This window comes from Rhizobium sp. Rhizsp42, from assembly GCF_047304155.1.
Lineage (GTDB): Bacteria > Pseudomonadota > Alphaproteobacteria > Rhizobiales > Rhizobiaceae > Rhizobium.
Genome location: NZ_JBGLYS010000033.1, coordinates 1 through 56,156 on the forward strand (window position 1 = coordinate 1; position 56,156 = coordinate 56,156).

The window sequence follows — 56,156 nt, forward strand, 5'->3', positions numbered from 1 at the left end:
CTTGTCGGGGGGGGGGGGGGGGGGGGGGGTTGTGAGAGGGGGGGGCGGGGGGGGGGGAGGAGGCGGCGGGGCCGGGCGGCGGCGGGGGGCGGTTTTGGTGTGGTCACCCCTGGCCGGCGGCGGTCTTCGCCCCGCCACGAGAACAGCGAGGCGAAGGTGGAGCGCGGCTTGTCGGGCATGCTTTCGACGACCACCAGCTGGCGGATGTCGCCGCGCTTGAAGGCGGCGAGGAAGCGCTTGTAGTCCTTGAAGGAGACGCAGCCGTTGGAGTCGCCGCGCGCGCCGAGCATGTAGGTGTGGGCCAGCAGGCCGACGCGGTTGAAGATGTTGCCGGCGCCGCCGACCGGGTTGAGGCGGATCGCCTCGACGCCGTGGAACAGGCTTTCGCGCATCGTCAGCTGGTAGGTGTGCGGCGGGGTCGGGCCACGCATCTTCTCGCGAACATATTTCGGATTGTCGCGCATCTTGCCGAGGCCGGAATGGGCTTCGAGGCGTTCGCCGTTCGGCAGGTAGACCATGCTTGCGGAGATATCATAGACGGCGACACCGGCGCGGGCGACAGGGCTTGCCTGGCGCTTCGGCACGACGGGGATTTCGCCTTCGTCATCACCGATATCAGGCCGTGCATAGGCGAGCACCGGTTCGGCAGGGCGGCTGGCGCGGTCGTTTGCCGGCGCGCGCTTGGTCATGCCGTCGGGACGGGCCATCGGCAGCGGTACGGAATTGTTGTCGTTGAGCACGAGGCCGAAGGCATTGCCGGCGTCGCCCTTGCTGGCGTCGCTCTCGACATCGACGCTTGCCACTTCGACAGGGGCGGGCTTCGCGGGAATGGAAGCGGGCGCGTTGACGGCAACGCGGGCCTGCTGTTCATCCGAAGCGGCTTTCGGCATGGCGGCGAGCGCAAGCAGGGCAGGGCCTTCGAGTGCCGCGATCTCCGCCTTGGACGGAATGACGATGCGATCGGACGAGCTGGCGCTGGCGACCTGAGGCGTTGCGGCGACGGCGTCGTCCTTGACCTTCGACGGCTGTGCGGCGGCAACGACGGTGCGCGCCGGCAGGGCGTCAGCAATGACAGGGCCGGAACTGCCGACGAAGGCGGCTCTCAGAACGTCAGGCGTCAACAGCCGATCGCGCTTCGACGACCGGTTTTCCGCCGTCAGCGGCTGCAGGCGCGAGAACTTGCTCACGTGAATATTGCGCTCTTTGGGAGCGGCCGCGGCGGTGTGCTGCACGAGCGCGATATCGCCGATGGCGTTCTTGTAGGGTGCGGGAGCGACAGCGTGCATCGTCGCGATCGACGTCACGACCCATGCCGAGGCAGCAAAACTAGCACCGATGAGACCCGCCCCTGAGATAAGGCGGAATGAGCGACTGAAACGAGAAATGGACGTACCTACTGGCCTGGTATTGGCAAACACATCGACCGCAAACGCCATAACACTCGTCTTTCACAACTCGTTACTAAGGCCGGCGGTACAGATAGATGGATACTTCTTCGCCGGGGCCGGTAATGGAGCAACAGGGCCAAAATGCGGCCTGTTGCTTATTTCCGGTTGGCTCAGATGATGCCGAATTATGGTAACCAAACCCTTTACGGCGACGACGCCTGTTTCGAAATTCGTCACCTTATCCGCTAACCATATTGATCTTGTTCGATTTTTTCTAATGTTCCTCAGCCTCTGTCGGGCAATGCGGTCTATGTCGCCGTTTTGACATAAATATTAGCGGGAAAACATATTGCGGATGTGCTATGAAATGGCATCGAAGGCTTCCGAGGGGAAACGCCAATGTCTTCGGCACAAACCGCATCTGTTAACGAGATTTCGCCGGCCTTGCTTGTCGATGCGATGTTCGCCGTCCGCAAGACGGCCGCCATCAAGGCGGCGATCGAACTCGACCTCTTCACCGTCATCGGAACGGGCCAGACGGCCAAGGCGGCGGCATCCGAGATGCGATGTGCCGAGCGCGGCGTCCGCATTCTCTGCGACTATCTCGTCGTCGCCGGCTTCCTTAGCAAGAGCGGTGACGTCTACGCGCTGACACCATCGAGCGCCGTGTTCCTCGATCGCCATTCGCCAGCCTATATGGGCTCGGCGATCGATTTCATCGCGGCACCGCAGATGCTCTCGCTCTTTCTGACCGACCCCGCCGCCTGCGTGCGCAATGGCGGTGCCGAAGGGTTGGCGAACCTCTCGCCGGATAATCCCGTCTGGGTGCGCTTTGCCCGCGCCATGGGCGCCTTTACCGGCGGGGCGGGCAGGACGCTTGCCGCCGACGTCGCGGCATGGCCGCAGCCACCGTCAAAGGTGCTCGATATCGCCGCCGGCCCCGGCTATTTCGGTATCGAGATCGCCAGGGCCATTCCGCAGGCGCGGATCGTCGCTCTTGACTGGAAGCCGGTGCTGGAACTGACGCGGGAGAATGCGACGGCGGCCGGCGTTGCCGATCGTTTCAGCTTCATCGTCGGCAGCGCCTTCGATGTCGATTGGGGCCGCGACTACGATCTCATCATGCTGCCGAACTTCCTGCATCACTTCGATATCGCCGGCTGCGCGGAACTGCTCAAGAAGGCACGCCCGAGCCTCAGCGCCAAGGGCAAGCTGATCGCCGTCGAGTTCGTCCCGAACGAGGATCGCGTCTCCCCCGACTTCCCCGCCGCCTTCGCTTTCGAAATGCTGGCGACGACACCACGCGGCGACGCCTATACGGCGTCCGACCTGCGCGAGATGGCCTCGATGGCGGGCTTCCGCGACATCGCGATCAGTCCGCTGCCGCCATCGCCGGCAAGCGTGATTGTGTTTGAGTGAATTCAGAGAACGTCCCCGGACGGTGATGTCGGCTGTCCGGGCGGCTTGCGCTGATCTGTAATAGCGGAATAGTCTGCGAGTTGAAATTTCGAACGTCATTGCCAGAAATTCATTGCGGCAAACTTTATTGAACAGCTTCATGGTCGCGTTCGCGATCGGAAGCGATGACCGGGTTTATCAATGCGTCGGCTTTTTCTTTCATCCGCCATTTCCGCGTTGGTCCTTGCCTCCGGCGTGACCGCAAGCGCCGAGGTGATGACTGTTCCCGGACCGCAGGGACAGCTCGAGGGCGAGGCGATCATCGTGCCTGGCGCCAGCGCCGGGGTCGTCATCGTGCCGGGTTCCGGTCCGATCGACCGGGATGGCAACAGCCCGATGGGGCTGCGCAGCGACAGCTATCGATTGCTTGCCGAGGCGCTGGCATCGGCCGGCCTGAGCACGCTCAGGATCGACAAGCGCGGCTTCTTCGGCAGCAAGGATGCGATTGTCGATCCCGAGGATGTGACGATTGCCAACTATGCCACCGATCTCGATCTCTGGCAGCGCGCTTTCGCCGAGCGGATCGGCACGAACTGCGTGTGGATTGCTGGTCACAGCGAGGGTGGCCTCGTGGCGCTGGCCGCCGCCGCAAGGGGCGCGACGCCTTGTGGACTGATCCTGCTGGCCGCGCCGGGCCGACGCGTGAGCACGCTGATGCGCGAGCAGTTCCGCAACAACCCGGCCAATGCGCCTTATCTTGCGGAAATGGACCGTATCGTCTCCGGGCTGGAGCAGGGGGAGAGAACGGATGTCGGGACCATGAGTGCCGTCCTGCAGCCTCTGTTTCGGCAAGGTCTGCAGCGATACATGATCGATCTTTTCAGCTACGATCCCGCGGCGCTGGCCAAGGGACTGAGCCTGCCCGTGCTCATCGTTCAGGGCGACCGGGATGTCCAGGTGACAGTCGAGGACGCCGGCTTGCTGGCGCGATCGATGCCGCATGCACGGGTGGTGCAATTGCCCGGTGTCACGCACATGCTGAAAGCGGACGTGCCGGACGCGCCCTTTGCCACCTACCAGGATCCGGCTCTGCCGCTGGCGCCGGGCATCGTGCCCGCCATAATGGAGGTCGTGCAATCGCAGGCGGCGCGGTGATCGCGTTAGGCTACGCCTTCTCCAGCACGTAGCTGCCCGGTGCTTCCTCGAGCGCGTTCAGCGCGTCGCCGCCCGGCTTGCGAGCCGGTACCCGCTTGCCGTCCTTGGCCTCGATCCAGGCCTGCCAGTGCGGCCACCAGGAGCCGGCCGCTTCCTCGGCGCCGACGAGCCAGTCCTCGTATTCGCCCTTGGCCGGACCGCCGGTCCAATACTGGTATTTCTTCTTGTCCGGCGGATTGACCACGCCGGCGATGTGGCCGGAGCCGGCGAGCACGAAATCGACCTTGCCGCCGAAGAACTGGCTGCCGAGGAACACCGATTTCGCCGGCGCGATATGGTCCTCGCGGGTGGCGAGATTGTAGATCGGGATCCTGACGCTCTTCAGCGAAACGGCCTGGCCATCGAGCACCATCTCGCCCCTGGTCAGCGCGTTCTTCAGATAGCAGTTACGCAGGTAGAAGGCGTGGTTGGCCGCAGCCATCCGCGTCGAATCGGCGTTCCAGAACAGGAGGTCGAAGGGCATCGGCTCCTGGCCCTTGAGGTAATTATTGACGAAGTAGGGCCAGATGAGCTCTGAGGCGCGCAGCATGTTGAAAGCGGTCGCCATCTTCGAGCCGTCGAGATAGCCGGTCACGTTCATGTAGTTCTCAAGCCGCGTCAGCTGTTCCTCGTCGACGAACACCTTGAGGTCGCCTGCATGGGTGAAGTCGACCTGGGTGGTGAACAGCGTCGCGGAGCGTATGCGCTTGTTCTTCTCCTTGGCATGCAGCGCCAGCGTCGCGGCCAGCAGCGTGCCGCCGACGCAATAACCGATGGCATTGACGTCCTTCTCCCCGGTCGCCTTCTCGATGGTCTCGAGCGCGAAATCGATCCCTTCGCGCGCATAGGCCGCCCAATCCTTGCCCGCGTGGCGCGCATCCGGATTGACCCAGGAGATGACGAACACCGTCTGCCCCTGATCGACGCACCACTTGATGAAGCTCTTCTGCGGATTGAGATCGAGGATGTAGAACTTGTTGATCCAGGGTGGGCAGATGAGGAGAGGGCGCTTCAGCACCGTCTCGGTCGTCGGCTCGTACTGGATGATCTGGCAGATCTCGTTCTGGGCGATCACCTTGCCCGGCGTCAGCGCCATGTCGCGGCCGACGGCGAACTTCGTCATGTCGGTCTGTCGAAGCTTCAGGTCGCCATGGCCGGCCACGATGTCCTCGGCCAGCATCTTCATGCCCCGCACCAGATTTTCACCGCTGCTCGCGATCGTCTCGCGATAGAGCTGCGGATTGGTGGCGACGAAATTGGTCGGCGAGATCGCTGCCGTGATCTGCCTGACGTAGAAGTTGGCCTTCTGCCGCGTGTGCTCGTCGAGCCCCTCGGTCTCGGTGACCAGCTTTTCGGCCCAGTCCGCGGTAATGAAATAGGCCTGCTTCAGGAATTCGAAGAAGGGGTTCTTCTCCCAGTCCTGATCGGCGAAGCGCTTGTCCTTGCGATCGGGTTCCGGCTCGAGCGATTCGCCCTGCATGCGCTGCATCGAGCGCATCCACACGCCGAAAAAGCTGGTCATCAGCTTGGTCTGCGCGTCGAAGGCGCGGCGCGGGTCGGAGATCCAGTATTCGCTGACCTTGGAGAGCGTCTTGACCATGTCGGTGACGGGGTCGGCGGTGTTTTCGCGGATCTCGCCGCTTTCGCGCGGGCCAAGCCAGGCGGACGCCGCTTTCCCCAGGTTTTCCAGGGCGCGGGCGAAGTTCAGCGCCATCGTTTCCGGGTCCTTCAGCATGTAAGGATCGAAATCCTTTGCCTCGAAGCCCGGGCCTTGGCCCTTATCGCTCTTGTCCTGGTTGCTGTCGGTCACGCGGTTCCTCCGGCGGCAGCATCTCTATCCAAATCAAGTTGTATCCGCTCGGATCAAGAAAACAAGTTCCGCAGACATGCCTTCATGCTATTGCTTTGTGCAGGCTGCGAATTTAACAAGTCGAAGCAGCTTAAGGATTTGGAACCTCTGGCATGACCAACACAGGCATTCGTACCATCGCAAACGTCACCCGCATCGCCCTTATCGGCGCCGCCGCGGCCATGGCGCTTGCCGGATGCATGCGAACGCCGGAAGAAAAGGCCGAGATCGCCGCCCGGCGAGCGGCCCCGACGGCCGTGGTCATGAATGCCACCAAGGGCGAGGCGCCGACCGAAAGCGGTCTGTCGCACTATCGCGATGGCTATCCTGGTTTCGGCGCGCCGCTGACCGCCGCCAACGTTCAGATGAACGACGAGGAAGCCTCCAGCCTGCAGCAGAAGCTGACGGCGCTGAGCAACCGGCGCAAGGCGGGCACCATCTCGGAAGCCGAATACCAGCGCCGCGTTGCTGAATACCGCAAGCTCGCCGAAGATCACGGCCAGGAAACGCTGTCCGAAATCACCAAATAAGGCCTTGCCTTCTCTGGCGTTTGCAAGCAAAGCGTTCCGTCAGGTGCGGAAGATGAAATTTTCCTGATAAAGCGTCAGCCCCGAGGCGGTCCGTCAAAGAATCGCCGTGCGCTGGACGTCTGATGAATACGGCCTTGGCGATTCTGAAGTTCGTGTCGCAAGCAGCCGGAAGTTAGGACGAACTTCGATTTGCGGTCATGGTGGCCGCGTTTCCGTGGGGAAAGAAATGGAAGAGTTTCACAAAGTCCGGCGTTTGCCGCCTTATGTTTTCGAACAGGTCAACCGTTTGAAAGCAAGCGCGCGAGCGGGCGGAGCCGATATCATCGATCTCGGCATGGGAAACCCTGACCTGCCGACCCCCAAGGCGATCGTCGACAAGCTCTGCGAAGTGGTCCAGGACCCGCGCACGCATCGCTATTCCTCGTCCAAGGGCATTCCCGGCCTGCGCCGCGCCCAGGCCGCCTATTATGCCCGCCGCTTCGGCGTGAAGCTCAACCCGGATACGCAGGTGGTCGCCACCCTCGGCTCCAAGGAAGGCTTTGCCAACATGGCGCAGGCAATCACCGCGCCCGGCGACGTCATCCTCTGCCCGAACCCGACCTATCCGATCCACGCCTTCGGCTTCCTGATGGCGGGCGGCGTGATCCGCTCTCTGCCGGTCGAGCCGGATGACAGCTTCTTCCCGCCGCTGGAACGCGCCGTGAAGCACTCGATCCCGAAGCCGCTGGCGCTGATCGTCAACTATCCGTCGAACCCGACGGCCTATGTCGCGACGCTCGACTTCTACAAGGACGTCATCGCATTCGCGAAGAAGCACGACATCATCGTGCTCTCCGACCTCGCGTACTCGGAGATCTACTTCGACGACAACAACCCGCCGCCATCGGTGCTGCAGGTGCCCGGCGCCATGGATGTCTGCGTCGAGTTCACCTCGATGTCGAAGACCTTCTCCATGCCCGGCTGGCGCATGGGCTTTGCCGTCGGCAATGAACGCCTGATCGCGGCGCTGACGCGCGTGAAGTCCTACCTCGACTACGGCGCCTTCACGCCGATTCAGGTGGCCGCCACGCACGCGCTGAACGGCGACGGCTCGGATATTGCCGAAGTCCGCAACGTCTACAAGCGCCGTCGCGACGTCATGGTCGACAGCTTCGGCAAGGCCGGCTTCGAAGTGCCGCCGCCGGCAGCCACCATGTTCGCCTGGGCGAAGATCCCGGAAAAGTTCCGCCACCTCGGTTCGCTGGAGTTCTCCAAGCTCCTGGTCGAGAAGGCCGACGTCGCCGTGGCGCCTGGTATCGGCTTTGGCGAGATGGGCGACGATTACGTTCGTCTGGCGCTCGTCGAAAACGAGCACCGCATCCGTCAGGCGGCGCGCAACATCAAGAAGTTCATGTCCACCGCAGATGAGACGATGCACAACGTCGTCTCGTTGAACGCTCACCGCTGATACAATCAGTTCTTTCGGCAGCCGCTCCGGCGGCTGCCATTCATGACATATTTCAGGATCGATCCATGGCAGATGCCCTTAAAATCGGCGTTGCGGGCTTGGGTACCGTTGGTGCCTCTCTCGTTCGTATCATTCAGCAGCGCAGCGACGTGCTTGCCGCGACGTGCGGCCGGCCGATCCTGATTACCGGCGTTTCCGCCCGCGACAAGACCAAGGACCGCGGCATCGACGTCGGCGGCATCGAGTGGTTCGATACGCCCGAGGAACTGGCGACCAAGGGTGACATCGACGTCTTCGTCGAACTCGTCGGTGGCGCTGAAGGGGCGGCCAATATCGCCGTCCGCGCCGCGTTGCAGCGCGGTCTCCACGTGGTGACAGCCAACAAGGCGCTGCTTGCCTATCACGGCGTCGAGCTTGCAAAGATCGCCGAAGAGAAGGGCGCGCTGCTCAACTTCGAAGCGGCCGTCGCCGGCGGCATCCCCGTCATCAAGGCGCTGCGTGAATCGCTGACGGGCAACACGATCTCGCGCGTCTATGGCATCATGAACGGCACCTGCAACTACATTCTCACCAAGATGGAGAAGGAAGGCCTGTCGTTCGCCGATTGCCTGAAGGAAGCCCAGCGCCTCGGCTATGCCGAAGCCGATCCGGCCTTCGACATTGAGGGCAACGACACCGCCCACAAGCTCTCCATCCTGACGACGCTTGCCTTCGGCAACCAGATCGCCGTCGACGACATCTATCTCGAGGGCATCACCAACATCTCGATCGACGACATCCATGCGGCTGCCGATCTCGGCTACCGGATCAAGCTGCTCGGCGTGGCCCAGCGCACCGATACCGGCATCGAGCAGCGCGTGCACCCGACCATGGTGCCGGTCGACAGTGTCATCGCTCAGGTCGATGGCGTCACCAACGCGGTTGCGATCGAATCCGACATTCTCGGCGAACTGCTGATGGTCGGCCCCGGCGCCGGCGGCAATGCCACGGCCTCGTCGGTGCTCGGCGATATCGCCGACATCGCCAAGAGCCGCCCAGGCGCCCAGCAGGTTCCGGTGCTCGGCCACCCGGCCAAGTCGCTCGAGCCCTACCGCAAGGCGCAGATCCAGAGCCACGAGGGCGGCTATTTCATCCGCCTGACGGTTCTCGACCGCACCGGCGTCTTCGCCAGCGTCGCCACCCGCATGGCCGAGAACCACATCTCGCTCGAATCCATCGTGCAGCGCTCCAAGCAGCACCTTTCGCCTTCGCATCACCAGACGATCATCCTCGTCACCCATGCGACCACCGAGGATTCGGTGCGCAAGGCCGTCGAGGCGATCAAGACCGAGGGCTATCTGGTCGGCGAACCGCAGGTCATCCGCATCGAGCGCCCGAAGGAAGACTGATCGGCGTCACCGCATGGTGATCTATTCTGTGGGCGGCGGGGCGCAGGCGTGCTCCGCCGTCTTTCGTTTGCCGTCACGGCTCTGTAGAACGGCCTTGTAGTGGCAGTGGAGTGACATGATGGATATCCCGGCCGATCCGGTACAGCGCGCCTTTCTGGGTGTCGAGAAATCCGTTCTCGACAATCGCTGGATCTCGCGGCTGGACCAGGCCGGACAGAACCGGGCGCTCGCCATGTCGCAGATGCACGGCCTGCCGGATCTGATCGCCCGGGTGCTCGCCGGCCGCGGCGTCACGGTCGACGAGGCGGTCGAATTCCTCGATCCGACGCTGCGCTCGCTGATGCCCGATCCCTACAAGCTCACCGATTGCGAGAAGGCCGCCAAGCGCATCGCCGACGCCATCAACACGCGCCAGCAGGTCGCGATCTTCGGTGATTACGACGTCGACGGCGCATCGTCCTCGGCGCTGATGTACCGCTTCCTCAGCCATTTCGGCGTGACATCCGAAATCTACATTCCAGACCGCGTCTTCGAAGGCTATGGCCCGAACCCGGCGGCCATGGACCAGCTGATCGACAACGGCGCCCGCCTGATCGTCACCGTTGACTGCGGCTCCACCAGCCACGAGGCGCTGGCGGCGGCGGCCAGGCGCCATGTCGACGTCGTCGTTATCGATCACCACCAGGTGACACATGACCTGCCGCCGTGCCATGCGCTCGTCAATCCGAACCGCGAGGACGATCTGTCGGGGCAGGGGCATCTCTGTGCTGCCGGCGTCGTCTTCCTCGTGCTGGTCGCCACGCTGAGGCTGCTGCGCGAGGCCGGCCATCCGAAGGCGCGCAGCATCGACCTCCTGCAGTGGCTCGATATCGTGGCGCTCGCCACCGTCTGCGACGTCGTTCCGCTGAAGGGCCTGAACCGCGCCTATGTCGTCAAGGGCCTTATCGCTGCCCGCCACCAGGGCAATGCCGGTCTCTCGGCGCTGTTTCGCAAGGCAGGCCTTGCCGGGCCGGTGACACCCTATCACTTCGGCTTCCTCATCGGCCCGCGCATCAATGCCGGCGGACGCATCAGCGACGCCGCACTCGGTAGCCGGCTATTGACGCTCGATGATACCGGCGAAGCCGAGGCCATCGCCGAGCGTCTGGACGAGCTCAACCGCGACCGCCAGGTGATGGAAGCCAACATGCTGCAGGAGGCAGAAGAGGAGGCATACGCCGAATATGGCGACGGCAGCGGCGCGTCGGTCATCGTCACCGCGCATGAAAAATGGCATCCAGGGATCGTCGGCCTGATCGCGGCGCGGCTGAAGGAAAAGTTCAAGCGCCCGGCCTTCGCCATCGCCTTCGACCCCAATGGCAAGGGAACCGGCTCCGGCCGCTCCATCAACGGCTTCGACATGGGCAAGATGGTGCGCGCGGCCGTCGACGAGGGGTTGCTGGTCAAGGGCGGCGGCCATGCCATGGCGGCGGGCCTCACCGTCGAGCGCGACAAGCTTGGCCGGCTGCGCGGCTTCTTCTCAGAACGCGCCGAAAAGACGGTGGCGGCGCTGGTGGCCAACGAGACGCTGAAAATCGACGGCGCGATCGGCGCCAGCGGCGCGACGATCGATCTGATCGATCGCCTGGAAACGGCAGGCCCCTACGGATCCGGCCATTCGCAGCCGATCTTCGCCATCCCCGCCCATCGCGTCCGCGATTCGAGGATCGTCGGTGAGAAGCATGTGAAGGTGACGCTGGAAGCCATGGACGGCGCCCGCCTCGACGGCATCGCCTTCCGCGCCGCCGATACGCAGCTCGGAAACCTGCTCCTGAACTCGCGCGGCGCCAATCTGCATGTGGCGGGCTCGCTCGGCGACAATCACTACCAGGGCTCGCGCCGCGTGCAGCTGCGGGTCATCGACGGCGCCATCGCCCGCTGAGCCATTCCCGTCAGAGCGGCACCGTCAGCGTCGACTTGACGTTGTCCATGGCGATGAAGGTCTTGAATTTCTTCACATTGCCGCTGTCGAAGAACAGCCGCCGCGTCAGCCGCTCGTAATGGGCCATGTCGGGCACCAGCACAACGAGCACGAAATCCGCCTCTCCGGTCACGTAATAGCACTGCTGCACCTCGGGCGCCCCGGCAAAGCTCTGCTTTAGCGCATCGATCAGATCGGCGCGCTCATTGTCCACCTCTACCTCGACGAAAATGGTGATCGGCTGGCCAATCTTGGCGGGATCGAGCAGCGCTGCGTTTTGCCGGATGACGCCGCTTTGCTCCATCCGCTTGATACGCCGCTGCACCGCCGGCGCTGACAGGTTGACCGCCTCGCCGATTACCCGCTGCGGCGTCGTGTTGTCCTCCTGCAGGATCTTCAGAATGGCGATGTCGAATTGGTCGAGACCATCGGCGGACATGGCGGCTCCACGAAACAAACTTGCAAAACAGGGGCCGTTTTGCAGCGCCTTTTTCGCGCCTCCTGCAATATATCTTTATGGACAGGAGGGATCGACATGTTTTTGAAGAACACGCACATCGATTTCGGCAAGCCGCTATCCGCAACCGATGCCGACATGCTCGGCCCCGAGGGCGCTGCCCATGCGCAAAACTATCTCAGCCACCGCGACGGCCATAAGCCGACGCCATTGCTTGCCTTGCCGGGCTTGTCGCAGGCGCTCGGTGTCGCCTCCATCCACGTCAAGGATGAAGGTCACCGGCTGGGGCTCGGCAGCTTCAAGGCGCTCGGCGGCGCCTATGCCGTCGCCCGCCTCGTGCTCGACGAGGCATCGAAGCGATTGGGCCGCGCGGTCGATATGGCCGAATTGCAGACGCCCGAGGTGAGAGCCGTGGCCGCCACCATGACCTTTGCCTGTGCCACGGACGGAAACCATGGCCGCTCGGTGGCGCAGGGTGCGCAGCTGGTCGGCGCCCGCTCGGTCATCTCGGTTCACTCAGGCGTCAGCGCCGAGCGCGTCGCCGCCATCGCCCGCTATGGCGCCGAGATGGTCCGCGTTGAAGGCACCTATGATGACTCCGTGGCGGAAGCCGCCCGCGTCGCCACCGAAAACGGCTGGACGATCGTGTCGGATACCGCGTGGCCAGGCTACGAGCGTATCCCCGGCCTTGTGATGCAGGGCTACACGGCGCTGGTGCGCGAGGCGCTGCAGCAGCTTCCCGAAGCGCCGACCCATGTCTTCGTGCAATGCGGCGTCGGCGGCATCGCGGCGGCCGTGGCCGCGCATCTGGCGATCGAGCTTGGTGAGAACAGGCCCGTCTTCACCGTCGTCGATCCGGCCCGCGCCGCCTGCATGTTCGAGGCGGCCAGAGCGGAGCGGCCTGTCGCCGTCGCCCATTCGGAGCCGACGGTCATGGCGATGCTCGAATGCTACGAGCCGTCGCCGATCGCCTGGCGTATCCTTAGCCGGCTTGCCGATGGTTTCATGACCGTGGAGGATGCGGACGCGATCGCGGTGATGAACCGGCTGGCGCGGCCCGCTGCCGGCGATCCGGCCATCGTTTCGGGCGAAAGCGGCGGCGCTGGCTTGGCCGGACTGATCGCCGCGCTGTCTGATCCCGGGGCCAAGGCGGCGCTCGGGCTCGATGAGACGGCGCGCGTCTTCGTCATCAACACCGAGGGCGCCACCGATCCGCAACGCTACGAGGATCTGGTCGGGATAGCACCGGATAAGGTCGGTCACCGTGTGGAGATATCCGCATGAGCCTTGCTTCCATTGATCGCGAGCGCATGCTCGGGCATGAGGACTGCTTGATGTCGTCCGCGAACCTCTCTGCATAATCGGGAGACGATTAAATGACAGACCTGAAAGCGCTGAGCGATGAAATGACCGCATGGCGACGCGATCTGCACGCGCATCCGGAATTCGGCTTCGAGGAGACAAGGACTGCGGCCTTCGTGGCGGATAAGCTGCGTTCGTTCGGCCTTGAGGTCGCGGAAGGGATCGGCGGGACCGGCGTTGTTGGCACGCTCAAGCGCGGCACCGGAAATCGCGCGGTTGCGCTTCGCGCCGATATGGACGCACTGCGTATCACCGAACGGGGACGGGCGGACTACCGCTCTCAGGTGCCGGGTACGATGCACGCCTGCGGTCATGACGGGCACACCGCCATGCTGCTCGGCGCAGCCAAACTATTGGCCGAGGAGGGTGGTTTCGACGGCACCGTGCGCTTCCTGTTCCAGCCTGCGGAGGAATGGGGCAAGGGCGCGCTCGCCATGCTCGACGACGGGCTGATGCAGCGATTCCCCTTCGACGAGATCTACGGCCTGCACAACATGCCGGGCCTGCCGGTCGGGCACTTCGAGACCAGGCCAGGGCCGATCATGTCGGCGGAGGATAATTTCGAGATCGTGCTCACGGGGCTGGGCGGCCACGCCGCCCGGCCGCAATCGGGCAACGAGGTGCTGGTCGCCGCCTGCGCGCTGGTGACCAACCTGCAGACGATCGTCTCACGCCGGCTGAGCCCGGCCGATATCGCCGTGGTCTCCGTCACCGAACTCATCACCGACGGCACCCGCAACGCGCTGCCGGGGCTCGCCCGCATTCTCGGCGATGCCCGCAGCTTCCGCCCTGAGGTGAGCGCCGAGATCGAGCGGCAGATGCGCGTGATCGCCGGGGGCACGGCGATGGCCCACAACGTGACGGCCGAGACGCGCTACACGCGCGAATTCGTGCCGCTCATCAACGACGCCACCTTGGTGGAAGAGGCGATGGCCGCCGCCCGCACTGTCCTGCAGGCTGACAACGTCAAGGTCGCCGCCGAACCGATGACCGCATCCGAGGATTTCGCGCGCTTCCTGGAACACGTGCCCGGCTGCTTCGTCTTCATGGGCAATGGCGAAAGCTCCGCGCCGCTGCATAACCCCGATTTCGATTTCAACGACGCTGGCCTTCTGCCGGGAGCACGCTACCATGCCGCGATCATCAGGCGACGCCTGCCGCTTGCCTGAGTTTTCGCCTGCATATTTCTAGTGCCTGACATTCAATCGTAATGGAGCATCGATATGGCGCATTCCCTGAACAAGTCCTCCGCGGCAACCGGCGTTTCCGGCGCCAACCAGCCGGATCTCGACACCGAGGAGGTCTGGCAGGCTCGCGCCGATCTGGCGGCCTGCTTTCGCATGGCGGCGCGCCATGGGCTCGAGGAGGGGATCTGCAATCATTTCTCGGCGCTGGTACCCGGCTATGACGACCTCTTCATCGTCAATCCCTATGGCTATGCCTTCCGCGAGCTGACCGCATCGAAGCTTCTGATCTGTGACTTTCACGGCAACGTCGTCTCGGGCGAGGGCGAGCCGGAGGCGACCGCCTTCTATATTCATGCCCGCATCCACGCCCGCGTTCCGCGCGCCCGCGTCGCGTTCCACACCCACATGCCCTATGCGACGGCGCTGTCGATGACCGAGGGCGAGCCGCTGATCTTCGCCGGCCAGACGGCGCTGAAATTCTACGGCCGCACCGCCTACGACCGCGATTACAACGGCCTGGCGCTGGACGAGCGCGAGGGCGACCGCATTGCCAATGCGATCGGCGACGCCGATATCGTCTTCATGAAGCATCACGGCGTCATGGTGCTGGCGCCCAACATCGCCGAAGCCTGGGACGATCTCTACTATCTCGAGCGCGCCTGCCAGGTGCAGACTCTGGCGCTTTCCACCGGCCGCCAGGTCCTGCCCGTCGCCCCCGATATCGCCGAGGCCGCCTACCGCCAGATGCGCGAGGGTGATCCTGAATCCGCGCGGCTGCATCTGCAGGCGATCAAGCGCATGCTCGACGCCGAGGAGCCGCAATATCGAGATTGACGTTGGGAGAGGGCGCGTGTCCAGAGGGGTGCGCGCCTGATACGAGACGGCGATGCCTGATGGGAAATAGCGGATCGAGCCGAACGGTTCGTTCGCTTTGTCATTTATGGATATTTTTGAAAAAATCGTTCGTTATCAATGATAACGAAGAGAGAAGTGGCACGCCCTAGGGGAGTCGAACCCCTCTTCCCAGAATGAAAATCTGGTGTCCTAACCGATAGACGAAGGGCGCTTCCTTCGTGGTGGCGCCCTTATAATCAGGCACTTGGATTCCCGCAAGCGGCAAAACGCATAAAAATGGCGATGCGCTGATCTTTTCCCTATCTGATTGATAGTTAACGGCTATTTTCAGCGTTTGACGATGCGTCGATCCTGTCCGGGCCGTTGAGTTAGCCTCTTTTCAAGCGCGGACCTCGAACACCATGTTGAACGGCGTTTCGGTGGCGCGGTGGAAATGCTTGAAGCCGGCGTCGAGCGCCACCTTGCGCAATCGCGTTTCGCCGGCCTGCGCGCCGAGCGCCAGTCCGACTTCCTGCGACATCGAGGCGGGCGTGCAAATCATCGTCGAGGCGCCGTAGTAGACGCGGCCGACAGGGTTGAGATTGTCCTTGAGGTGATCATGCGCGAAGGGCTCGACGATCATCCAGGTGCCACCGGGCGCAAGCGTTTCCTTCACATGCTTTCCCGCGCCGACGGGATCGCCCATGTCGTGCAGGCAATCGAACATGGCGACGAGATCGTAGCGCCCGGCCGGGAAGCTTGCGGCCGAGGCCTGCTCGAAGCTGACGCGATCGGATACGCCGGCCTCCCTAGCCGCGATCCGGGCGCGTTCGATCGACGGCATGTGGTAGTCGTAGCCGACGAAGCGCGAGGCGGGATAGGCCTGCGCCATCAGGATGGTCGAGCTGCCATGGCCGCAGCCGACATCGGCCACCTTGGCGCCGGCCTTCAGCTTGTCCTCGACGCCATCGAGCGCCGGTATCCACTCGGTGACAAGGCTGTTGTTGTAGCCGGTGCGGAAGAAGCGCTCGGTGCCGCGAAACAGGCAGTTGCTGTGCTCGTGCCAGCCGAGCCCCTTGCCGGTGCGAAAGGCATCGGCCACCTTCGGCTCGTCCGTCCACATCGCCTGCACCAGCTGGAAGGCGCCGGTGAAGAAGGCGGGGCTGTCCTCGTCGGCGAAGACAAGCGCCTGCTCCGGGCTCAGCCGGAAGCGGTCGGTCTTTTCGTCATAGGTCAGATAGTCGGCGGCGGCGAGCGCCGACAGCCATTCCCGCAGATAGCGTTCCTTGACCGCCGTCTTTTTCGACAGCTCGGCGGCGGTCACGGGCTCGCCGTCACCCATCGCCTTGAACAGTCCGACGTCGTCGCCGAGCACCACCAGGGAGCCGGATACGGCGGCGCCGATATCGCCGACCAGCCGGCCGACGAGGGCATCCACTTTTTGCATGTCGGGTTGGCGCATGTCATCCTCCATAGAAAATGCAGGGAAGAACCAGCAGCGCGACTATACACCCGCTCACGGCGCCGTGAAAGGACGGCGGGGTGTCACGCAATATTCGCGAAGCCATCAAAAAAGCCGCGTTGACAACAAAATGCGCCGGGATAAGAGTGGCTTAGCCTGCATATTAGGCTTTGGAGGAATGACCATGATCAAGCATCTGACAATTCTTGCCTCTGTTTCCCTGCTCGGCGCTCTCGCCTTCGCCACGCCGTCCTCGGCGCTCTCGATGAAGGAGTGCAGCGCCAAGTACAAGTCGGCGCAGGCGGATGGTTCCGCCAAGGACATCAAGTGGAACGACTTCCGCAAGGCGCAGTGCGGCCCGGATGCGACGGCCGAACCCGACGTTACGATGGCAACCGGCGCCGAGCCTGAAAAGCCGACAATGGACGCTCCCAAGGGCGTGACCTTCCCGACGGCGATCGCTCCCAAATACGCCAAGGAAACCCCCGGCAAGGGCCGCATGCACACCTGCGTCGATTCCTACCACACCAACAAGGACGCCAACACGCTGAACGGCCTGAAGTGGATCCAGAAGGGCGGCGGCTTCTACAGCCTCTGCAACGCCAAGCTGAAGGGCTGATCGGCGCGCTTCGGATCAAGGCACCGGATACAGAGAAAGGTCCCGTTCGGGGCCTTTCTTGCGTTTGGTGGCAGGGGCTGGATGTTGCGGGCGATGGCCTTGGTCGCGGTATCGCCTGTGGAGCCTAGCGCTGTTTCTTGAGACTGCGTGCGTACGATTCCAGGACCGCGTTCATGCGCGTCTGATAGCCTTTTCCGGAACTCCGATAGAACTGCAGGACCGATTTCTTGATTCGAAGCGTCACCTGTTCGGTTCCCTCGCGTTCGACAAGCTCGGCTTTGCTCCAGAAACTGTCGTCGAGTTCGGGGATATCGCTGGTGTCGATATCCTCATCGGCAAGAGCCGCCAGTTCTTCAGGGCTTAGTTCTTTGTCGTATCTCTGCGACATAGCGCTCCCTTTCTTGTCGTTTAGCGGGCCGGGCGGAAATTATGCGAATGATGCCATTGCGATCGGTGTGCGTCACAACGAGAAAAAGAACGCCGTCGACAAGCCCGATACTGTTTTCGCGGATTTCACCGTAGTCGAACCTGTCGTCAACGGCGGTCAGAACGGGACCGTCGAAAATCCGCACGGCCGTCCGGAAAGAGACGCCATGTTTTGCAATGTTTGCAGCATTCTTGGCGTCGTCCCACTCGAACATCGGATGCAATTGTAACTACAATTGCATCTACGATCAAGCGAAGGTCAGCGTGCCGCCCTGACCATGTCAACGTGGGGGATGCCGTCCTCGAGGTATTCCTCGGAGGTCGTCTCGAAGCCGAAGCTGCCGTAGAAGCGGGAGAGGTGGCTTTGGGCGGAGAGGTAGATCGGGGCTTGCGGATAGCGCTCTTCGCAGACGGAAATGGCCTCGCGCATGACGGCGTCGCCGAGGCGTTTGCCGCGATGGAGAGGAGAGACGACGACGCGGCCGATCTTGGCGGGTGCGTTTTGGTCTGCCGGGGCGAAGATGCGCGCGGCGGCGATCAGGTCTCCGTGCTGCAGGAGGCGCAGATGCAGGGCGTCCGCATCCTTGCCGTCGAGTTCCGGATAGGGGCAGTTCTGCTCGACGACGAAGACGTCGACGCGCATTTTCAACAGAGCGTACAGTTCGACGGCGGAGAGCTCATCGAGCCTCCGCGCGTCGACCGTATAGTTTGGCTGGGTGATCAATAGACCACCACGCCGCGGATCGATTCACCCTTGTGCATGAGGTCGAAGCCCTTGTTGATGTCTTCGAGCGGCATGGTGTGGGTGATCATCGGATCGATCTGGATCTTGCCTTCCATGTACCAGTCGACGATCTTCGGCACGTCGGTACGGCCGCGCGCGCCACCAAACGCGGTGCCCATCCAGTTGCGGCCGGTGACCAGCTGGAACGGACGCGTCGAGATTTCCTGGCCGGCGCCGGCGACGCCGATGATGACGGACTTGCCCCAGCCGCGATGCGAGCTCTCGAGCGCCTGGCGCATGACCTTGGTGTTGCCGGTGCAATCGAAGGTGTAGTCGGCGCCGCCGATCAGATCGCCGTGGCGCTTCGTCATGTTGACCAGATAAGGCACGATGTCATCGCCGACTTCCTTCGGGTTGACGAAGTGGGTCATGCCGAACTTCTCGCCCCATTCCTTGCGGTCGTTGTTGATGTCGACGCCGATGATCATGTCGGCGCCAGCAAGGCGCAGGCCCTGCAGGACGTTCAGACCGATGCCGCCGAGACCGAAGACGATCGCGGTGGAGCCGATCTCGACCTTGGCGGTGTTGATGACGGCACCGATGCCCGTCGTCACGCCGCAGCCGATGTAGCAGACCTTGTCGAAGGGAGCGTCGGGGTTGATCTTGGCGAGCGCGATCTCAGGCAGAACGGTGAAGTTCGCGAAGGTCGAGCAGCCCATGTAGTGATGGATCTTGTCCTTGCCGATCGAGAAGCGCGAGGTGCCGTCAGGCATGACGCCCTGGCCCTGGGTCGAACGGATCGAGGTGCAGAGGTTGGTCTTGCGCGAGGTGCACGAATAGCATTCGCGGCATTCCGGCGTGTAGAGCGGAATGACGTGGTCGCCCTTCTTCAGCGAGGTGACACCGGGGCCGACGTCGACGACGATGCCGGCGCCTTCATGGCCGAGGATCGCCGGGAACAGGCCTTCCGGGTCGGCGCCCGAGAGCGTGAAATCGTCGGTGTGGCAGATGCCCGTGGCCTTTACCTCGATCAGCACTTCGCCGGCCTTAGGGCCTTCGAGCTGCACGGTCATCACTTCGAGTGGTTTACCTGCCTGTACGGCAACAGCGGCGCGAACGTCCATTTTACAGTCTCCAATATGCTGATTTGGTCGGGCGGACTTTTGCACGCGGGAGGAGCGCGGCTCAAGGAAAAAAGGCAGGGGGAGCTTTATAGTTTCTGCGTCAAAACAGCCGATCGATGGCGGTGATGACGGCGTGGCCGTGCATGGCAATGGCGGCGTAGAGGCCGAAGGAGACCAGCATGCGCTCGCCGCCGTTCATCTCCTCAAGCTTCTCGCGGGGCTTGAAGGAGCCGCCACCGATGACACTGACGAGGGTGAAGACCAGCAGGCCGATGCCGAGATATCGAGCCGAAAGCCCGATTTCGGCGCCGACAGCGAGGATGCAGAGCGTCACCAGAAAGCTCGCCAGGATCTGCGAGCGCTTGGTCCTGAATATCTGCCGCAGCACCTGACCGCCATCGAAGCGATGCATGGGCAGAAGATTGAGCAGGTTGAAGGCGCCGAGGATCAACAGGAAGACAAGGATGGGCGGATCGGCGGCGGCGGGAAGGATGCCGTGATCGGCGAAGCTGTGGCCAAGGACCAGGATCGGAACCAGGAATGCCGACATGCCCGATCCCATCAATGCGCAGGTCGCGACCTCGAAAAGAGACCGATAGGGCCGGCTGCCGATGGCGATGCCGCCGAGAAAGGGGATGAAGACCATGCGCACCGAGGTATGGCCGAACATGCGGTAGGCGGCCATGTGGCCGAGCTCATGCAGCGCGATCACGACCGTGAGAAAGGTCGAGACCATCAGGCCGCGCTGCGTCAGGCCGAGGAAGGGCCATAAAAGCAGGGTCGACAGGATGGCAAGCGCGACCTGGACGAGCGGGTGCTCGAAATAGCCCTGCGGTTGCGAGATACCGGTTTTCAGCCAGCCATCGAGCGCCTTCATCTCGCGGCGGAGCGCCACGTAGCGAAAGATCAGGAAAGCGAGGCCGCGATAGCGATCCGTCTGGTCGACTTCCAGAACCGCGCGGCCATCCGCCGTCGGCCGGATGATGCGGCGCTCGCGATAATCCTTCCAGAAGGACGCGTCGAGCGTGCTGTCATCGACGATGGATGACTGAAAGCCCTGCGCATTAGAGGCAAGGGCCGCCAGAGGCTCGATCGCGAGCAGGCGGCGAGTGGGGGCGTCGTTCCTGTCCCGGTAGCGATAGGTCTGCTCGACGACGTTGCCGCCCGCCTCCATCTGGCGGCTCGATATCACCTGATGGTGCCAACTTGCGTTTGAACCCATCGGGTTCATGGCGTTCCAGAGTGTCTCCGGCGTGCAATCGAAGGAGCGGCTGACATGCAGCGTTCTCAGCCCCAGGGGCATTCGCATCAGGAGCCACAGCATGCCGAGATTGATAAACAGCAGCAGCAGCGCGGATTGCATGACACTCATCATTCACTCCATCCGGCAGGGATCCGGATGGGTTAAAGACTAGCGGCGACGCGTTAACAAATGCGGAGCGGAACGTGACGGTCTGGTGTGCCGGAACGGGTCAGGCGAACTCCATGATGACGGCGTCCACCGCCAGGCTTTCGCCGGGCTTGGCGTTGATGACGCCGACCACCAGATCGCGCTCGGCGCGCAGCACGTTCTCCATCTTCATGGCTTCGACGACCGCGAGCGTCTCGCCCGCCTTGACTTCCTGTCCCTCGGTGACGGCGATCGAGACGACCAGGCCAGGCATCGGGCAGAGCAGGAGCTTGGAAGTATCCGGCGGCAGCTTGACCGGCATCAGGCGGTCGAGTTCGGCATGACGCGGCGTCAGTACCTTGGACTTCACCGAGAGACCCTGCCAATCGAGCCTGACGCCGTTGAGGATCGGGCGCAGTTGCGCCGTGACCGACTGCTTGCCGACCTTGCCGCGCCAAACCGGCTCGCCCGGTCTCCAGTCGGTGACGACATTCAAGGTTTCGCCAGCGATATCCATTTCCATCTCGAAGGGCACCGTCACGAGGCCGTCGAGCAGGCGCACGTCGATATAGTCGTCGCCGAGCCGGACGCACCAGTGATCGCGCAACGGATCAGTGGCGCTGCGCAGGCGGTCGGCGGAGGTTTCGCGGCGATTGGCTTCGATCAGCGAGGCGGAGAGAGCGATGGCGGCAAGTGTGGCGCGTTGGCTCTCATCGGGCATCACGGGCGCGAAGCCGTCGGGATATTCCTCGGCGATGAAGCCGGTCGATAGCCGGCCCTCGCGCCAGCGTGAGTGCTTCATCAGGGCGGAGAGGAAGGGGACGTTGTGTTCGATGCCATCGACCACAAAGCCATCCAGCGCCTCGCCCATGGCCTCGACGGCCTCAGCGCGGGTCGGCGCCCAGGTGCAGAGCTTGGCGATCATCGGATCGTAAAACATCGAAATCTCGGCGCCTTCGAAGACGCCGGTGTCGTTGCGGACGACGGCATTGCCGGCCTTGCCTTCCTGCGGCGGACGGTAGCGCGTCAGGCGGCCGATCGAAGGCAGGAAGTTGCGGTAGGGGTCTTCTGCATAGATGCGGCTTTCGACGGCCCATCCGTTGAGCTTGATGTCTTCCTGCGCGAAGGGGAGTTTCTCGCCTGCGGCAACGCGGATCATCTGCTCGACGAGATCGATGCCGGTGACGAGTTCGGTGACGGGATGCTCGACCTGCAGGCGGGTGTTCATTTCGAGGAAGTAGAAATTGCGGTCGCGGTCGACGATGAACTCGACGGTGCCGGCGCTCTGGTAATCCACGGCCCTCGCGAGCGCTACCGACTGCTCGCCCATCGCGGCGCGGGTGGCCTCATCGAGGAAGGGCGAGGGCGCCTCTTCGGCGACCTTTTGGTTTCGGCGCTGGATGGAGCATTCGCGTTCTCCGAGATAGACGACGTTGCCGTGAGCGTCGGCCAGCACCTGGATCTCGATATGGCGGGGATCGACCACGTATTTCTCGACGAAGACGCGGTCGTCGCCGAAGGAGCTTTTGGCCTCGGAGCGGGCGCGGTCAAAGCCGTCGCGCACTTCCGCCTGGTTCCAGGCGATGCGCATGCCCTTGCCGCCGCCGCCGGCGGACGCCTTGATCATCACGGGATAGCCGATCTCGGCTGCGATCTTTTCGGCGTGCCCGGCATTTTCGATGACGCCGAGGTAGCCGGGGACGGTGGAGACATTGGCGGCGCTGGCGAATTTCTTCGATTCGATCTTGTCGCCCATGGCATTGATTGCCTTGGGCTTCGGGCCGATGAAGACAATGCCCTCCTTCTCCAGCGCTTCGCAGAAGGAGGCGCGCTCGGAGAGGAAGCCGTAGCCGGGGTGGACGGCCTGAGCGCCGGTTTGTCTGCAGGCTGCAATGATCTTCTCGGCAACGAGATAGCTCTCGGCGGCCGCGGCCGGGCCGATGTGGACGGCCTCATCGGCCATCTCGACATGGAGCGCATCGCGATCGGCGTCGGAATAGACGGCGACGGTCGCAATCCCCATGCGGCGCGCCGTCTTGATGACGCGGCAAGCGATCTCGCCGCGATTGGCGATCAGAATTTTCGTGAACATGAAGACTCCACCCGTGACCTGCGTTCCGAGTCTTAAGCATAAAGACTGGAACGCACAATCACGGAGAGGGCATGGAGAGAAGCGTCGCGATCAGGCGACGGCCGCCTCTGTCCCGAGTCTGTCGTCAACGATCCGGAGCCAGCGGGTGCGGCGCGGGGCCTCGGCGTAATCGGTGAGCGTGAGCGCCGATATGATCTGCGACCAGCGCGGATGGTTCGACGCCGGTAGCGTCTCTTCGCCGATCTGCATCAGCACCGCCCACGTGAGCGCCTGTACCGTTATGGTACCCCCGTCGCTGAGCGCGCGCAGGATGCGCATGACGTAGTCCACATCCTGGCGGGTGATTCCCCGCCGATCGATGGCGCGGCTCTGGTGATAGGCGCCGCGATTGTCTGATAGGGCCAGGCGCAGCTGATCGAGCGCAAACGCGCGCAGCTCGTCGGGCACGTAGGCGGAAATCTCGATGACGTGGAGCACGAGCTCCAGCTCGACCGCCGAATGGATGACACCGTCGGTCGCGACCATGCGCATCAGCCAGGCGACGTTGATTTCGTCGAGAGAGCCTTGCGGATAGTTATATTGGACGATGAAGGCCGCGAGCTGCTCCACGAAATAGGCGTTCCATTCGGGGCATTTCTCGGGGCAGGCGTTGTTCAGTGCCAGCATGACGACGACGTCGTCGGCGGTCCTGATTCCCTCGGGAAAACTGTGTCTGCGCAGAAGATCGATATCCTCCACGCCAAGTCGCTGCTTTCCGGCGATGACACATGCCGGAAAAGCGAGTCGAATTTCGCTCATCTTTTCTCTCCAGGCCTCATCATGAAGCCGAAGATTCTTCTAGCGCCAGCGAATTGATGTTCTCTCAATAGGCGGAGTTAACAAGGTGTTTACGGCTCAGGCCTGTTTCGCTGCCCGCGCCTGCACCCGTTCGCGCCAGATGATGAAGAGCCCTGAGGCGACGATGATCATGATTCCCACCCATTTGGAGAAATTCGGGAAATCGCCGAACAGGGCGTAGCCCAAGATGGTGGCGGAGATGATCTCGAAATACTGGAACGGCGCCAGAAGCGAGAGCGGCGCCATGCGGAAGGCCCGGACGACGATCATGTGCACATAGCCGGAGAGCGAGCCGAGAATCAGCAGAAGCACGAGGCCGAGCAGCGATGCCGGGAGCGAGACGTCGAAATCGCTGACGCCCATGCCGTTTCCGACGATGAGTGCTGCGGACATGAAGAGCGTGCCGCCGATGCCGGCCATGGTCTGCATCGTCAACGGCGAATCGGCATTGCCGATGGCGCGGTTGAGGAAAAGATAGAGAGAGAATAGGAAGGCGCAGCAGACGGGCAGCAGCGCCTTGAGGCCGAAGACTTCATAGCTCGGCTGGATGACGATCATTGCGCCGCCGAATCCCACCACGATCGCCGTCCAACGTCGCCAGCCGACCTTGTCGCCGAGAAAAAGCGCCGAAAGGCCGGCGAGCATGAAGGGCTCGACGAAATAGATGGCGAAGACGTCGGCGAGCGGCATGTATTTGACCGCAACGAAAAACAGGAGGCTGGCTGCCCCATGCAGCGCGCCGCGCAGCAAATTCATCCAGGGGCGCTTGGCCGACAGCGCGCCCCAGCCGAACATTATAAAGAGAATCGGCAGCGTGCAGACAAGCTGGAAAAAGAATCGGTAGAAGGTGACCTGTCCAGGCGACATGCCTTCGAACGTCGCCATGTACTTGGCGATCGCATCCATGGCGGGGAGGACGATCATTGCGCCGGCCATCAGCGCCATGCCTTGCAGGGGATTGTGCAGGTCGGTTTTATCGGACATCTTCGAGAAATTTCATTGGGCTGGGATCCAGCCGTTATAGACAATAAAATCTCTCGTTAAGAGATGCCGCAGGCGACATATCGCGTCGCCGGGAGCCAGTTGCTCTGGCTGGTCTCACTCCTCAGGAGAGAGATGGTGCGGTCGAGAAGACTCGAACTTCCACGGGTTGCCCCACAGCGACCTCAACGCTGCGCGTCTACCAATTCCGCCACGACCGCATCGTGGTAGGTGCCGGTTTGTGCCGGCGACGCAGCATGTAGCAAAAGGTTTTTCGGGACACAAGGGCCATGTGACAGATTTTTTCAAAGAAGGTGACAGCGTTTGTAAAGGCAGCAATTCGGAGCCATATAGATGCTCGAAAAAGCCCGCGATCACAGGCGCTGCGGGCCGCAAGGAATGGCTATGTTACGAACGGACCTCGATTTTTCCATGTTTCCACAGGCCGGCTCGCGCCCGGTGCGCTGGCGGATCTCCAATGGGCTGGTGCCCTATCAGGAGGCTGTGGATATCATGGAGCAGGAAGTGGCAGCGATTGCCGAGGGTGGTGACGAGCTGGTGTGGCTGCTGGAGCATCCGCCGCTTTATACGGCCGGAACCAGCGCCGATGCACGCGATCTCGTGCAGCCCGACCGCTTTCCCGTTCATGCCACCGGGCGCGGTGGAGAGTACACCTATCATGGGCCCGGCCAGCGGGTCGCCTATGTGATGCTCGACCTGAAACGCCGTCGCCAGGATGTGCGTGCTTTTGTGGCGGCGCTGGAAGAGGTGATCATCCGTACGCTGGGCGAGATGAACGTGCGCGGCGAGCGCCGCGAGGATCGTGTCGGCGTCTGGGTCTGTCGCCCCGACAGGCCGCCGTTGCCCGATGGGACGGTGGCGGAAGACAAGATCGCGGCACTCGGCATCCGCTTGCGCAAATGGGTGACGTTTCACGGGCTGTCGCTCAATGTCGAACCCGATCTCGACCATTTCGGGGGAATCGTTCCCTGCGGGATCTCGGCCTATGGGGTCACGAGCCTGGTCGATCTCGGCCTGCCGGTAACGATGGATGATGTGGATGTGCTGCTGCGCGAGGCGTTCGAATCGGTCTTCGGCGAGACGGTGAACGGCTGAGCGCGTCATCGGACGATGCTGATATTTAGAAAGGGCCGGCGTTTCGTCGGCCCTTTCTCTTTTTCACGTCTACTTGGTGCCGACGTCGCGGCAGGCATCGGTATGCGAGGCGCCGCTGTCGCCGCCTGCGGTGTGCAGGCCGTGACCTTTCGGCGAATAGTCGCATGGGGGGAGTGGCTTGATGCTTGCCGTCGACATCTTGTCGACCGGCGGTGCGACGCGAACGGGAGCGAAACCATCGCTGTCGTTGGTGTAGTCGTCGGAATATTCCGGCGCCCTGTGCTGCGTGTAATGAACGGGCTTCGGCGGAGCAACTTTGACGGGAGCGAAACCGTCGCTATCGTTCGTATAGTCGTTGGAATACATCGGCTGGGCGAAGGCGGCACCGGAAAGGCAGAGGGTAAGCACGGCTGCGGCGGCTGCAAATTGAATGCGCATATCAGATCTCCTCAATCCATTGTTGCACACAATGTGACGTCCATTACCCTCGGCAAGAGCAAGTTCGCGCCTCAATTGAGGCCGGATTGTGAAGGGGATCTGACAGTCGCAAGCACGTTTTTTCACATGAAATCACGGCGCCGCGACTGTGTTTGATCGCTAATTGATTGGCCTCGCGATTCGCTAAACCAGCGAGTGACGCGGCGCCATATCGGCAATCGAGAGATGATTTTTTCGGCCAAAACAACCGTGTTTTGATCGAAAATGTTATCCAGCGTTGCGCAGGTCAGCCGTGTCGATCAGCTCGTCCACAAGCTCCGGCGTGAGCTCGCTGAAGGTCTTGATGATGTGCGTGGGCTGCAGGCTTTCGATCGGGACGTCGGAGTAGCCGAAGGGGACGGCGATCGAGGGGATCGCGGCATTACGCGCGACGAGGATATCGTTGGCGCTGTCGCCGATCATGATGGTGCGCTTCGAGTCGCCGCCGGCCTTTTCGATCGTGCCAAGCAGATGGCCGGCATCGGGCTTGCGTACCGCGAATGTGTCGCCGCCGGTGATGGCGTCGAAATAATGGGTGAGCTGCAGCCGCTCCAGCAGGGTGCGGGCAAGCCCCTCGAGCTTGTTGGTGCAGACGGCGAGCTTGTATCCCTTGGCCTTCAACTGATCCATCGCGTCGATCAGTCCCGGATAGGGGGCCGTCGCGCCCGGCATGTTATCCGTGTAATGCGTGATGAAGCGCTCAAGCAGATCAGGAAATTTCTCGGGCTCCAGCGGATGTCCCTGCAGCTTGCAGGCTCTTTCGATCATCACCTTGGCGCCATGGCCGACGAGATGTGTCAGGTCGTCATAGGTGACCGGCGCGAGATCGAGTGCTGCGATCGTGTAATTGAGGCTGTCGACAAGGTCGACATGGGTGTCGAGGAGCGTTCCGTCGAGATCGAAGACGACAAGGGCAGGGGTCAATGGAGTTTTCGCCTGTTCAGTTGGGATGCATCCGAGTTAAGCGATGAAGGCCGCAAAAGCAACGCTTTGGCCCGGCTTGGCAGGCCTCCCGCATGTGCTTTGGATTTCGAAAGTCTGACGTTATTTTGGCTTTCGTTTGACTGGCGGGCCGTGTAAACAACGCAACCAACGTAACAATGCGTAACGTAAAACTGGGAGTAAGCGGCGCATGGACGCCCGCGAAATGAAGATCAAGGCCGCGGCTGCGGCACTCGCCCATGTCGAGCATGGGATGCGTCTTGGGATCGGAACCGGAAGCACGGCCGAGGAATTCGTGCGGTTGCTTGCCGAGAAGGTCGCCGACGGGTTCAAGGTCGAGGGCGTTCCGACATCGGAGCGCACGGCACGGCTTTGCGTCGAGCTCGGCGTTCCCCTGAAATCGCTCGACGAACTGCCGGAACTCGATCTGACGATCGACGGCGCCGACGAGGTCGATGCCGCGCTCGGGCTGATCAAGGGCGGCGGCGGAGCCTTGCTGCGCGAGAAGATCGTTGCCGCAACATCCGGCCGCATGATCGTGATTGCCGACGAGAGCAAGCTGGTGGATACGCTGGGCGCCTTCCCGCTGCCGATCGAAGTCAACATGTTCGGCCTCGTTTCGACGCGTATCGCGATCGAAAAGACGGCTGCGCGGCTTGGCCTTTCGGGTGAACTGACGCTGCGCCAATCCGGCGACGGCAATTTCACCACGGATGGCGGACACTACATTATCGATGCATCTTTTGGCCGTATTCCTGATGCAGAGGCGCTCTCAACCCAGTTGAATGCGATCCCCGGCGTTGTGGAGCACGGGCTCTTTCTCAATATGGCCGCGCTGGCGATCATCGCCGGTCCGGCGGGCGCGCGCGAGCTGCGGGCAACAAGGTAACAGGAGTTGGAACTCATGAATAAATTTGCAGGTTTTGGCCGTTTTGCTGCTGCGACCGTCATTCTCTCGGGTGTTGTCCTGGGCTCTGCAGCCCATGCGCAGGAAGCGTCGCCGGAACAGCTGAAGGCAGCCCGCGCGGCGATCGACGCGATCGGCGCCACCACCCAGTTCGACAACATCCTGCCGGGCCTCGCCGAGCGCCTGAAGGCCGACCTGATCCAGGATTCGCCTAACTACCAGGACCAGATCACCGCCGAAGTCGACAAGCAGGCGCTGGCGCTTGCACCGCGTCGCGCCGATCTCGAAAAGGAAGCTGCGGTCACCTACGCCAAGGCGTTCACGGTCGAGGAACTCAATGCCATCGCCGCCTTCTACGGCTCGCCGGTTGGCCAGAAGCTCCTGAAGGACGGCCCGATCGCTTCGCGCGAAACCGTCAAGGCCGCCGACATCTGGGCGCAGGGCATCTCCCGCGACCTGCAGAAGTCGACCAGCACCGAGCTTGCCAAGGTGATCAAGCCGGCCCCGGGCGCTGGCACCGATCCGGCAGCTCCGGCTGCAAAGCCTGCTGCCAAGCCGTAAGGCTCGCATCATCGCTCAATACGAAGCCCCGGTTCGCCGGGGCTTTTGTTTTTGGCGATATCGGTACTATATCAAGCCTTCCTTCCTTCTGACGATTCCTTCCTTCTGATGTTTTGTGCCGGAGATCCCCATGACAGCCTATGATTACGACCTCTTTGTCATCGGTGGCGGCTCGGGCGGGGTGCGCAGCGCGCGCGTGGCGGCGGCACTCGGCAAGAAGGTGGCGATCGCCGAAGAGTATCGCTACGGCGGCACCTGCGTCATTCGCGGCTGCGTACCGAAGAAGCTCTTCGTCTATGCCTCGCAATATCATGAGCATTTCGAGGATGCTGCCGGCTTCGGCTGGACCGTCGGCGAAAGCACGTTCGACTGGAAGAAGCTGATTGCCGCCAAGGATGCGGAGATCACCCGGCTCGAGGGGCTCTACAAGAAGGGGCTTTCGGGCGCCAATGCCGAGATCCTCGACACGCGCGCGGAACTCGTTGACCGGCATACCGTGCGGCTGGTCAACACCGGCAAGACGGTGACGGCGAAGACGATCGTGATCGCGACCGGCGGGACCCCGAACCTTCACGGCGCGCTGCCCGGCCATGATCTTTGCATCACCTCGAACGAGGCGTTTCATCTGGAGGAGCTGCCGCGTTCGATCGTGATTGTCGGCGGCGGTTATATCGCGGTGGAATTCGCCAATATCTTCCATGGGCTCGGCGTCGACACGACGCTCGTCTATCGCGGGGCGGAAATCCTGTCGCGCTTCGATCACGACCTGCGCCGCGGCCTGCACGAGGCAATGGTGGCCAAGGGGATCAAGATCCAGTGCCACGACATGCTGAAGAGCGTGGCGAAGGGCGAGGATGGGCTTGTTGTCGAGACGCTCAACAACGGAACGATGAATGCCGACGTGGTGATGCTCGCCATCGGTCGCGTGCCGAACACGCATGGCCTCGGACTTGAGGCGGCGGGCGTCGAGATGAATGCGCAGGGCGCGATCGTCGTCGACGATTATTCGCGGACCAGCGTCGAGAATATCTATGCGCTGGGCGATGTCACCGACCGGGTACAGCTGACACCGGTGGCGATCCACGAGGCGATGTGCTTCATCGAGACCGAATACAAGAACAACCCGACGAAGCCTGATCACGATACGATCGCGACCGCCGTCTTCTCCCAGCCCGAGATCGGCACGGTGGGGCTGACCGAGGAAGAGGCCGGCAAGCGCTACAGCGACGTCGAGGTCTACCGCGCCCAGTTCCGGCCGATGAAGGCGACGCTGTCGGGACGGACAGAGAAGATGATCATGAAGCTGATCGTCGATGCGGCGAGCCGCAATGTTATCGGCGCCCACATTCTCGGCCACGACGCCGGCGAGATGGCGCAGCTTCTCGGCATTACGCTGAAGGCCGGCTGCACCAAGGATGATTTCGACCGGACTATGGCGGTGCACCCGACCGCCGCCGAAGAGCTCGTCACCATGTATGCGCCGAGCTACCGGTTGAAGGATGGCGTGCGGGTCTGATCCGCACGCCTATCTATTAGCTCGTGATGCGAGGCGAGCTGATGGTCTTCAGGAAGAGCGCCTTCATTGCCGCGGAGATGCCTTCGGTCGGCGAGACCTCGAAGTAGAGGCCCGGCGATGCGCAATCCGACATGCGGGTCGGGATTTCGTTCTGGAACGGGCTGATCCACTTGTTGTACCAGTCGTTGCTCGGCAGTGGCAGGTAGGTGGTGTAGAGAATGGCGATCTTGACGCCACGGTCCTTCAGCGGCTTGCAGAAAGACGTGTCGATCGGTTCCTGACAGCGCCCGCCTGTCGTTTTCTTGGTGCAGCTCGACGGCTTGTAAGCATCGGCGACGCCATCGGAAACGAAGAACAAAATCTTCTGACGATCGGTGTTCGAGTTGCCGCTGCCCGCAGGTTCGATGATCGTATTCATCTGCGTGAGAGCGCTGTCGAAGCTAGTGAGCTGGTCGGAATTGTAGTTCTGATAGGGAATGGTCATCAGATCGACAGCGTCGGTATAGGTCTTCACCTGCGTCAGGTTGGAGTTCAGGCTGGAGATCGTTGTCAGTTTGGCGTCTTCGGCTTTGGTGCCGAATGTGTAGACGCCCATGCGAAACTGATCGGCCGTGACACGCTCGCTCTTTGCCGTATCGGTCAATGCCTGCGTTGCCTTGCGCACCACGTCGATGCGCATGTTCACGCCAAGGCTTTTGGCAGCCGTGTAGTTGTTGCTGGCCTGGTCCATCTGATGGCAGGCAAAGGCGCAACCGGTCTTGGCCTGCAGCTTCGAGACATCGTCAGCCGTCGCGCCCACACCCATGGACGGGGTGTTGTCGAGAAGCATGTAGAAATCCATGAAGGACGCCGTCTGATACTGGGCCGTCGCGGTGCCCGAGATCTTCATCGATGTCTGTCCGAGGATCTGCATGAAGCTCGTCGAGACAGCTGCACTGAAGGAGACCGTCGAGTTCAGCGTGTTGGACGTCTTGGTCACGTCGATCGTGAGGTCGACCGGCAGGTTGCCGGTTTCACCCGACATCTGGGAAAAGAAGATGTTATGCGCATCCGTCTTGGCGATCGGGATCGGGCCGTTGCCTGTCATCGTCATGGCGGCGGCGGCGGCGTCAGAACTTTGAGCGATGGCACCCACCGCTGCTGCGTCGGCGGCCGCCTGAAGCTGGGCGCGGACGCTGAGCGCATGTGAGAAATCAACCGAAAGACCCGCGGCACCGATCAATGGAACCGCGAGAAGGGCGGTTATCATGCCGAAATTGCCTGAACGATCCGCGACGAAACGACCGAATATGCGCATGGGAGAAGCCTGGGAAGTATCCGAAGAATTGAAACGTCATTCTTGAAAAACCGAAGCGTCATGCCCCGCTGTGTCAAAACAGGACGATCCTTAGTGTCAAAGCATAAATTAGATACAAAGCGTCTTGGTATATCGAACGTTAAGGGCGCGCAGGATGTTTGAAAACGCGGTCGCGAATACCTTTATAGGGCGTCATCGCATGGCGCGATGAGGCGGACAAAAGCGCGCCGAACCCCGCTATGCAAGATGAAGCTAAACGGCTATAAGCCGCCAGTATTTTAAAGACGGGATATCCGGCCGGTACCGGATACTGAGACAGGTGAACGAGATGGCACAGAATTGGACTCCGAACAGTTGGCGGCAAAAACCGATCCAGCAGGTTCCGGATTATCCGGATCAGGCAGCAGTTGCGGCGACGGAAGCCCAGCTGGCGTCGTATCCTCCGCTCGTTTTCGCAGGCGAGGCGCGTCGTCTGAAAAAGCATCTTGCCAATGTGGCCGAAGGTAACGGCTTCCTCTTGCAGGGTGGCGATTGCGCCGAGAGCTTCGCGGAACACGGCGCGGACAACATCCGCGACTTCTTCCGCGCCTTCCTGCAGATGGCTGTCGTTCTGACCTACGGCGCGCAGCTTCCTGTCGTCAAGGTTGGCCGTATCGCCGGTCAGTTCGCCAAGCCGCGCTCTTCGGGCATCGAAACGCTCGATGGCGTGTCGCTGCCGAGCTACCGCGGCGATATCATCAACGGCATCGAGTTCACCGAGGAAGCGCGTATTCCGAACCCGGAACGCCAGGCCATGGCTTATCGCCAGTCGGCCGCGACGCTGAACCTTCTGCGCGCGTTCGCGATGGGTGGCTACGCCAACCTCGAGAACGTGCACCAGTGGATGCTCGGCTTCATCAAGGACAGCCCGCAGGGCGAGCGCTATCGCAAGCTGGCGGATCGTATCAGCGAGACGATGGATTTCATGAAGGCGATCGGCATTACCGCCGAGAACCAGCCGAGCCTGCGCGAGACCGATTTCTTCACCAGCCACGAAGCGCTGCTGCTCGGCTATGAAGAAGCGCTGACGCGTGTCGATTCGACCTCGGGCGACTGGTATGCCACGTCTGGCCACATGATCTGGATCGGCGACCGTACGCGCCAGCTCGATCACGCGCATGTGGAATACTGCCGTGGGATCAAGAATCCGATCGGTCTGAAGTGCGGCCCGACGCTGCAGGCGGACGATCTGTTGAACCTGATCGACGTTCTGAACCCGCAGAACGAAGCCGGCCGTCTGACGCTGATCTGCCGCTTCGGCCATGACAAGGTCGCCGAGCATCTGCCGCGCCTCATCCGCGCCGTCGAGAAGGAAGGCCGCAAGGTCGTCTGGTCCTGCGATCCGATGCACGGCAACACGATCACGCTCAACCACTACAAGACCCGTCCGTTCGAGCGGATCCTGTCGGAAGTCGAAAGCTTCTTCCAGATCCATCGCGCGGAAGGCTCGCATCCCGGCGGCATCCACATCGAGATGACCGGCAAGGACGTGACCGAATGCACGGGTGGCGCGCGCGCCGTGACGGCGGAAGACCTGCACGACCGCTACCACACGCATTGCGACCCGCGTCTCAATGCCGACCAGGCGCTCGAGCTCGCCTTCCTGCTCTCCGAGCGGATGAAGAGCGGTCGCGACGAGAAGCGGATGGCCGTCAACGGTTGAGGGCTGATTGCCCGCTGATAGAGAATTGAAGGAGCCCGGCCATCGCGCCGGGCTTTTTTCATTGCACCAGCACGGATTGCTGGCAGCGCGCATCGGTGAAGCGCACATCGGCCTCGCCGATCTTGATCCCGAGCATCAGCAGCGTGTTGTAGAGCACGTCGTCGAGGGGCGTGGTGACGCTCGACAGCGTATCGGCAATCGCCTGCATCACGGCCTTGTTGGTTCCAAGCGTGAGGATCAGCAGCTGGATCTGGATATCGGTGCCGGCGATCAGCGACTGCACGGCGGAGGTCAGCGTGTCTCTTGTCGAGACATTCTTGACCGCCTTGTTGGTGATGTCGTTGGGCTGGAATGTCAGGCGGGTCTTGCTGGTGTTGGTGAGGTTGATATCGGCCAGCGCGTTCACCTTGAGGAGCAGGGCGTCGATGATGGTGGCTGATGTGACGCGCGGCTTGGTGCCGAAATTGGCCATCGCGGTCGGGTCGACATCGCCAAGCGCGATCTCGGCGACCCCCGGCACGACATCGACGCCGATGCTGGCGCTTTTCGGGCCGCCGCCGAGGCAGGCGAAGCTCGCGAGCTTGGCTTCGGCATAGGCCGCTTCGACATAGAGCGGCACGCGAACCTTGATGCCGGCGATGGTGCTCAGCCCCGTGACGCCGGCTTCGATGGCAATTCGGATCTGAGCTGTGCGCACCGCCGATCCCGTCGTGCCGATGGCGTTGGAGGCGATACCCTTGGGGCGCTCGCCGATCGCGATCTTCAGCGTGACGCTGGTCAGCCCCGGAACCGTGCCGGCGAGATTGACGCCGACCTGCTTGCCCTGGTTGGCGGCGAAGGCGCTTGCCGAGATGATGTCGAGCGCGCTTGCCTCAAGCAGCAGGTGCGAGCCGGAGCCGATCATGCGCTCGCCGACCGAACCGAGGCTCATGAGGTTCTGCAGCTTGACCTTGATCTGCGTGGTGCCGAGCCCCTTGGAGAGCGAGGTGATCGCCTTGCTGACGGTTGGTGTCAGCCCTTGCGTGGCGGCCAGCGTGTCCAGCAGGCGCGGATAGGAGATGTCGGTCGCCAGCAGGTCGTCATAGGTGCCGGCGGTGACGTTCAGCTTGGTTGCGAGAAGGTCGAGATAGGACAGAAGGTCGATATTGGCAGCAGCGAGTGCGTCGTAATCTGCCACCTTCAGCGAGACCGTCGTGCCGAGCAAGCCGCCGAGAACGGCGTTGAGAATACCGCCGTTGAGGCTCGCCAGACGCGAGCCGACGGAGAAGGCGGCGAGCTTGGAGGCGGATGCGGTTCCAGTCGCGCTAAGCGTCGGGGGCGGGATGATGGAGGCCGCGAAGGTCAACTGCGCCTTCTGCTGGATCGCAACCTTGACGGCATCATAGGGCTGGGTGCCCGCCACGAAACGCTGTGCCGGCGGCACGGTCGGGTCGGCTAGATAAATCCCTGGCGTGTATTGGACGACGGCATCGTAGGTGTCGAGCTGGGCGGTGTTCAGCAGCCTGGTTCCAGACGATGTTGCGTAAGCCACGCCTGACTTTACGGCGACGTTGAGGCCGTTCTGCTGGAAGTTGGTGACCAGATTGCTTGCGGCGTTGTTGATGTCGGACGCCGCGACGATGGCGCCGATATCGCTCAATTGCTGCAGGCGGCGCTGCTGCAGCGTCATCGCGCCGAAGTCGACACCGAGTGCAAGCGTGGAAATGATCAATGGCGCCGAGAGCGCCGCCATGATCGCGATGTTGCCATCCCGGCGGGTGCTGAAACCCGCCAGATATCGCCTTATGCCTGCTTTCATATACCACCCATGCGGATCGTGGCGAAGCGGCGGATCTTGGTGTCCGGAAGCGGGAATGTGTAGAGATTCCAGATCGGTAGGGCGCTGGCGTCATACTCCGTCGTGACCGTGAACTGATTGGCGTTCGTGGGGTCGGTGGCGACGGTGACCTGGAGTTTCTTGCGGTCGATCAGGGGATCGTTGAGGGTCGAGAGTGCGATGTAATTGTTGACGAGCTGGGCGCGCTCCTGCTCGGAAAGGCCGGCCACCGCCGTGCGTGCCGCATCCGCCGTCAGCTGCTGCAGCGCATGCGCGGCGCTCAGGTAGATGCCATAGGCGATCAGGGTGAGAAGAACGAGCAGGAAAACCGGTGCAACGATTGCGAACTCGATCGCGGCCGCACCCTGCCGGTTGGCGAGAAGACGTCGGGCATTCCTCATGCACTGCACTCCTTGCAATGGCCAACGCCGCAGCGAAGACAACCGAAGGATACATTTAACCGTCTTAATTTTTGCTTACCTAATAAACCCCATGCGTGTACCCGCAAGATATCAGGGTGTACGGAAATGGCGCGCTATTCCTGTGGCCGGCTAATCTGTTCGCCGGCCTAGGATCAGTTGCCGAGCTTCTGGGTCAATCTGGCGATATCCTCGCGCAGAGCGGCGATCTCGGTCATCACCTGCATGTCGATTTTCTGATGCAGCGACAGCACTTCCAGCTCGGCCTTGAGGTTGACTTCATAGTCCTTGGCAGCCTCGAAGCGGTCGCGCTCGGCCTGGCGGTTCTGCGACATCATGATGATCGGTGCCTGGATGGCGGCGATCATGGAGAGGACGAGGTTAAGGAAGATGAAGGGGTAGGGGTCGAAGGCGCGGGTCGACAGGATGATGGTGTTGATCACGCACCAGACGGCCAGGAAGACCAGGAAGGTGGTGATGAAGGCCCAGGAGCCGCCGATGCGGGCGATGCTGTCGGCCATGCGCTCGCCGAAGGACGATTCGGCTTTCAGCGCGGCATTGATATCCGTCGAGATGATCTTGCGGGCATGGGCCTTTTCCAGCACGCGCTTTTCGATGTCGCCGAGTTCGCTGGCGGACTTGTCGAAATGCAGGTGGACGAAACTGGAGAGATTGTTCATGGCGCGACTCCCGATCAACTTATGTTGGCGGGGAGTATTCCGTTCTGCGCCAGGAATGCAATGCGGCAACGTGCATGTCTGCCGTGCTCAGGAGCCCTCGGCGCGCAGCCAGGAATGCTGCGGGAAGAAGCGCTCGACGGTCTGCGCCTTGCCGAACATTACATCATGCTGGAGATAGCGATAGTCGCGGACCAGCGGATCGATGGTCTTGGCGTCGCGCACCCAATCCGGCGAGGCGGTGTTGTCGCGGGTGATCAGCTGATAGCGGTCGACGATCGGGTACTTCTTCTGCACGCGGCCGAGGAAGCCTGTGTAGAAGGGGTGCTCGTAGCCGGCGAATTTCAAGACATGATAGGGCAGCTGCGACGGGCTGATGGTGCCGACGTTCTGCTTGACGCCCTTGCGGTTCGACCAGATGACCAGCGGCGTTTCGTGCTCCTGCTTCATGACGCTGACGGAGGCGCGGCGGGTGGCGACCTGGTCGGGCATGTAGCCGGTATTCGTGTAGACGCTGCCGAGCGGCGGCAGGTGGTCGCCCCAGAGCACGATGATCGTTTCGCGATCGCGCTTGGATGCCCATTCGGTCAGCATCTTGAAACTGTCGTCGGCTTCCTTGACGCCCTGCGTATAGGTGGCGAGCGTGGCGCGGTCTGCGTCGGTCAGATTGCCGGTGATGTCGACCGTGTTGTTGGCGTAGCGGTTGGCCTCATACGGGCCATGTCCCTGCAAGGTGACCGCGAAGAAGAAGAAGGGCCGGTCGAGCCCGTCGGCTTCCTGCATGATCTCCTTCATCAGGCTGTCATCGGAGGCGAAGATGCCGCGCTTTTCCATGGTCGGCATGGTCTCTTCGGTGCGGAATTCCTCGAAGCCGAAATCCTTGTAGACCTCGTTGCGGTTCCAGAACCAGCCGCTGAACGGATGCAGCGCACGGGCCGCATAGCCTTCGCCGCGGAAGAAGGTTGCGAGCGAGGGGATGTCGTTGCGGATATACTGCTGGTAGGGAATGCTGCCATAGGGCAGGAAGGCATTCGAGAAGCCGGTGAGGGCCTCGAATTCGACGTTGGCGGTCATGCCGCCGAACTCGGGCGAGAAGACGTGGCCGGACTGCGCAGCGCGGATCGTCGGCATCGGGTCTTCGGAAAATTTCAGCGTCTTCAGCCGCGTTGGATCCCAGAATGATTCGCTCATCAGCATGATCACGTCGGGCTTGTCGCTCGGGCCGCTGAGATAGCCGTAATTGCGTGAGGGAATGGCGTCGAGCGCCTGCGTATTGAGGCCGGCGGGCGAGGCGACGTCGGCCATCGGGATGTTGAAGATGAAGGCGAGGATGAAGCCGTTGCTGCGGTAGTTCTCTTTCTGGTCCCACATCATCGGCACCACCTGCAGGCGGTCGCGGATATAGGAATATTGCGAGTAATCCATCAGCGAGCCGAAGGCGGCGATGACGGGAACAGTCAGGCAGAGATTACGGATGCGGTTGCGGCGCGCCATCTTCGGCAGGCGGCGCCAGGCGTAGCGCCATGCCAGCACGAGGCCGGTGACGGAGAGCAGAATGCCGACGGCAACCGCGATAGCCGTCATCGGGCGGTCGCGGACCATGACGGGCAGCAGCTCGAGAATCTGGCGGCCGAACAGCATATCCGAGGGGTAGAGCGGATCGGAGAGGTAGTGCTGCTTCTGATTGGAAACGAGCGCCGGCACGAGGACGAGCGGCAGGACGACCAGTGCAGAGAGGAAACGGCGGCCCAGCACCGCATCGACGCAGAGCATCACGATGGTCAGCATCACGACCGTGGTCATGCCTGGACGGGCCGTGGAAGACAGAAATGCGCCCACATCGGTTGCACCGCCGCGCGCGATCACTTCGACCGAGAAGGTTGCAAGCAACGCCATCACCGCCGTCAGGGCGACTGCAATTACGCCGCGCAGGATGGAGGGGCGGGTATCCGCGCCAACGCCACCATAGAGCGCCGCTTCGCGCATTGCCGCTCCGGACTTGAAAACTTGGGCGATCAATGGCGGAACTCCAGTGTCATCATAACGTCACCGAACTGTCACATCTTCGTCATGAACGCTAGATGAACCATTGTTGTTTCGCGGGCTTAACGCTTTTTTGATCACAAACTTTTCGGCAGCCGGTTGCCTCATGTAGCGTGTGTTCCGGATGGACCCTGCCATGGCGGCGCGGGGGCGATCCTTGCGTGCCTTATTTGGCTGTCGTAGGTCATGGATATGTTCGCGTCAGAGGAGAGTTTGCATGCGCAGTTCCGTCGAGATCTACAACGTCAAGACGGGTGAGGCCCGTGTGATCTGGCAGACCGAGAGGCTGGTCGAAGCCCCGAATTACGCTCCTGACGGCAGCTATCTTCTGCTCAACGATCAGGGCATGCTCTACAAGCTGGCGCTCGATGGTTCAGCGAACGTGCAGAAGGTGGATACCGGCTTCGCGACCGCCTGCAACAACGACCACGGGATTTCACCCGATGGCACTCGCATCGTGATCACGGACAAGATCGAGTTCGGCAAAGCGGCAATCTATACGCTACCGATCGAGGGTGGGGCGCCGCAGCTGGTGACCACCAACCACCCGTCCTACTGGCACGGCTGGTCGCCTGACGGGAAGGAGCTCGCCTATTGCGGCATTCGCGGAGACGTGTTCGACATCTACACGATCAACGTGACCGGCGGCGAAGAGCGGCGGCTGACCAATGGCGAGGGCCGCAATGACGGGCCGGATTATACGGCAGATGGGCGCTGGATCTATTTCAATTCCAGCCGCACCGGATTGATGCAGATCTGGCGGATCCATCCCGACGGGACGGGCGTGGAACAGGTGACGCACGACAATCACGGGAACTGGTTCGCGCATCCATCACCTAGGAATGACAAGGTGGTGCTGATCTCCTACGATCCCGATGTGTTCGATCATCCGCGTGACAAGCATGTGCGGATGCGCATCATGGATATGGACGGCGGCAACCTGACGACGCTGTTCGAGCTGTTCGGCGGGCAGGGATCGATCAATGTTCCGAACTGGTCGCCTGATGGTGACGAATTTGCTTATGTGCGATATTTCCCGGTCGAGGCTTGAGCGATTGCATAAGGCGCGGTTTGTCGGCATAGGTGGCGCGTCGGGTGCCCGCAGGCTTGCGGGAGAATCGGGAATTCGGTGCAAGACCGGAACGTGCCCAACGCTGTAAGGCCGACGTCTGCCGCTTGATGCCACTGGCGCTCTTTGCCGGGAAGGCGTGGCAGACGGATGACGCCAAGTCAGAAGACCGGCCCGACAATCATAGACTGACCGCCTGGACAGCGGCCGGTTGTGTTGTTGGGGATTGACGATGCGACCAGACCAATCTGGCTCTCTTGCGAGAGCCGGTGCCTTTTCGGCGAGCGAGCGCGACGCCGTTTACAGAGCCATCGAGACCAGACGCGACGTGCGATCGGAGTTCCTGCCGGATCCGGTGCCGGATGACGTGATCGGACGGCTGCTGACGGCCGCTCATCACGCGCCGTCTGTCGGCTTCATGCAGCCGTGGAATTTCATCGTCGTTCGCGATCAGGCCGTGCGTTCGACCGTGTGGGAGGCATTCGCAAAGGCCAATGCCGAGGCGGCGGAGATGTTTTCCGGCGAGCGGCAGCAGGCCTACCGCGCCCTGAAACTCGAGGGCATTCGCACGGCACCCGTCGGCATCTGCGTGACCTGCGATCCGGATCGCTGCGGCGACGTGGTGCTGGGGCGCACGCACAATATGCGGATGGATTCCTATTCCACCGTCTGCGCGGTGCAGAACCTGTGGCTTGCAGCGCGCGCCGAGGGCGTGGGCGTCGGCTGGGTGAGTATCTTTCACGAGGCCGATCTGAAGAAGGCGCTTGGCGTGCCTGATCGGATCGAGATCGTCGCCTGGCTCTGTGTCGGCTATGTCGACCAGCTCTACGAGGAGCCGGAGCTCGCGGTGAAGGGCTGGCGGCAGCGGCTGCCGCTGGAGGAGCTGGTGTTTGCCGATCGCTGGGGCGGGGGCGCGTAACCCGCGACGCCGACTACTGCTTCTGAGCCGGCGGTTGCTGTGGCTGGGCGCCCGGCATGGCAGGGTGTTTCAGGTCGATCGATCCCTGATCGCCGGCAAGGAACTGCGGCCCCACCTGGCGCACCTTGCCGGCACTGGGATCGTAGGGGCGATCGGGGATCTGCGCCTGGGGTGCGGGCTGTTGAGGCGTGGCCGGGCTCTCGGGCTTGGCGGCGGCGGTGTTTGGGGTTTCGATCGTGGTGATCGAGCTTTGTGGCGGCGGAGCGCTCACAGACTGGTTGCGGCGCATCTGCTCGTAATAGGCGGGCAGATTGCAGCTGCAGGAAGATTTTTCGCCGGGCTTGCGGTTCTTGTAGGCGAATGCGTTCGGCATGGCGCTGTAGGGCGCGCCTGTCGAGGCCGAGATCATGTTCTCGGTCTCGCCGCTGGAAACATCGTGATAGTAGAGCTCGGTTTCTATGCCCGGGCACATCTGCTGGCAGGTGTTGGCGTCGCGGGCGAAATCGAACGAGGTGGCGTTCGAGCGGATGGGGAAGAAGCCGCCGTCGCAGCTACGAACGCAGATCGTGTTCAGATGCGTCAGCGGCTGGCCGCCGGGCGAGAACTCGTAGGAGCGCTGACGCTCGCCGCCGAGCGGAATGAAGGTGTCGCTGCGCATCGCCTGATCATCGATGCTGGGCGGGTTCGCATATTGTGGCTCGTCATATTGCGGCACGGGTGCATTGCAGTTGTTTTCGTCGAGTGCGGCGAAGAGTTCGTTGCGCAGGCGAGCGTCCGGGCTTTGCGCGCGCAGCTCGTCGCGACGCATCTGCAGGTCGGCGATGTTGTCGAGCATCTTCGCTTCGGCCTGTTCGAGCTCGCCGCAATAGCCGGCATTGTCGCCGCCGATGACCACCATGCTGCCGCTGCTGCAGCCGTTGCGGCGCTGGTCGCTGCGCAGCTTGCGCAATTCCAGGTTCTGCTCGGTGATGGCGCTGGCGAACCGCCGAACCTCGGGCGATATGCCGCCGCCGATCGTCTCGGGGACTGTGGCCAGACGGGCGCGCAGCTGACCGCAAATCGGCGCCAGCTGCGCATAGGCAGGGGCGGAAAGGGCAATCAGGAGTGCTGCGGCCAGCGTGAGGCGTTTCAAGGCATCGTCCCGTCAGTGAGCAAATACCAAATGGCGAAGGGCGGACCATGGCCCGCCCTTCGATATACATTGCTTGTCTTAACAAGCTGCCGCTCAAAGCCTAACGCATTTTCAGCGTCCAAGGCAAATCATGCGGGCTGGGACGCCTCGACGACCGCGAGGGCCGCCATGTTGACGACGCCGCGCGAGGTGACCGACGGTGCCAGGATGTGGGCGGGCATGGCCGCGCCGAGCAGGATCGGGCCGACATGCAGGCCGTCCGTCATCGACTTGACGACGCCGAGCGTGATGTTGGCCGCATCGAGGTTCGGGAAGACCAGAAGGTTGGCTTCGTCGTGCAGCGTGGTGTTCGGCATGACGCGCTTGCGCAGCGTTTCCGAGATCGCGCTCTCGCCGTGCATTTCGCCATCGACTTCGAGATCGGGCGCGGTGTCGCGCACGAGCTGCAGGGCGTTGCGCATCTTGGTGGCGCTTTCCGATTCACGCGAACCGAAGTTCGAGTGCGAGACGAGGGCCGCGCGCGGCGTAATGCCGAAGCGCTTGATTTCCTCGGCGGCGAGAACGGCCGATTCCGCCACTTCCTCGGCCGTCGGGTTGAACGTGACATATGTGTCAGTGAAGAAGGTGGCGCCGCGCTGCGAGATCAGCAGGCTGAGCGCCGAGAAATCGCGAACGTTCTCGCGCTTGCCGACGATCTGGCGGACATCGCGTAGGTGCTTTTCATAGCGGCCTTCGAGACCGCAGATCAGCGCATCGGCCTCGCCACGCTTCAGCGCCAGCGCGCCGATAACCGTGGTGTTGGTACGAACGATGGTGCGGGCCGCTTCCGGGATGACGCCGCGGCGGCCGACCAGCGAGAGGTAGAGCTCGACGTACTCGCGGAAGCGCGGATCATCTTCGGGATTGATGACGTCGAAATCAGACAGCGGACGGATGCGCAGGCCATAGCGCTTCAGGCGCGTTTCGATGACCTGCGGACGACCGATCAGGATCGGCTTGGCAATGCCTTCCTCGAGCAGGACCTGGGCGGCGCGCAGCACGCGCTCGTCTTCGCCTTCGGAGAAGATGACGCGCTTCTTGTCGGCATTCTTCGCGGCCGCGAAGATCGGCTTCATGACGAAGCCGGAGCGGAAGACGAAGCGGTTCAGCTGGTCGAGATAGGCGTCGAAATCGGCGATTGGGCGCAGCGCCACGCCGCTATCGGCCGCAGCCTTGGCGACAGCCGGCGCGATGCGCAGGATGAGGCGTGGATCGAAGGGCGAGGGGATGAGATAGTTGGGCCCGAAGATCGGCGTTTCATCCGAATAGGCGCGGGCGGCGACATCCGACGGCTCCTCGCGGGCGAGAGCTGCGATGGCGCGCACGGCCGCCATCTTCATTTCCTCGTTGATCGTGACGGCGCCGCAATCGAGCGCGCCGCGGAAGATATAGGGGAAGCAGAGGACGTTGTTGACCTGGTTCGGGAAGTCCGACCGGCCGGTGCAGATCATCGCGTCCGGGCGGGCGGCGCGGGCGAGATCGGGCATGATCTCCGGGTTCGGGTTGGCGAGCGCCATGATGAGCGGCTTTTCGGCCATCTGCGCCAGGAGTTCCGGCTTCAGGACGCCGGCGGCCGAAAGGCCGAGGAAGACGTCAGCGCCGCCGATGTTTTCAGCCAGCGTGCGGGTGTCGCTCTTCTGGGCGTAGACGCTCTTCCATTCGTCCATGAGCTCGACGCGGCCTTCGTAAACGAGGCCTTCGAGGTCGTGGACCCAGATGTTTTCGCGCTTGGCACCGAGGGTGACGAGAAGGTTGAGGCAGGCCAGCGCCGCGGCACCGGCACCGGAGGCGACGATCTTGACCTCTTCGATCTTCTTGCCTGCGAGTTCCAAGCCGTTCAGGATCGCGGCGGCGACGATGATGGCGGTGCCATGCTGGTCGTCATGGAAGACCGGGATCTTCATCTTCTCGCGCAGCTGGCGCTCGATCTCGAAACATTCCGGCGCCTTGATGTCTTCAAGGTTGATACCGCCGAAGGTCGGCTCAAGCGCGGCGACAGTCGAGACCATGTGATCGACGATCGTTGCATCGACCTCGATGTCGAAGACGTCGATATTGGCGAATTTCTTGAAGAGAACGGCCTTGCCCTCCATGACCGGCTTGGAGGCCAGCGGGCCGATATTGCCAAGGCCGAGAACAGCCGTGCCGTTGGAGATCACGGCAACGAGGTTGGCGCGGGAGGTGTAATCGGCGGCCGTTTCCGGATTGTCGCGGATGGCGAGGCAGGGCGCGGCGACGCCGGGCGAATAGGCGAGCGCGAGGTCGCGCTGGTTGCCGAGCGGCTTGATGGCCTGGATCTCGATCTTGCCGGGACGGGGATAACGGTGGAAGAACAACGCCTGTTCATCGAGGCTGCCGCCTGCCGCTTTGTTGTCCGTCTTCGGTTTGTCGCTGTGATCCATCGTAATGCTCCAGGCTGTCGCACATGCTTTCATTGGAGCGCTTTCAATACATCAATCGAAAGACGGTAACAGCGAGAATTTCGGTTCCGGTTCCCAAAAACAACGCAAATGTGCAACAGCGCCCGCGAGATACCGGGGATTTGCGGCGGAAGGGCCTGTGATCAGAGCCTGACATCCGGCCCGTGTCATCTTCCTGAAACACGAGTCTGGTTTTCAGGGACACAGATGAAGCATGGGGCACGGGCAGTTTGCTTGTGAAGGACAATATGGATACGCGCCACTTCCGTACGCTCTTTATTTCCGACGTCCATCTCGGCTCGAAAGCCGCGAAAGCCGACTTCCTGATCGACTTTCTCAAGTACCACGAAGCCGACACGATCTTCCTGGTGGGAGACATCGTCGACGGCTGGCGCCTGAAGCGCAGCTGGTACTGGCCGCAGGAATGCAACGACGTGATCCAGAAGCTGCTGCGCAAGGCGCGCAAGGGAACGCGTATCGTCTATATCCCCGGCAACCACGACGAATTCCTGCGCGACTTCCCCGGTATGCACTTCGGCGGCATCGAAGTGGCCGAGCGGATGATGCATGAGGCGGCCGACGGCAAGAAATATCTGGTGCTGCATGGCGACGAGTTCGACGTCGTGGTGCGCAACGCCCGCCTGCTCGCCTACCTCGGCGACTGGGCCTACGACATGGCGATCATGATCAATATCGGGCTCGCCGCCATTCGCCGCAAGCTCGGCATGCCTTACTGGTCGTTCTCGGCCTGGGCGAAGCTGCAGGTCAAGCACGCCGTCAACTTCATCGGCGAGTTCCAGAAGGTGGTGGCCGACGAGGCCCGCAAGAGCGGTGCCGACGGCGTGATCTGCGGCCACATCCACCATGCCGTCATGGAAGACATGGACGGCGTGCGCTACATCAACACCGGCGACTGGGTCGAAAGCTGCACGGCGATCGCCGAGCACGAAGACGGCACGTTCGAGCTGATCGAATGGCGCACCATGGGCGGCGCTGCCGCCCCCGCTCCGCTGGCGCTCGAAGATCACCGCAAGCGCGAACCGGCACAGCAGGCGGCCTGATAGGCTGATAGTCTGAAGTATCTCGCTGTTGCGAAATGGCATTGTGCACCTGCTGCCGTTGCCGTTTCGCGACAGTTTTGGCTTATTTTTGAAATCGGTTTGGGGCGACCTCATCTCGCCTTGGTTGCCATTAAGGTGACGTGTTAGGCAACTTGCAGGTTCCTTTCAGGTCACACCGATGATTCCCGCCACGAATGCCTCTTTTACAGAGGTCGCGCCCGCCCATTTCCGGCTGCTGAGCGCTTTGTCCTATTGCGCGCCGCTGCTTGTGAACGGTGTCGCGCTGCCGTTCTTTCCCGTCTGGCTGGCGATGCACAAGTTCAGCGACCACGAGATCGGCATCATCCTCGCCGTGCCGATGGTGGTCCGCGTGCTCGTGGCGCCTATTGTCGCGATGTATGCGGACCGAATGAAGGAGCGCGCCGATGTGCTGGTGTTTTCCGGCGGTCTGTCGTTGTTGACGGCAATCGCGCTCTACTGGACCGACACGTTCTGGCCGGTTCTGATCGTCTACACGATCCAGGGCGCCACGTTTTCTCCCTATGTGCCTGTGGTCGAATCGATCGTCATCTCGGGCGTGCGGCGCTGGGGTTTCGACTACGGCTCGATGCGGGTCTGGGGCTCTGTCGCCTTTATCGCCTCGACGCTCGTCGGCGGGCGGCTGATCGGAAACTGGGGCGGGCAGATGGTTCTGCCCGTGATGATCTTCGGTTTCGTCATGACGATGGTGATGGCCCTCTACTGTCCGCGCATCGGGCCGACGCGGCGGCGCGGAACGCCGGTCGATCTGCAGCAGGCGACCGGCAGTTCGCTGAGGCAACCGCATCTGCTGCTGCTGCTCGTCGGCGTCGCCATCCAGCAATCGAGCCACGCGCTTCTGCAGGCCTTTGCGACGATCTATTGGCGTGATCTCGGCTTTTCGGGCACGGAAATCGCGTTGTTGTGGAGCGCTGGCGTCGCAGCGGAGGTGACGGTGTTCTTCCAATCGAAGCGGCTCAGCCGACGTTTCGATGCCTGGACGCTGATCCGTGTCGGCGCCGCCGTGTGTGTCTGCCGCTGGCTGTTGTTTCCGATGCAGTGGGGCTTCGTCGGCTTCTTCCTGCTGCAATGTCTGCACGCCTTCAGCTACGCCTTCGTCCACACCGGGGTCCAGCGGCGGATCATCGCCTCGGTGCAGGCGACGCAGGAATCGTCGGCGCAGGGCGCCTATTTCTTCTACAACGGGATGTTCATGGGGCTGATGACCATCGCGTCGGGCTACATCTACGCAGCACTTGGCATGGCGAGCTATTACATCATGGCGCTGACGGCGGTTCTGGGGCTGGGCCTCATCATCGTCGCCTACTACCTTCAGCCCCAGAGTGCCGGTTCCGGCGGGAAGACGAGCGAGCCGGCGTAGCGCAGGCCCGGTTCGCGATCGCGGGCGAGAAGCAGCGGCCCGTCGAGATCGACGAAGGCCACGTCCTGGGCGAGAAGCACGGCAGGCGCCATGGCGAGCGATGTGCCGACCATGCAGCCAAGCATGATCTGAAACTCCAGCCGCTGGGCTTCGCGCTTCATGGCCAAGGCTTCGGTCAGACCGCCCGTCTTGTCGAGCTTGATGTTGATGGCGTCGTAGCGGTCGCGCAGGCTGGCGAGATCGCCGGTGTGATGGACGCTTTCATCGGCGCAGACGAGGATAGGGCGGTCGATCTCGGCCAGCAGTTCGTCCTTGCCTGCCGGCAGCGGTTGTTCGACCAGCGCCACGCCGCATTCGGCGGCAACCCGCAGATGGTGGGCGAGGCGATCCTCCGGCCAGCCTTCGTTGGCGTCGAGAATGATGGCGGCGTCGGGTGCGGCAGCGCGCACGGCACGGATGCGGCTCTCGTCGTCGCCGGTGCCGACCTTGACCTTCAGCAGCGCACGGGCCGCGTTGGCGCGGGCATGCTCTGCCATGATTTCGGGCTCGCCGAGCGAAATCGTGTAGGCTGTCGTCAGCGAATGTGGGTTGGTGAGGCCGAGCATGGTCGCGACCGAGGTGCCGCTTTGCTTGGCCTCGAGGTCCCAGAGGGCGCAATCGACGGCGTTGCGGGCGGCACCCGGCGGCATGGCCTGCTGCAGATCGGCGCGGGAGAGGCCGGCTTCGATCAACGGGCGGGCGGCTTCGATCTGCGCGCCAACGCTTTCCATCGTCTCGCCGTAGCGTCGATAGGGGACGCATTCGCCGCGGCCGGAGACGCCGTTCTCGCTCACCGTGCAGAGGATCACCTCCGCACTCGTCTTGGTGCCGCGCGAGATCGTGAAGGTGCCCGCAATCGGAAAAGAGTCCGTCTGAATTTCAAGTGACCGTGGCATAAATGCAATCCTGCAAGCATGGAAATCTGATGCGGCATCGTTATATTGGCACAACGTTGCGGACCTGTGTTCGCGAGTCGGCAATGTCGCCGTAAGCCTTGAGAGACACAAGCATTTTGAAGTCCGAGAACCGTAACGCCGCCTCACTGCACGTGGACGACCAAGCTCATGGTTCGGATACGCTCGTGCATCTCGAAGGCAACTGGCGAAGCGCCAACATACATCTCGTTCTCAGGGATTTCGACAAGCTTTCGGCCCACAAGGGCGGGAATCTGACGCTCGATCTCTCCGGCATCACCGATATCGACACGGCCGGCGTCTGGCTGCTCTGCCGGCTGAAGAAGCAGGTCGAGGATGCCGGCGGCACTGTCCATATCGAGGGCAGCAACCAGCATATCGACGAGCTGCTCGAATCGTTTTCCGAGGAGCGTCCGAAGCAGGAAGTCGAGCAGGTTCCGCCGCGTTCGCTGCAGGAGCGTATCTTCGCCCCCATCGGCCGGATGATGTACGATCTGTGGAACAATCTTTCCGCGGCAATGTATATTCTCGGATCGGCGGTGCGCGGCGCGCAGATGAAATTCGGCCGAGGCAGCGGCGTTTCGCCGGCGTCGATCATCAACCAGATCGACCACATGGGCGTTCGCGCCACGCCGATTATTCTGCTGATGTCGTTCCTGATCGGCGCGATCATCGCGCAGCAGGGCGCCTTCCAGCTGCGTTATTTCGGCGCCGAAGTGTTCGTCGTCGACCTCGTCGGCATTCTGCAATTGCGCGAAATCGGCGTGCTCCTGACCGCCATCATGATCGCCGGCCGGTCCGGCAGCGCGATCACGGCTGAAATCGGCTCGATGAAGATGCGCGAAGAGGTCGATGCACTGAAGGTCATGGGCCTCAACCCGATCGGCGTGCTGATCTTCCCGCGCCTTGTGGCGCTGACCGTTGCGCTGCCGCTTCTGACGGTGCTTGCCAATTTCGCCTCTCTCTTCGGCGCGGCCGTCGTTGCCTGGGGCTATTCGGGAATCACCTTCGCCAACTTCATCGCCCGTCTGCACGAAGCGATCACGCTGTCGACGGTGCTGTCGGGGATGATCAAGGCGCCGTTCATGGCGTTGGTTATCGGTATCGTCGCCGCCGTTGAGGGCTTAAAGGTAGGTGGCAGCGCCGAATCGCTCGGCCAGCACGTGACCTCGTCGGTGGTGAAGGCGATCTTCGTGGTCATTCTCATGGACGGGCTATTCGCCATGTTCTATGCAGCTATTAATTTTTAGGGATTTTGCGTGGACGAGCAGCAGACAACGACCAAGGACGAGGCAGGGCGGGATATCGTGCTTTCAGCGCGCGACGTCACTGTTGGCTTTGGGTCGAAGATCGTTCTCGATAATCTCAACCTCAATATCTACAAGGGCGAGATTCTGGGCTTTGTCGGCGCGTCGGGCACTGGCAAGTCGGTGCTGATGCGCACGGTGCTGCGCCTGCTGCCGCGTCGCTCCGGCCAGATCAAGATTCTCGGCCAGGACTTCGACGAGCTGAACGAGCCACAGCGCAACGCGCTCGACATGCGTCTCGGCGTTCTCTTCCAGCAGGGCGCGCTGTTCTCTTCGCTGACGGTGAAAGAGAACATCCAGGTTCCGATGCGCGAGTATCTCGACCTGCCGCCGGCGTTGATGGATGAGCTGGCGCATCTGAAGATCCGGTTGGTGGGCCTGGCGGCGGATGCGGCCGACAAATATCCTTCGGAACTCTCGGGCGGGATGATCAAGCGTGCCGCACTGGCGCGCGCGCTGGCGCTCGATCCGGAACTGGTTTTTCTCGACGAGCCGACTTCGGGCCTCGATCCGATCGGGGCCGCAGAATTCGACGAGTTGATCGCCAAGCTTCGCGATACGCTCGGTCTCACCGTCTACATGGTCACCCACGACCTCGACAGCCTGTTTTCCGTCTGCGACCGTATCGCGGTGCTGGGCAAGAAGAAGGTGATGGTCGAGGGGACGATCGAAGACATGCTGGCCTATGACGACCCCTGGGTTCAGGCTTATTTCAAGGGCAAGCGCGCGCGTTCGATCGTGCCGCAGGATGGCCATGCTTCAGCCGACATCAGGCTGGCGCAAGATAGCCGCGGGAAGTGAGCGGATAAGATGGAAACCAAAGCGAACTACACAATCGTCGGCTTCTTTACGGTTCTGGTCATCGCGGCTGCCTTCGGCTTCGTTTACTGGATGGCCGAATATGGCCGTGGCGGACCGATGGCGGAGCTAATCGTACGCATTCCGGGCTCGGCCAACGGATTGAGCGTTGGCTCGCCGGTGCGCTTCAACGGCATTCAGGTGGGTTCGGTGCAATCGCTGTCGATCGACGCCGATGACCCGCAGTTCTCGCTGGCCTTCACCGAAGTACGCGTCGATGCGCCGATCTATCCGACCACCAAGGCGATCCTCGAGATCCAGGGCCTGACGGGCGCTGCCTATGTGGAGCTTTCCGGTGGTCGCGTCGGGGAAAAGAACATCCTGCAGACGGCGGCGGAGACGGGCAAGCGCGCGGTCATCGTCGCCGACCAGTCGAGCGTCACCAACCTGCTTGCCACCGCCGACAAGATCCTCGACCGCGCCAACGACGCCGTCGGCCAGGTTCAGGGCTTCGTCAAGGACGCCCGCGGACCGCTGACGAAGACGCTGCAGAACGCCGAGACCTTCTCGGATGCACTGGCCAAGAACTCAGGCAACATCGACAGCTTCCTGCAGAGCGTGGGCCAGCTTTCCGACACCGTGCGCAACGTGTCCGGCCGCGTGGATTCTACGCTGGCTGCGATCGAATCGCTGGTGAAGACGGTTGATGCCAAGAAGATCGACACGATCCTCTCCAATGCTGAAACGGTGAGCCGCAATGTCGCCGATGCCTCGGGCGGCCTGAAGGACGCCATCCAGAAGTTCCAGGAGACGGCCACCACCTATAACGACTTCGGCAAGAAGGCGCAGGCTACGCTCGACAAGGTCGATACGCTGGTGGCGCAGATCGACCCGGCCAAGGTGAAGGGCTCCGTCGACGACATCGCGCAGACAACCAAGGATGCGCGCGCGGCGGTGGCTTCGATCAAGGATGTCGCCGACACGGTGAATTCGCACCAGAAGGACATCGATTCGACGATCCAGAACGTCACGCAGATGGCCAACAAGCTGAACGCCGCATCGACCCGCGTCGACGGCATCCTGGCGAAACTCGATACGCTGCTTGGAGACGACAGTACGCAGTCGATGTTCACGCAGGCGCGCGAGACGCTGGATTCGTTCAAGAAGGTCGCCGACAATCTGAACAGCCGCATCGGACCGATCGCCGACAATCTGCAGAAGTTCTCGAGCGGCGGCCTGCAGAACGTTCAGGCGCTGATCAACGATGCGCGTCTGACGGTGCAGAATTTGAACGATGCGATCAGCAATTTCGACAAGGACCCGCAGCGACTGATCTTCGGCGGGGACACAGTGAAACAATATGATGGCCGGACCAGGCGTTAACAGGGGAAGTCAACATATGGCTGTGTCGGATATGCGTCGTTCGCGTCTTATGAAGACCATGCTCGCTCTGCCGCTTCTTGCCCTGGCATTGTCGGGATGCGGAACGGCGGCCAAGAACGATACCTATGATCTCTCCGCACCCGTCAGCGGCAGCGGCCCTTCGGCGAAGGGGCGCCAGATCCTGGTGCAGCAGCCAACGGCGCTGCAGGCGCTGAACAGCGAGCAGATCGTCATCAAGGTCTCGTCTTCGGAGATTCAGTATCTCGCCAAGGCGCAGTGGAGCGACAAGCTTCCGCGTATGGTTCAGGCCAAGCTTGTCGAAGCGTACGAGAATTCCGGCAAGCTCGGCGGCGTCGGCGTTCCCGGGCAGGGGCTGGCGATCGACTATCAGGTCGTGACCGACATCCGCGCCTTCGAGATCCGCACCGGTGGCGGCAGCCAGGCGGTGGTCGAGATTTCGGCCAAGATCCTCAACGATCGCAATGGATCGGTGCGGGCGCAGAAGGTGTTCTCGCAGACGGTACCCGCTGGCGGCGGCTCGAACGAGGCCTTCGTCAAGGCGCTCGACCGCGCATTCGCCGGTGTCACCAGCGAGATCGTCGACTGGACGCTGAAGTCGATCTGATCGATCGGGACGCTGTTTGGGAGCGCGGCATGATCAGGATTTTGGGCGCTGACGATGTCGAGGCGTTCAAGCGCATTCGGCTCGAGGCGCTGCGCCTGGAGCCATCCGCCTTTGCCAGCAGCTTTGATGAATGGGCAAAGCTTCCCGACGATGAATGGCGGCGACGACTGCTTGCCGATCCCGTCTTTCTTGCGTTCGACGGCGATGCGCCCGTAGCGATCATGGGACTGCTCCGGCAACGGGCCGGCAAGATGGCGCATCGCGCCACGATCATCATGGTCTATGTGCGTCGGGAGAAGCGCGGAACGGGGCTGGCGCGCGACTTGCTCGACCATGTCGTGGACTATGCCCGGCAACACGGCATTCGTCAGCTCGAACTGACTGCAAGCGCCGAGAACCCGGCCGCGATCGGCTTTTATCGGAATGCGGGGTTTGCCCAGGCCGGGCTGATACCGGGTGGCGTGCTGGAAGGCGACCGTGAGGTCGATGACGTCATCATGGTCAGACGGATCGTCGACTGACGTTTCGTTCATCTTGCTCAAGACGCAAAAAGGCCGAGCGCTGGGAGCCGCTCGGCCTTTTCGTATTTCAGCTGTCGGGCTGCTCAGAGCCGATCAAAAGACGCTATGCTTGCCATGTAGTCTCTTATCTTCTTCGGTTTCGCGCCGCAGGGCGGTCACGGTCGATGCCACAGATACGATAAACATGATGCTGATAAGGGCAGTAAGCACAGTCAAGATCGTGAACATAAGCAATCCTCCAGGATTTTGCTTTCACGTCCCTTAGTATTGGCTCACAACGGTCGTACGAGCCGACGCATAAGGGCCGTATACTTTGGACGCATCTACCTTCTGATCATAAAGCGCAACAGTTGCTGCAAGCATACCCGTCATCATTACCATCCATACTGCGTTAATCATGGTAATCTTGTTTGGCATATTCATCTTCCTTGTAGCGCCTATTTGCGCAACGCTTCGATTGAAAGAACGCGTCCGTTTGGAATTGGTTCCGCAGGACATTGACAAGTCGTTTACCAACGCCGATCTGAAGCCTCTTTGAATGCCTCGTTCATCTGGCGTTCATCTTCCTAAATCGGTTTATGCGTCTTCTCTAATCGGTTTAAAGGAGACGCGACCCATAACGCGTACGATCTCGTGATGTTCCCTCACGTCGCTGCGCACCCAAGCCGCATCACGCACTTCCAGGATGTAGGCGTAGACAAATTCGAAGGCGAGGGAGAGGGCGACCGAGGTGATGACAAGCAGGATGAGCATCGTGGGTTTCCAGGAGTGAACCGATCCCTGTCGGCATCGGCGGCGTTGATGCATCCTGTTATAGAGATCGCGGCTGAAGCGGCCTTGAATGGGCCGTTCATCCGGCATTCAGTCGTCGGGCAGTCGCCTGGCCCGGCCCCATCAAGCGCGGCTGGCGCTTGGGGCAAATGACTTGCGGCAAGGCCTTATCCGTGACAAAAGGCGTCGAAACAAATGGCCGGGGCCAATGACGACAGCTTTCTATCCGGGGTCTTTCGACCCGATCACGAACGGACATGTTGACGTGCTCGTCCAGGCGCTGAATGTTGCGTCGAAGGTGATCGTCGCGATCGGCATTCATCCCGGCAAGACGCCGCTATTCTCGTTCGAGGAGAAGGGCGAGCTGATCCGCCAGTCGCTGGCCGAGGTTTTGCCGGAGCGGACGTCGGACATATCGGTCGTGTCCTTCGACAATCTCGTGGTCGATGCTGCCCGTACGCATGGCGCGACGCTTCTGATCCGGGGCTTGAGAGATGGCACCGATCTCGATTACGAAATGCAGATGGCGGGCATGAACCGGCAGATGGCGCCGGATATTCAGACCGTTTTTCTGCCCGCCGGCACGGCCTCGCGGCCCATAACCGCCACATTGGTCCGTCAAATCGCAGGCATGGGAGGCGATGTTAGTGCATTCGTGCCTGCCGCCGTCTTGAAAGCCCTTCAATCCAAGCGCAAATCCTAGGCATATTCGCCGAAACGGAGCTCACATGAAACTTTTCTATATTGCATTTGCCGGCGTGCTTTATCTCGCTTCGTTCGTTGGCGACGTTTTCGCCGCCGACACGATGACGATCCAGCTGAAGAGCGGCCCCGTCGTGATCGAGCTCGCGCCTGATGTCGCGCCGAAGCATGTCGCCCAGATCGAGGCGCTCGCCAAGAAGGGCGCCTACGACAACGTTGCCTTCCACCGCGTGATCGACGGCTTCATGGCTCAGACCGGCGACGTGCAGTACGGCAACATGGAAAAGGGCTTCGACAAGGGCCAGGTCGGCACCGGCGGTTCGGACATGCCGAACATTCCGGCCGAGTTCTCCAAGACCCCGTTCGTGCGCGGCACGGTCGGCATGGCGCGCTCGCAGGACCCGAATTCGGCCAACTCGCAATTCTTCATCATGTTCGCTGACGGCTCCTTCCTGAACGGCCAGTACACGGTTGTCGGCAAGGTGATCTCCGGCATGGAGAACGTCGACAAGATCCAGAAGGGCGAAGGCCAGAACGGCGAAGTCAGCAATCCTGACCGCATGGTCAAGGTCACCATCGCCAAGAAGTAAGTTTCAAGACCAGTAGGAGATTAAGAATGGCTGAGATCAAGGATCCGGAAAACACCATCATCCTGGAAACCACCAAGGGTAATGTCGTCATCCAGCTTCTGCCTGAAGTGGCGCCCGAGCACGTGGCCCGCATCAAGGAACTCGCACGCGAGAAGGCCTATGACGGCGTCGTGTTCCACCGCGTCATCAACGACTTCATGGCGCAGACCGGCGACGTGAAGTTCGGCAAGAAGGGCGGCGAAAGCTTCAACCCGGGTCGCGCCGGCATGGGCGGCTCCGAGAAGCCTGATCTGAAGGCTGAATTCTCGGCCGTCAGCCACATCCGCGGCACCTGCTCGATGGCCCGTTCGCAGAACCCGAACTCCGCCAACTCGCAGTTCTTCATCTGCTTCACCGACGCTCCCTGGCTGAACAAGCAGTATTCCGTCTGGGGCCAGGTCATCGAAGGCATGGACAACGTCGACAAGATCAAGAAGGGCGAACCGGTCGTCGATCCGGATTCGATCGTCTCGATGCGGGTTGCCGCCGACGTCTGATTGTGATGTTTGCTGGAACCCGCCCTTGCGCGAGAGCGCGGGGCGGGTTTCGCTTTGCCTGGACCAGCCTTCCTGGAACTGCCCCTATGCGCGTAGACCTTTTCGATTTCGAGCTCCCCGATGAGCGGATTGCGCTGCGGCCCGCCGAGCCGCGTGACAGCGCGCGCCTGCTGGTCGTCGATCCCAATGGCGAAACGCAGCTCTCCGATCACCATGTGTCCGACCTGCCGTCCTTCCTGAAGGCCGGCGATGCGCTTGTCTTCAACGACACCAAGGTCATTCCGGCGCAGCTCGAAGGCATCCGCCACCGCGAGGGTGCGGGCGGCCAGCAGGTTTCGGCGACGCTGCACATGCGGGTCGGGGCCAATCGCTGGAAGGCGTTTGCCAAGCCGGGCAAGCGCATCAAGGTCGGCGACCGGATCGCCTTTGGCCATGGTGGCGAAAGCTGCCTTCTCGGCGCGCTCGACTGCACCGTGGAAGAAAAGGGCGAGGGCGGCGAGGTGACGCTGGCCTTCGATCTGTCGGGCCCGGCGCTCGACGAAGTCATCCATTCCGTCGGCCATATTCCGCTGCCACCCTATATCGCCGCCAAGCGCGCCGAGGACGAGCGCGACCGCGCCGACTACCAGACTATCTATGCCCGCGAGGACGGCGCTGTCGCAGCACCCACCGCTGGACTGCATTTCACGCCCGAGCTTTTCGAGGCGCTCGACAAGGCCGGCATCGAGCGGCATTTCGTGACGCTGCATGTCGGCGCCGGCACCTTCCTGCCGATGAAGGTCGACGACACCGACGACCACAAGATGCATCTCGAGAGCGGCTATGTCAGCGGTGAGACAGCGGCCAAGCTCAATGCCGTGAAGGCGAGGGGCGGGCGGATCATCTGCGTCGGCACCACCTCGCTCAGGCTGATCGAAAGCGCTGCGCAGGATAGCGGCGAGATCCGCGGCTGGGCGGGCGCCACCGGCATATTCATTACGCCGGGTTACCGCTTCAAGGCGGTCGACGTGCTGATGACCAACTTCCACCTGCCGCGCTCGACGCTGTTCATGCTGGTCTCGGCTTTTGCCGGCCTGGAGACCATGCACGCGGCCTATGAACATGCCATTTCGACAGGCTACCGCTTCTATTCCTATGGCGATTCCAGCCTTCTTTTCCGGAAAGACTAGATGACCGAGAACTTCCAGTTCACCCTCAAGAAGACCGATGGCGGCGCCCGCCTCGGCGAAGTCTCCATGCCGCGTGGCACGATCCGCACGCCGGCCTTCATGCCCGTCGGCACCGTCGGCACCGTCAAGGCGATGTATCTCGACCAGGTGCGCGAGGGCGGCGCCGATATCATTCTCGGCAATACCTATCACCTGATGCTGCGGCCGACGGCCGAGCGTGTGGCGAGGCTTGGCGGCCTGCACAAGCTCATCCGCTGGGACGGGCCGATCCTGACCGATAGCGGCGGCTTCCAGGTCATGTCGCTGTCCGGTCTGCGCAAGCTCGACGAGCAGGGCGTTACCTTCAAAAGCCATGTCGACGGCAGCCTGCACCACATGTCGCCGGAGCGTTCCATCGAGATCCAGGGACTGCTCGACAGCGATATCCAGATGCAGCTCGACGAGTGCGTGGCGCTTCCGGCCGAACCGCGCGAGATCGAACGCGCCATGGAAATGTCGCTGCGCTGGGCCGAGCGCTGCAAGGTGGCCTTCGGCAACCAGCCGGGCAAGGCGATGTTCGGCATCGTGCAGGGTGGCGATATTCCGGCGCTGCGCGTGCGCTCGGCCGCAGCGCTCGCCGATCTCGACCTCAAGGGCTACG

General features: G+C 62.1%; 52 protein-coding genes, 2 tRNA genes, 1 pseudogene and 1 riboswitch (1 of these 56 running past the window's edge). Of the genes and pseudogenes, 29 read left to right on the forward strand and 26 right to left on the reverse strand.

The genetic code is table 11. From position 1 onward, the window contains the following. Positions 1-128: 128 nt before the first annotated feature. Positions 129-1,436 (reverse strand): annotated as a pseudogene (locus tag ACCD05_RS24825) (tlde1 domain-containing protein); the annotation flags it as partial. A gap of 351 nt (positions 1,437-1,787) precedes the next feature. Between ACCD05_RS24825 and ACCD05_RS24830 the strand changes: the two are divergent. Then, the gene (locus ACCD05_RS24830) at positions 1,788-2,807 is read left to right on the forward strand and encodes an SAM-dependent methyltransferase (RefSeq protein ID WP_413396019.1); all 1,020 of its coding nucleotides are present in this window, start codon (positions 1,788-1,790) and stop codon (positions 2,805-2,807) included. Between the two features lie 180 nt (positions 2,808-2,987). Further along, on the forward strand, positions 2,988-3,941 hold the full coding sequence (locus ACCD05_RS24835) for an alpha/beta hydrolase (RefSeq protein WP_413396020.1): 954 nt from the start codon (positions 2,988-2,990) through the stop codon (positions 3,939-3,941). Between the two features lie 10 nt (positions 3,942-3,951). Here ACCD05_RS24835 and phaC read toward each other — a convergent pair whose 3' ends face one another. Further along, on the reverse strand, positions 3,952-5,790 hold the full coding sequence (phaC, locus tag ACCD05_RS24840) for a class I poly(R)-hydroxyalkanoic acid synthase (RefSeq protein ID WP_413396022.1): 1,839 nt from the start codon (positions 5,788-5,790) through the stop codon (positions 3,952-3,954). A gap of 152 nt (positions 5,791-5,942) precedes the next feature. Here phaC and ACCD05_RS24845 point away from each other — a divergent pair, with 152 nt between their 5' ends. From ACCD05_RS24845 to recJ, 4 genes are all read left to right on the forward strand, one after another. Next, the gene (locus ACCD05_RS24845) at positions 5,943-6,359 is read left to right on the forward strand and encodes a hypothetical protein (RefSeq protein WP_413396024.1); all 417 of its coding nucleotides are present in this window, start codon (positions 5,943-5,945) and stop codon (positions 6,357-6,359) included. A 226-nt stretch (positions 6,360-6,585) separates the two neighbouring features. After that, complete coding sequence (locus ACCD05_RS24850; RefSeq protein WP_413396026.1) at positions 6,586-7,806, forward strand: LL-diaminopimelate aminotransferase; 1,221 nt, start codon at positions 6,586-6,588, stop codon at positions 7,804-7,806. A 65-nt stretch (positions 7,807-7,871) separates the two neighbouring features. Beyond that, positions 7,872-9,194, forward strand: a complete 1,323-nt coding sequence (locus ACCD05_RS24855) for a homoserine dehydrogenase (RefSeq protein ID WP_413396028.1) — start codon at positions 7,872-7,874, stop codon at positions 9,192-9,194. 118 nt (positions 9,195-9,312) lie between these two features. After that, positions 9,313-11,115: a single-stranded-DNA-specific exonuclease RecJ gene (gene recJ, locus ACCD05_RS24860; RefSeq protein WP_413396030.1), complete on the forward strand. Its 1,803-nt coding sequence runs from the start codon at positions 9,313-9,315 to the stop codon at positions 11,113-11,115. A gap of 10 nt (positions 11,116-11,125) precedes the next feature. Here the strand turns inward: recJ and ACCD05_RS24865 are convergent, their stop codons facing one another. After that, entirely contained in the window at positions 11,126-11,593 is a 468-nt protein-coding gene (locus ACCD05_RS24865) for an Lrp/AsnC family transcriptional regulator (RefSeq protein WP_413396032.1), read from the reverse strand. 96 nt (positions 11,594-11,689) lie between these two features. On the opposite strand from ACCD05_RS24865, the gene ACCD05_RS24870 reads away from it, so the two are divergent. From ACCD05_RS24870 to ACCD05_RS24880, 3 genes are all read left to right on the forward strand, one after another. Further along, complete coding sequence (locus ACCD05_RS24870) at positions 11,690-12,895, forward strand: diaminopropionate ammonia-lyase (RefSeq protein WP_413396034.1); 1,206 nt, start codon at positions 11,690-11,692, stop codon at positions 12,893-12,895. 92 nt (positions 12,896-12,987) lie between these two features. Then, positions 12,988-14,142: a M20 aminoacylase family protein gene (locus ACCD05_RS24875; RefSeq protein WP_413396036.1), complete on the forward strand. Its 1,155-nt coding sequence runs from the start codon at positions 12,988-12,990 to the stop codon at positions 14,140-14,142. A gap of 54 nt (positions 14,143-14,196) precedes the next feature. Continuing rightward, on the forward strand, positions 14,197-14,994 hold the full coding sequence (locus tag ACCD05_RS24880) for an aldolase (RefSeq protein WP_413396037.1): 798 nt from the start codon (positions 14,197-14,199) through the stop codon (positions 14,992-14,994). Positions 14,995-15,151: 157 nt separating this feature from the next. On the opposite strand, the gene ACCD05_RS24885 is transcribed toward ACCD05_RS24880, so the two are convergent. Both ACCD05_RS24885 and ACCD05_RS24890 read right to left on the reverse strand, forming a co-directional pair. After that, positions 15,152-15,226, reverse strand: a tRNA-Glu gene (locus ACCD05_RS24885). Between the two features lie 168 nt (positions 15,227-15,394). Continuing rightward, positions 15,395-16,456 carry a class I SAM-dependent methyltransferase gene (locus ACCD05_RS24890; RefSeq protein ID WP_413396038.1) on the reverse strand — a complete coding sequence of 354 codons (1,062 nt, stop codon included), beginning with the start codon at positions 16,454-16,456 and terminating at the stop codon, positions 15,395-15,397. A gap of 184 nt (positions 16,457-16,640) precedes the next feature. On the opposite strand from ACCD05_RS24890, the gene ACCD05_RS24895 reads away from it, so the two are divergent. Next, on the forward strand, positions 16,641-17,075 hold the full coding sequence (locus tag ACCD05_RS24895; RefSeq protein ID WP_047512032.1) for a hypothetical protein: 435 nt from the start codon (positions 16,641-16,643) through the stop codon (positions 17,073-17,075). A gap of 124 nt (positions 17,076-17,199) precedes the next feature. On the opposite strand, the gene ACCD05_RS24900 is transcribed toward ACCD05_RS24895, so the two are convergent. The 9 genes from ACCD05_RS24900 to ACCD05_RS24940 form a co-directional block, all read right to left on the reverse strand. Next, positions 17,200-17,463, reverse strand: coding sequence for a BrnA antitoxin family protein (locus ACCD05_RS24900; RefSeq protein ID WP_047512030.1), 264 nt, complete (start codon positions 17,461-17,463; stop codon positions 17,200-17,202). Further along, entirely contained in the window at positions 17,429-17,716 is a 288-nt protein-coding gene (locus ACCD05_RS24905) for a BrnT family toxin (protein WP_081993099.1), read from the reverse strand. The genes ACCD05_RS24900 and ACCD05_RS24905 overlap by 35 nt, the downstream gene beginning before the upstream one ends. Positions 17,717-17,760: 44 nt before the next feature. Continuing rightward, positions 17,761-18,222, reverse strand: a complete 462-nt coding sequence (locus ACCD05_RS24910; protein ID WP_413396097.1) for a GNAT family N-acetyltransferase — start codon at positions 18,220-18,222, stop codon at positions 17,761-17,763. After that, entirely contained in the window at positions 18,222-19,349 is a 1,128-nt protein-coding gene (locus tag ACCD05_RS24915; protein ID WP_413396041.1) for an S-(hydroxymethyl)glutathione dehydrogenase/class III alcohol dehydrogenase, read from the reverse strand. The genes ACCD05_RS24910 and ACCD05_RS24915 overlap by 1 nt, the downstream gene beginning before the upstream one ends. A gap of 100 nt (positions 19,350-19,449) precedes the next feature. Beyond that, the gene (locus tag ACCD05_RS24920; protein ID WP_413396043.1) at positions 19,450-20,721 is read right to left on the reverse strand and encodes a hypothetical protein; all 1,272 of its coding nucleotides are present in this window, start codon (positions 20,719-20,721) and stop codon (positions 19,450-19,452) included. A 100-nt stretch (positions 20,722-20,821) separates the two neighbouring features. Then, a complete protein-coding gene (locus ACCD05_RS24925) occupies positions 20,822-22,831 on the reverse strand; it encodes an acetyl-CoA carboxylase biotin carboxylase subunit (RefSeq protein WP_413396045.1) in 2,010 nt (669 codons plus the stop codon). A gap of 90 nt (positions 22,832-22,921) precedes the next feature. Then, a complete protein-coding gene (locus tag ACCD05_RS24930) occupies positions 22,922-23,629 on the reverse strand; it encodes a hypothetical protein (RefSeq protein ID WP_413396047.1) in 708 nt (235 codons plus the stop codon). Between the two features lie 96 nt (positions 23,630-23,725). After that, on the reverse strand, positions 23,726-24,652 hold the full coding sequence (locus ACCD05_RS24935) for a DMT family transporter (RefSeq protein WP_413396049.1): 927 nt from the start codon (positions 24,650-24,652) through the stop codon (positions 23,726-23,728). Between the two features lie 133 nt (positions 24,653-24,785). Beyond that, positions 24,786-24,870 (reverse strand) — tRNA-Leu (locus ACCD05_RS24940). Between the two features lie 178 nt (positions 24,871-25,048). Here ACCD05_RS24940 and lipB point away from each other — a divergent pair. After that, positions 25,049-25,765, forward strand: coding sequence for a lipoyl(octanoyl) transferase LipB (gene lipB / locus ACCD05_RS24945; RefSeq protein WP_209190546.1), 717 nt, complete (start codon positions 25,049-25,051; stop codon positions 25,763-25,765). Between the two features lie 69 nt (positions 25,766-25,834). On the opposite strand, the gene ACCD05_RS24950 is transcribed toward lipB, so the two are convergent. Together ACCD05_RS24950 and ACCD05_RS24955 are read right to left on the reverse strand one after the other, a co-directional pair. After that, the gene (locus ACCD05_RS24950) at positions 25,835-26,203 is read right to left on the reverse strand and encodes a hypothetical protein (protein ID WP_413396051.1); all 369 of its coding nucleotides are present in this window, start codon (positions 26,201-26,203) and stop codon (positions 25,835-25,837) included. Between the two features lie 267 nt (positions 26,204-26,470). Next, positions 26,471-27,166 carry an HAD family hydrolase gene (locus ACCD05_RS24955; RefSeq protein ID WP_413396053.1) on the reverse strand — a complete coding sequence of 232 codons (696 nt, stop codon included), beginning with the start codon at positions 27,164-27,166 and terminating at the stop codon, positions 26,471-26,473. Positions 27,167-27,374: 208 nt separating this feature from the next. Between ACCD05_RS24955 and rpiA the strand changes: the two genes are divergently transcribed. The 3 genes from rpiA to gor all read left to right on the forward strand — a co-directional run bounded on the left by rpiA (position 27,375) and on the right by gor (position 30,168). Next, complete coding sequence (gene rpiA / locus ACCD05_RS24960; protein ID WP_047512011.1) at positions 27,375-28,073, forward strand: ribose-5-phosphate isomerase RpiA; 699 nt, start codon at positions 27,375-27,377, stop codon at positions 28,071-28,073. Positions 28,074-28,088: 15 nt separating this feature from the next. Further along, entirely contained in the window at positions 28,089-28,652 is a 564-nt protein-coding gene (locus tag ACCD05_RS24965; protein ID WP_112945848.1) for a DUF2059 domain-containing protein, read from the forward strand. 130 nt (positions 28,653-28,782) lie between these two features. Beyond that, positions 28,783-30,168, forward strand: coding sequence for a glutathione-disulfide reductase (gene gor, locus ACCD05_RS24970; protein ID WP_413396055.1), 1,386 nt, complete (start codon positions 28,783-28,785; stop codon positions 30,166-30,168). Between the two features lie 16 nt (positions 30,169-30,184). On the opposite strand, the gene ACCD05_RS24975 is transcribed toward gor, so the two are convergent. Beyond that, complete coding sequence (locus ACCD05_RS24975; protein WP_413396057.1) at positions 30,185-31,465, reverse strand: TadE/TadG family type IV pilus assembly protein; 1,281 nt, start codon at positions 31,463-31,465, stop codon at positions 30,185-30,187. Positions 31,466-31,793: 328 nt separating this feature from the next. Between ACCD05_RS24975 and ACCD05_RS24980 the strand changes: the two genes are divergently transcribed. Then, complete coding sequence (locus ACCD05_RS24980; protein WP_018902356.1) at positions 31,794-33,167, forward strand: class II 3-deoxy-7-phosphoheptulonate synthase; 1,374 nt, start codon at positions 31,794-31,796, stop codon at positions 33,165-33,167. A gap of 58 nt (positions 33,168-33,225) precedes the next feature. Here ACCD05_RS24980 and ACCD05_RS24985 read toward each other — a convergent pair whose 3' ends face one another. The 4 genes from ACCD05_RS24985 to ACCD05_RS25000 all read right to left on the reverse strand — a co-directional run bounded on the left by ACCD05_RS24985 (position 33,226) and on the right by ACCD05_RS25000 (position 38,065). Next, complete coding sequence (locus ACCD05_RS24985; RefSeq protein WP_413396059.1) at positions 33,226-34,965, reverse strand: pilus assembly protein TadG-related protein; 1,740 nt, start codon at positions 34,963-34,965, stop codon at positions 33,226-33,228. Next, entirely contained in the window at positions 34,962-35,384 is a 423-nt protein-coding gene (locus ACCD05_RS24990) for a TadE/TadG family type IV pilus assembly protein (protein WP_018902358.1), read from the reverse strand. The genes ACCD05_RS24985 and ACCD05_RS24990 overlap by 4 nt, the downstream gene beginning before the upstream one ends. Before the next feature lie 173 nt (positions 35,385-35,557). Beyond that, the gene (locus ACCD05_RS24995) at positions 35,558-36,082 is read right to left on the reverse strand and encodes a DUF1003 domain-containing protein (RefSeq protein WP_209233807.1); all 525 of its coding nucleotides are present in this window, start codon (positions 36,080-36,082) and stop codon (positions 35,558-35,560) included. Positions 36,083-36,169: 87 nt separating this feature from the next. Further along, on the reverse strand, positions 36,170-38,065 hold the full coding sequence (locus tag ACCD05_RS25000; protein WP_413396099.1) for an LTA synthase family protein: 1,896 nt from the start codon (positions 38,063-38,065) through the stop codon (positions 36,170-36,172). Positions 38,066-38,339: 274 nt separating this feature from the next. Between ACCD05_RS25000 and ACCD05_RS25005 the strand changes: the two genes are divergently transcribed. Together ACCD05_RS25005 and bluB are read left to right on the forward strand one after the other, a co-directional pair. Next, a complete protein-coding gene (locus tag ACCD05_RS25005; RefSeq protein WP_413396062.1) occupies positions 38,340-39,173 on the forward strand; it encodes a TolB family protein in 834 nt (277 codons plus the stop codon). A 25-nt stretch (positions 39,174-39,198) separates the two neighbouring features. Continuing rightward, a riboswitch (cobalamin riboswitch) is annotated at positions 39,199-39,384 on the forward strand. A gap of 39 nt (positions 39,385-39,423) precedes the next feature. Beyond that, positions 39,424-40,110, forward strand: coding sequence for a 5,6-dimethylbenzimidazole synthase (bluB, locus tag ACCD05_RS25010; RefSeq protein WP_413396064.1), 687 nt, complete (start codon positions 39,424-39,426; stop codon positions 40,108-40,110). 13 nt (positions 40,111-40,123) lie between these two features. Here bluB and ACCD05_RS25015 read toward each other — a convergent pair whose 3' ends face one another. Together ACCD05_RS25015 and ACCD05_RS25020 are read right to left on the reverse strand one after the other, a co-directional pair. Further along, positions 40,124-41,242, reverse strand: coding sequence for a DUF2865 domain-containing protein (locus tag ACCD05_RS25015; protein ID WP_413396066.1), 1,119 nt, complete (start codon positions 41,240-41,242; stop codon positions 40,124-40,126). Between the two features lie 128 nt (positions 41,243-41,370). Beyond that, positions 41,371-43,683: an NADP-dependent malic enzyme gene (locus ACCD05_RS25020; protein ID WP_413396068.1), complete on the reverse strand. Its 2,313-nt coding sequence runs from the start codon at positions 43,681-43,683 to the stop codon at positions 41,371-41,373. A gap of 266 nt (positions 43,684-43,949) precedes the next feature. Here ACCD05_RS25020 and ACCD05_RS25025 point away from each other — a divergent pair, with 266 nt between their 5' ends. Continuing rightward, positions 43,950-44,762, forward strand: a complete 813-nt coding sequence (locus tag ACCD05_RS25025; RefSeq protein WP_026283711.1) for a UDP-2,3-diacylglucosamine diphosphatase — start codon at positions 43,950-43,952, stop codon at positions 44,760-44,762. A 178-nt stretch (positions 44,763-44,940) separates the two neighbouring features. Then, a complete protein-coding gene (locus tag ACCD05_RS25030; protein WP_413396070.1) occupies positions 44,941-46,161 on the forward strand; it encodes an MFS transporter in 1,221 nt (406 codons plus the stop codon). Here ACCD05_RS25030 and dgcA read toward each other — a convergent pair. Continuing rightward, positions 46,113-47,096 (reverse strand): N-acetyl-D-Glu racemase DgcA, encoded by a 984-nt coding sequence (gene dgcA / locus ACCD05_RS25035; protein ID WP_413396071.1) that lies wholly within the window; start codon positions 47,094-47,096, stop codon positions 46,113-46,115. The genes ACCD05_RS25030 and dgcA overlap by 49 nt on opposite strands. A gap of 98 nt (positions 47,097-47,194) precedes the next feature. On the opposite strand from dgcA, the gene ACCD05_RS25040 reads away from it, so the two are divergent. From ACCD05_RS25040 to ACCD05_RS25060, 5 genes are read left to right on the forward strand one after another with little or no spacing between them, the layout of a single operon-like run. Beyond that, entirely contained in the window at positions 47,195-48,364 is a 1,170-nt protein-coding gene (locus ACCD05_RS25040; RefSeq protein ID WP_413396073.1) for an MlaE family lipid ABC transporter permease subunit, read from the forward strand. A 9-nt stretch (positions 48,365-48,373) separates the two neighbouring features. Beyond that, entirely contained in the window at positions 48,374-49,222 is an 849-nt protein-coding gene (locus ACCD05_RS25045; protein ID WP_018902369.1) for an ABC transporter ATP-binding protein, read from the forward strand. Between the two features lie 9 nt (positions 49,223-49,231). Further along, complete coding sequence (locus tag ACCD05_RS25050; protein ID WP_047511979.1) at positions 49,232-50,602, forward strand: MlaD family protein; 1,371 nt, start codon at positions 49,232-49,234, stop codon at positions 50,600-50,602. Between the two features lie 16 nt (positions 50,603-50,618). Further along, positions 50,619-51,227 carry an ABC-type transport auxiliary lipoprotein family protein gene (locus tag ACCD05_RS25055; RefSeq protein ID WP_018902371.1) on the forward strand — a complete coding sequence of 203 codons (609 nt, stop codon included), beginning with the start codon at positions 50,619-50,621 and terminating at the stop codon, positions 51,225-51,227. A 29-nt stretch (positions 51,228-51,256) separates the two neighbouring features. After that, positions 51,257-51,748 carry an N-acetyltransferase family protein gene (locus ACCD05_RS25060; protein WP_413396075.1) on the forward strand — a complete coding sequence of 164 codons (492 nt, stop codon included), beginning with the start codon at positions 51,257-51,259 and terminating at the stop codon, positions 51,746-51,748. A 261-nt stretch (positions 51,749-52,009) separates the two neighbouring features. On the opposite strand, the gene ACCD05_RS25065 is transcribed toward ACCD05_RS25060, so the two are convergent. Both ACCD05_RS25065 and ACCD05_RS25070 read right to left on the reverse strand, forming a co-directional pair. Further along, positions 52,010-52,165, reverse strand: a complete 156-nt coding sequence (locus ACCD05_RS25065) for a hypothetical protein (RefSeq protein ID WP_018902374.1) — start codon at positions 52,163-52,165, stop codon at positions 52,010-52,012. A 159-nt stretch (positions 52,166-52,324) separates the two neighbouring features. Beyond that, positions 52,325-52,501, reverse strand: a complete 177-nt coding sequence (locus ACCD05_RS25070) for a hypothetical protein (RefSeq protein ID WP_181459357.1) — start codon at positions 52,499-52,501, stop codon at positions 52,325-52,327. A 226-nt stretch (positions 52,502-52,727) separates the two neighbouring features. Here ACCD05_RS25070 and coaD point away from each other — a divergent pair, with 226 nt between their 5' ends. The 5 genes from coaD to tgt all read left to right on the forward strand — a co-directional run. Beyond that, positions 52,728-53,222 carry a pantetheine-phosphate adenylyltransferase gene (gene coaD / locus ACCD05_RS25075; RefSeq protein WP_413396077.1) on the forward strand — a complete coding sequence of 165 codons (495 nt, stop codon included), beginning with the start codon at positions 52,728-52,730 and terminating at the stop codon, positions 53,220-53,222. 25 nt (positions 53,223-53,247) lie between these two features. Next, positions 53,248-53,811 (forward strand): peptidylprolyl isomerase, encoded by a 564-nt coding sequence (locus tag ACCD05_RS25080; RefSeq protein ID WP_047511972.1) that lies wholly within the window; start codon positions 53,248-53,250, stop codon positions 53,809-53,811. Positions 53,812-53,837: 26 nt separating this feature from the next. Further along, complete coding sequence (locus ACCD05_RS25085; RefSeq protein ID WP_018902378.1) at positions 53,838-54,347, forward strand: peptidylprolyl isomerase; 510 nt, start codon at positions 53,838-53,840, stop codon at positions 54,345-54,347. Positions 54,348-54,433: 86 nt separating this feature from the next. Then, a complete protein-coding gene (queA, locus tag ACCD05_RS25090; RefSeq protein WP_413396080.1) occupies positions 54,434-55,516 on the forward strand; it encodes a tRNA preQ1(34) S-adenosylmethionine ribosyltransferase-isomerase QueA in 1,083 nt (360 codons plus the stop codon). After that, positions 55,517-56,156: the 5' portion of a tRNA guanosine(34) transglycosylase Tgt gene (gene tgt, locus ACCD05_RS25095; RefSeq protein ID WP_112974078.1), read on the forward strand. The gene runs 491 nt beyond the window's last position; 640 of the gene's 1,131 nt are visible here — the first part of the coding sequence; it begins with the start codon at positions 55,517-55,519; its stop codon lies beyond the right edge, outside the window.

Bases quoted from the DNA above. Each gene is read 5' to 3' on its own strand.
- rpiA (WP_047512011.1), top strand. From the start codon at position 27,375: ATGGACGCCCGCGAAATGAAGATCAAGGCCGCGGCTGCGGCACTCGCC.
- queA (WP_413396080.1), top strand. From the start codon at position 54,434: ATGCGCGTAGACCTTTTCGATTTCGAGCTCCCCGATGAGCGGATTGCG.
- ACCD05_RS24980 (WP_018902356.1), top strand. From the start codon at position 31,794: ATGGCACAGAATTGGACTCCGAACAGTTGGCGGCAAAAACCGATCCAG.
- ACCD05_RS24905 (WP_081993099.1), bottom strand. From the start codon at position 17,716: ATGTTCGAGTGGGACGACGCCAAGAATGCTGCAAACATTGCAAAACAT.
- ACCD05_RS24835 (WP_413396020.1), top strand. From the start codon at position 2,988: ATGCGTCGGCTTTTTCTTTCATCCGCCATTTCCGCGTTGGTCCTTGCC.
- ACCD05_RS25005 (WP_413396062.1), top strand. From the start codon at position 38,340: ATGCGCAGTTCCGTCGAGATCTACAACGTCAAGACGGGTGAGGCCCGT.
- ACCD05_RS24845 (WP_413396024.1), top strand. From the start codon at position 5,943: ATGACCAACACAGGCATTCGTACCATCGCAAACGTCACCCGCATCGCC.
- ACCD05_RS25085 (WP_018902378.1), top strand. From the start codon at position 53,838: ATGGCTGAGATCAAGGATCCGGAAAACACCATCATCCTGGAAACCACC.
- ACCD05_RS24925 (WP_413396045.1), bottom strand. From the start codon at position 22,831: ATGTTCACGAAAATTCTGATCGCCAATCGCGGCGAGATCGCTTGCCGC.
- ACCD05_RS25055 (WP_018902371.1), top strand. From the start codon at position 50,619: ATGGCTGTGTCGGATATGCGTCGTTCGCGTCTTATGAAGACCATGCTC.
- recJ (WP_413396030.1), top strand. From the start codon at position 9,313: ATGGATATCCCGGCCGATCCGGTACAGCGCGCCTTTCTGGGTGTCGAG.
- ACCD05_RS24900 (WP_047512030.1), bottom strand. From the start codon at position 17,463: ATGTCGCAGAGATACGACAAAGAACTAAGCCCTGAAGAACTGGCGGCT.
- ACCD05_RS25065 (WP_018902374.1), bottom strand. From the start codon at position 52,165: ATGCCAAACAAGATTACCATGATTAACGCAGTATGGATGGTAATGATG.
- ACCD05_RS24895 (WP_047512032.1), top strand. From the start codon at position 16,641: ATGATCAAGCATCTGACAATTCTTGCCTCTGTTTCCCTGCTCGGCGCT.
- ACCD05_RS24950 (WP_413396051.1), bottom strand. From the start codon at position 26,203: ATGCGCATTCAATTTGCAGCCGCCGCAGCCGTGCTTACCCTCTGCCTT.
- ACCD05_RS24850 (WP_413396026.1), top strand. From the start codon at position 6,586: ATGGAAGAGTTTCACAAAGTCCGGCGTTTGCCGCCTTATGTTTTCGAA.
- ACCD05_RS24865 (WP_413396032.1), bottom strand. From the start codon at position 11,593: ATGTCCGCCGATGGTCTCGACCAATTCGACATCGCCATTCTGAAGATC.
- ACCD05_RS24890 (WP_413396038.1), bottom strand. From the start codon at position 16,456: ATGCGCCAACCCGACATGCAAAAAGTGGATGCCCTCGTCGGCCGGCTG.
- coaD (WP_413396077.1), top strand. From the start codon at position 52,728: ATGACGACAGCTTTCTATCCGGGGTCTTTCGACCCGATCACGAACGGA.
- ACCD05_RS25000 (WP_413396099.1), bottom strand. From the start codon at position 38,065: ATGCGCGAAGCGGCGCTCTATGGTGGCGTTGGCGCGGATACCCGCCCC.
- ACCD05_RS24995 (WP_209233807.1), bottom strand. From the start codon at position 36,082: ATGAACAATCTCTCCAGTTTCGTCCACCTGCATTTCGACAAGTCCGCC.
- gor (WP_413396055.1), top strand. From the start codon at position 28,783: ATGACAGCCTATGATTACGACCTCTTTGTCATCGGTGGCGGCTCGGGC.
- dgcA (WP_413396071.1), bottom strand. From the start codon at position 47,096: ATGCCACGGTCACTTGAAATTCAGACGGACTCTTTTCCGATTGCGGGC.
- ACCD05_RS25080 (WP_047511972.1), top strand. From the start codon at position 53,248: ATGAAACTTTTCTATATTGCATTTGCCGGCGTGCTTTATCTCGCTTCG.
- bluB (WP_413396064.1), top strand. From the start codon at position 39,424: ATGCGACCAGACCAATCTGGCTCTCTTGCGAGAGCCGGTGCCTTTTCG.
- ACCD05_RS24935 (WP_413396049.1), bottom strand. From the start codon at position 24,652: ATGTCCGATAAAACCGACCTGCACAATCCCCTGCAAGGCATGGCGCTG.
- ACCD05_RS24985 (WP_413396059.1), bottom strand. From the start codon at position 34,965: ATGAAAGCAGGCATAAGGCGATATCTGGCGGGTTTCAGCACCCGCCGG.
- ACCD05_RS24975 (WP_413396057.1), bottom strand. From the start codon at position 31,465: ATGCGCATATTCGGTCGTTTCGTCGCGGATCGTTCAGGCAATTTCGGC.
- ACCD05_RS24875 (WP_413396036.1), top strand. From the start codon at position 12,988: ATGACAGACCTGAAAGCGCTGAGCGATGAAATGACCGCATGGCGACGC.
- ACCD05_RS25030 (WP_413396070.1), top strand. From the start codon at position 44,941: ATGATTCCCGCCACGAATGCCTCTTTTACAGAGGTCGCGCCCGCCCAT.
- ACCD05_RS24990 (WP_018902358.1), bottom strand. From the start codon at position 35,384: ATGAGGAATGCCCGACGTCTTCTCGCCAACCGGCAGGGTGCGGCCGCG.
- ACCD05_RS25050 (WP_047511979.1), top strand. From the start codon at position 49,232: ATGGAAACCAAAGCGAACTACACAATCGTCGGCTTCTTTACGGTTCTG.
- ACCD05_RS25025 (WP_026283711.1), top strand. From the start codon at position 43,950: ATGGATACGCGCCACTTCCGTACGCTCTTTATTTCCGACGTCCATCTC.
- ACCD05_RS24870 (WP_413396034.1), top strand. From the start codon at position 11,690: ATGTTTTTGAAGAACACGCACATCGATTTCGGCAAGCCGCTATCCGCA.
- ACCD05_RS24855 (WP_413396028.1), top strand. From the start codon at position 7,872: ATGGCAGATGCCCTTAAAATCGGCGTTGCGGGCTTGGGTACCGTTGGT.
- ACCD05_RS24965 (WP_112945848.1), top strand. From the start codon at position 28,089: ATGAATAAATTTGCAGGTTTTGGCCGTTTTGCTGCTGCGACCGTCATT.
- ACCD05_RS24915 (WP_413396041.1), bottom strand. From the start codon at position 19,349: ATGGACGTTCGCGCCGCTGTTGCCGTACAGGCAGGTAAACCACTCGAA.
- ACCD05_RS24830 (WP_413396019.1), top strand. From the start codon at position 1,788: ATGTCTTCGGCACAAACCGCATCTGTTAACGAGATTTCGCCGGCCTTG.
- lipB (WP_209190546.1), top strand. From the start codon at position 25,049: ATGGCTATGTTACGAACGGACCTCGATTTTTCCATGTTTCCACAGGCC.
- ACCD05_RS25060 (WP_413396075.1), top strand. From the start codon at position 51,257: ATGATCAGGATTTTGGGCGCTGACGATGTCGAGGCGTTCAAGCGCATT.
- ACCD05_RS24880 (WP_413396037.1), top strand. From the start codon at position 14,197: ATGGCGCATTCCCTGAACAAGTCCTCCGCGGCAACCGGCGTTTCCGGC.
- ACCD05_RS24920 (WP_413396043.1), bottom strand. From the start codon at position 20,721: ATGAGTGTCATGCAATCCGCGCTGCTGCTGCTGTTTATCAATCTCGGC.
- ACCD05_RS25020 (WP_413396068.1), bottom strand. From the start codon at position 43,683: ATGGATCACAGCGACAAACCGAAGACGGACAACAAAGCGGCAGGCGGC.
- ACCD05_RS25070 (WP_181459357.1), bottom strand. From the start codon at position 52,501: ATGCTCATCCTGCTTGTCATCACCTCGGTCGCCCTCTCCCTCGCCTTC.
- ACCD05_RS24930 (WP_413396047.1), bottom strand. From the start codon at position 23,629: ATGAGCGAAATTCGACTCGCTTTTCCGGCATGTGTCATCGCCGGAAAG.